At 62.1% G+C, this 56,453-nt stretch carries 56 protein-coding genes and 1 pseudogene (1 of these 57 running past the window's edge); 28 read left to right on the forward strand and 29 right to left on the reverse strand.

The window, feature by feature from the left end; translation table 11 throughout:
- From PXK07_RS08855 to PXK07_RS08870, 4 genes are all read left to right on the forward strand, one after another.
- The coding region (locus PXK07_RS08855) for a hypothetical protein (RefSeq protein ID WP_274847868.1) at positions 1-194 on the forward strand (194 nt) is incomplete at its 5' end.
- A 26-nt stretch (positions 195-220) separates the two neighbouring features.
- Positions 221-1,072 (forward strand): RNA-binding domain-containing protein, encoded by an 852-nt coding sequence (locus tag PXK07_RS08860; RefSeq protein WP_274847869.1) that lies wholly within the window; start codon positions 221-223, stop codon positions 1,070-1,072.
- Between the two features lie 18 nt (positions 1,073-1,090).
- Positions 1,091-1,555 carry a hypothetical protein gene (locus PXK07_RS08865; RefSeq protein ID WP_274847870.1) on the forward strand — a complete coding sequence of 155 codons (465 nt, stop codon included), beginning with the start codon at positions 1,091-1,093 and terminating at the stop codon, positions 1,553-1,555.
- Between the two features lie 628 nt (positions 1,556-2,183).
- Positions 2,184-3,884: a methyl-accepting chemotaxis protein gene (locus PXK07_RS08870; RefSeq protein WP_274847871.1), complete on the forward strand. Its 1,701-nt coding sequence runs from the start codon at positions 2,184-2,186 to the stop codon at positions 3,882-3,884.
- Positions 3,885-4,141: 257 nt separating this feature from the next.
- Here the strand turns inward: PXK07_RS08870 and PXK07_RS08875 are convergent, their stop codons facing one another.
- The gene (locus PXK07_RS08875; protein ID WP_342455866.1) at positions 4,142-4,639 is read right to left on the reverse strand and encodes a MarR family winged helix-turn-helix transcriptional regulator; all 498 of its coding nucleotides are present in this window, start codon (positions 4,637-4,639) and stop codon (positions 4,142-4,144) included.
- Between the two features lie 156 nt (positions 4,640-4,795).
- On the opposite strand from PXK07_RS08875, the gene mnmH reads away from it, so the two are divergent.
- Positions 4,796-5,884 (forward strand): tRNA 2-selenouridine(34) synthase MnmH, encoded by a 1,089-nt coding sequence (gene mnmH, locus PXK07_RS08880; protein WP_274847872.1) that lies wholly within the window; start codon positions 4,796-4,798, stop codon positions 5,882-5,884.
- Here the strand turns inward: mnmH and selD are convergent.
- From selD to PXK07_RS08915, 7 genes are read right to left on the reverse strand one after another with little or no spacing between them, the layout of a single operon-like run.
- Positions 5,871-8,036: a selenide, water dikinase SelD gene (gene selD, locus PXK07_RS08885; protein ID WP_274847873.1), complete on the reverse strand. Its 2,166-nt coding sequence runs from the start codon at positions 8,034-8,036 to the stop codon at positions 5,871-5,873. The genes mnmH and selD overlap by 14 nt on opposite strands.
- A 37-nt stretch (positions 8,037-8,073) precedes the next feature.
- The gene (locus PXK07_RS08890) at positions 8,074-8,451 is read right to left on the reverse strand and encodes a Na+/H+ antiporter subunit G (RefSeq protein ID WP_274847993.1); all 378 of its coding nucleotides are present in this window, start codon (positions 8,449-8,451) and stop codon (positions 8,074-8,076) included.
- Positions 8,452-8,456: 5 nt separating this feature from the next.
- The gene (locus PXK07_RS08895; RefSeq protein ID WP_274847874.1) at positions 8,457-8,726 is read right to left on the reverse strand and encodes a K+/H+ antiporter subunit F; all 270 of its coding nucleotides are present in this window, start codon (positions 8,724-8,726) and stop codon (positions 8,457-8,459) included.
- On the reverse strand, positions 8,723-9,220 hold the full coding sequence (locus PXK07_RS08900) for a Na+/H+ antiporter subunit E (RefSeq protein WP_274847875.1): 498 nt from the start codon (positions 9,218-9,220) through the stop codon (positions 8,723-8,725). Before PXK07_RS08900 ends, PXK07_RS08895 begins: the two co-directional genes overlap by 4 nt.
- Positions 9,217-10,761 (reverse strand): monovalent cation/H+ antiporter subunit D, encoded by a 1,545-nt coding sequence (locus PXK07_RS08905; RefSeq protein WP_274847876.1) that lies wholly within the window; start codon positions 10,759-10,761, stop codon positions 9,217-9,219. Before PXK07_RS08905 ends, PXK07_RS08900 begins: the two co-directional genes overlap by 4 nt.
- A complete protein-coding gene (locus PXK07_RS08910; RefSeq protein ID WP_274847877.1) occupies positions 10,758-11,114 on the reverse strand; it encodes a Na+/H+ antiporter subunit C in 357 nt (118 codons plus the stop codon). Before PXK07_RS08910 ends, PXK07_RS08905 begins: the two co-directional genes overlap by 4 nt.
- A 2-nt stretch (positions 11,115-11,116) precedes the next feature.
- Positions 11,117-13,978 (reverse strand): monovalent cation/H+ antiporter subunit A, encoded by a 2,862-nt coding sequence (locus PXK07_RS08915; RefSeq protein WP_274847878.1) that lies wholly within the window; start codon positions 13,976-13,978, stop codon positions 11,117-11,119.
- Between the two features lie 288 nt (positions 13,979-14,266).
- Here PXK07_RS08915 and PXK07_RS08920 point away from each other — a divergent pair, with 288 nt between their 5' ends.
- Positions 14,267-14,773, forward strand: coding sequence for a rhodanese-like domain-containing protein (locus PXK07_RS08920; protein ID WP_274847879.1), 507 nt, complete (start codon positions 14,267-14,269; stop codon positions 14,771-14,773).
- Between the two features lie 16 nt (positions 14,774-14,789).
- On the opposite strand, the pseudogene mdoH reads toward PXK07_RS08920, so the two are convergent.
- From mdoH to PXK07_RS08975, 11 genes and pseudogenes are all read right to left on the reverse strand, one after another.
- A pseudogene (gene mdoH / locus PXK07_RS08925) lies at positions 14,790-16,618 on the reverse strand (glucans biosynthesis glucosyltransferase MdoH).
- A gap of 68 nt (positions 16,619-16,686) precedes the next feature.
- Entirely contained in the window at positions 16,687-18,201 is a 1,515-nt protein-coding gene (locus PXK07_RS08930) for a glucan biosynthesis protein (RefSeq protein ID WP_274847994.1), read from the reverse strand.
- An 11-nt stretch (positions 18,202-18,212) separates the two neighbouring features.
- Positions 18,213-19,499: an OpgC family protein gene (locus PXK07_RS08935; protein ID WP_274847880.1), complete on the reverse strand. Its 1,287-nt coding sequence runs from the start codon at positions 19,497-19,499 to the stop codon at positions 18,213-18,215.
- 49 nt (positions 19,500-19,548) lie between these two features.
- On the reverse strand, positions 19,549-20,916 hold the full coding sequence (locus PXK07_RS08940) for a tetratricopeptide repeat protein (RefSeq protein ID WP_274847881.1): 1,368 nt from the start codon (positions 20,914-20,916) through the stop codon (positions 19,549-19,551).
- A 249-nt stretch (positions 20,917-21,165) separates the two neighbouring features.
- Complete coding sequence (locus PXK07_RS08945) at positions 21,166-22,365, reverse strand: CaiB/BaiF CoA transferase family protein (protein WP_446728365.1); 1,200 nt, start codon at positions 22,363-22,365, stop codon at positions 21,166-21,168.
- On the reverse strand, positions 22,352-23,965 hold the full coding sequence (locus PXK07_RS08950) for a thiamine pyrophosphate-binding protein (RefSeq protein WP_274847883.1): 1,614 nt from the start codon (positions 23,963-23,965) through the stop codon (positions 22,352-22,354). The genes PXK07_RS08945 and PXK07_RS08950 overlap by 14 nt, the downstream gene beginning before the upstream one ends.
- A 78-nt stretch (positions 23,966-24,043) precedes the next feature.
- The gene (locus tag PXK07_RS08955; protein ID WP_274847884.1) at positions 24,044-24,526 is read right to left on the reverse strand and encodes a DUF302 domain-containing protein; all 483 of its coding nucleotides are present in this window, start codon (positions 24,524-24,526) and stop codon (positions 24,044-24,046) included.
- A gap of 163 nt (positions 24,527-24,689) precedes the next feature.
- Entirely contained in the window at positions 24,690-26,720 is a 2,031-nt protein-coding gene (locus PXK07_RS08960) for a PhoX family protein (protein WP_274847885.1), read from the reverse strand.
- A 192-nt stretch (positions 26,721-26,912) separates the two neighbouring features.
- On the reverse strand, positions 26,913-27,971 hold the full coding sequence (locus tag PXK07_RS08965) for a YeeE/YedE family protein (RefSeq protein ID WP_274847886.1): 1,059 nt from the start codon (positions 27,969-27,971) through the stop codon (positions 26,913-26,915).
- Between the two features lie 323 nt (positions 27,972-28,294).
- Positions 28,295-28,639: an ArsR/SmtB family transcription factor gene (locus PXK07_RS08970; RefSeq protein WP_274847887.1), complete on the reverse strand. Its 345-nt coding sequence runs from the start codon at positions 28,637-28,639 to the stop codon at positions 28,295-28,297.
- A gap of 83 nt (positions 28,640-28,722) precedes the next feature.
- Entirely contained in the window at positions 28,723-29,085 is a 363-nt protein-coding gene (locus PXK07_RS08975; RefSeq protein WP_274847995.1) for a hypothetical protein, read from the reverse strand.
- Positions 29,086-29,308: 223 nt separating this feature from the next.
- Here PXK07_RS08975 and PXK07_RS08980 point away from each other — a divergent pair, with 223 nt between their 5' ends.
- The 12 genes from PXK07_RS08980 (at position 29,309) to katG (ending at position 41,946) form a co-directional block, all read left to right on the forward strand.
- Entirely contained in the window at positions 29,309-30,046 is a 738-nt protein-coding gene (locus PXK07_RS08980) for a cytochrome c biogenesis CcdA family protein (protein WP_274847888.1), read from the forward strand.
- 92 nt (positions 30,047-30,138) lie between these two features.
- Positions 30,139-30,720, forward strand: coding sequence for a thioredoxin family protein (locus PXK07_RS08985; RefSeq protein WP_274847996.1), 582 nt, complete (start codon positions 30,139-30,141; stop codon positions 30,718-30,720).
- 124 nt (positions 30,721-30,844) lie between these two features.
- Positions 30,845-31,321 (forward strand): sulfur oxidation c-type cytochrome SoxX, encoded by a 477-nt coding sequence (soxX, locus tag PXK07_RS08990; protein ID WP_274847997.1) that lies wholly within the window; start codon positions 30,845-30,847, stop codon positions 31,319-31,321.
- Positions 31,322-31,371: 50 nt separating this feature from the next.
- Complete coding sequence (gene soxY, locus PXK07_RS08995; protein WP_274847889.1) at positions 31,372-31,788, forward strand: thiosulfate oxidation carrier protein SoxY; 417 nt, start codon at positions 31,372-31,374, stop codon at positions 31,786-31,788.
- Positions 31,789-31,829: 41 nt separating this feature from the next.
- Entirely contained in the window at positions 31,830-32,159 is a 330-nt protein-coding gene (soxZ, locus tag PXK07_RS09000) for a thiosulfate oxidation carrier complex protein SoxZ (protein ID WP_274847890.1), read from the forward strand.
- Positions 32,160-32,236: 77 nt separating this feature from the next.
- On the forward strand, positions 32,237-33,088 hold the full coding sequence (gene soxA, locus PXK07_RS09005) for a sulfur oxidation c-type cytochrome SoxA (RefSeq protein ID WP_274847891.1): 852 nt from the start codon (positions 32,237-32,239) through the stop codon (positions 33,086-33,088).
- Between the two features lie 102 nt (positions 33,089-33,190).
- Positions 33,191-34,888 (forward strand): thiosulfohydrolase SoxB, encoded by a 1,698-nt coding sequence (soxB, locus tag PXK07_RS09010; protein WP_274847892.1) that lies wholly within the window; start codon positions 33,191-33,193, stop codon positions 34,886-34,888.
- Between the two features lie 81 nt (positions 34,889-34,969).
- Entirely contained in the window at positions 34,970-36,253 is a 1,284-nt protein-coding gene (gene soxC, locus PXK07_RS09015) for a sulfite dehydrogenase (protein WP_274847893.1), read from the forward strand.
- Entirely contained in the window at positions 36,237-37,304 is a 1,068-nt protein-coding gene (locus PXK07_RS09020; protein ID WP_274847894.1) for a c-type cytochrome, read from the forward strand. The genes soxC and PXK07_RS09020 overlap by 17 nt, the downstream gene beginning before the upstream one ends.
- 4 nt (positions 37,305-37,308) lie before the next feature.
- Positions 37,309-38,019, forward strand: coding sequence for a c-type cytochrome (locus PXK07_RS09025; protein ID WP_274847895.1), 711 nt, complete (start codon positions 37,309-37,311; stop codon positions 38,017-38,019).
- 40 nt (positions 38,020-38,059) lie between these two features.
- Positions 38,060-39,322 (forward strand): NAD(P)/FAD-dependent oxidoreductase, encoded by a 1,263-nt coding sequence (locus PXK07_RS09030; RefSeq protein WP_274847896.1) that lies wholly within the window; start codon positions 38,060-38,062, stop codon positions 39,320-39,322.
- Positions 39,323-39,726: 404 nt separating this feature from the next.
- On the forward strand, positions 39,727-41,946 hold the full coding sequence (katG, locus tag PXK07_RS09035; RefSeq protein ID WP_274847897.1) for a catalase/peroxidase HPI: 2,220 nt from the start codon (positions 39,727-39,729) through the stop codon (positions 41,944-41,946).
- Positions 41,947-42,027: 81 nt separating this feature from the next.
- Here katG and PXK07_RS09040 read toward each other — a convergent pair whose 3' ends face one another.
- Positions 42,028-43,035 carry a GlxA family transcriptional regulator gene (locus tag PXK07_RS09040; RefSeq protein WP_274847898.1) on the reverse strand — a complete coding sequence of 336 codons (1,008 nt, stop codon included), beginning with the start codon at positions 43,033-43,035 and terminating at the stop codon, positions 42,028-42,030.
- 236 nt (positions 43,036-43,271) lie between these two features.
- Between PXK07_RS09040 and PXK07_RS09045 the strand changes: the two genes are divergently transcribed.
- The 8 genes from PXK07_RS09045 to PXK07_RS09080 all read left to right on the forward strand — a co-directional run bounded on the left by PXK07_RS09045 (position 43,272) and on the right by PXK07_RS09080 (position 47,951).
- Positions 43,272-43,904 (forward strand): ATP-dependent Clp protease proteolytic subunit, encoded by a 633-nt coding sequence (locus PXK07_RS09045; protein WP_274847899.1) that lies wholly within the window; start codon positions 43,272-43,274, stop codon positions 43,902-43,904.
- Between the two features lie 145 nt (positions 43,905-44,049).
- Positions 44,050-45,315 (forward strand): ATP-dependent Clp protease ATP-binding subunit ClpX, encoded by a 1,266-nt coding sequence (gene clpX, locus PXK07_RS09050; RefSeq protein ID WP_274847900.1) that lies wholly within the window; start codon positions 44,050-44,052, stop codon positions 45,313-45,315.
- A gap of 138 nt (positions 45,316-45,453) precedes the next feature.
- A complete protein-coding gene (locus PXK07_RS09055) occupies positions 45,454-45,819 on the forward strand; it encodes a RidA family protein (RefSeq protein WP_274847901.1) in 366 nt (121 codons plus the stop codon).
- 185 nt (positions 45,820-46,004) lie between these two features.
- On the forward strand, positions 46,005-46,133 hold the full coding sequence (locus tag PXK07_RS09060; RefSeq protein WP_274847902.1) for a glyoxalase superfamily protein: 129 nt from the start codon (positions 46,005-46,007) through the stop codon (positions 46,131-46,133).
- A 54-nt stretch (positions 46,134-46,187) separates the two neighbouring features.
- Complete coding sequence (locus PXK07_RS09065; RefSeq protein ID WP_274847903.1) at positions 46,188-46,547, forward strand: glyoxalase superfamily protein; 360 nt, start codon at positions 46,188-46,190, stop codon at positions 46,545-46,547.
- Between the two features lie 107 nt (positions 46,548-46,654).
- Positions 46,655-47,041 carry an NADH:ubiquinone oxidoreductase subunit NDUFA12 gene (locus PXK07_RS09070; protein WP_274847904.1) on the forward strand — a complete coding sequence of 129 codons (387 nt, stop codon included), beginning with the start codon at positions 46,655-46,657 and terminating at the stop codon, positions 47,039-47,041.
- A 50-nt stretch (positions 47,042-47,091) separates the two neighbouring features.
- Positions 47,092-47,556: an outer membrane lipid asymmetry maintenance protein MlaD gene (gene mlaD, locus PXK07_RS09075; protein WP_274847905.1), complete on the forward strand. Its 465-nt coding sequence runs from the start codon at positions 47,092-47,094 to the stop codon at positions 47,554-47,556.
- A gap of 50 nt (positions 47,557-47,606) precedes the next feature.
- On the forward strand, positions 47,607-47,951 hold the full coding sequence (locus PXK07_RS09080) for a DUF2155 domain-containing protein (protein WP_446728366.1): 345 nt from the start codon (positions 47,607-47,609) through the stop codon (positions 47,949-47,951).
- Here PXK07_RS09080 and aat read toward each other — a convergent pair.
- From aat to PXK07_RS09100, 4 genes are all read right to left on the reverse strand, one after another.
- On the reverse strand, positions 47,915-48,547 hold the full coding sequence (aat, locus tag PXK07_RS09085) for a leucyl/phenylalanyl-tRNA--protein transferase (protein WP_274847906.1): 633 nt from the start codon (positions 48,545-48,547) through the stop codon (positions 47,915-47,917). The two genes, PXK07_RS09080 and aat, sit on opposite strands and share 37 nt — an antisense overlap.
- A gap of 109 nt (positions 48,548-48,656) precedes the next feature.
- Positions 48,657-50,006, reverse strand: coding sequence for an acetyl-CoA carboxylase biotin carboxylase subunit (gene accC, locus PXK07_RS09090; protein ID WP_274847907.1), 1,350 nt, complete (start codon positions 50,004-50,006; stop codon positions 48,657-48,659).
- A 10-nt stretch (positions 50,007-50,016) separates the two neighbouring features.
- Positions 50,017-50,514: an acetyl-CoA carboxylase biotin carboxyl carrier protein gene (gene accB / locus PXK07_RS09095; RefSeq protein ID WP_274847908.1), complete on the reverse strand. Its 498-nt coding sequence runs from the start codon at positions 50,512-50,514 to the stop codon at positions 50,017-50,019.
- Positions 50,515-50,702: 188 nt separating this feature from the next.
- Positions 50,703-51,239 (reverse strand): LuxR C-terminal-related transcriptional regulator, encoded by a 537-nt coding sequence (locus PXK07_RS09100; RefSeq protein ID WP_274847909.1) that lies wholly within the window; start codon positions 51,237-51,239, stop codon positions 50,703-50,705.
- Positions 51,240-51,339: 100 nt separating this feature from the next.
- Between PXK07_RS09100 and PXK07_RS09105 the strand changes: the two genes are divergently transcribed.
- Complete coding sequence (locus tag PXK07_RS09105) at positions 51,340-52,848, forward strand: class I adenylate-forming enzyme family protein (protein ID WP_274847910.1); 1,509 nt, start codon at positions 51,340-51,342, stop codon at positions 52,846-52,848.
- Positions 52,845-53,648 (forward strand): 3-hydroxybutyrate dehydrogenase, encoded by an 804-nt coding sequence (locus PXK07_RS09110; protein WP_274847911.1) that lies wholly within the window; start codon positions 52,845-52,847, stop codon positions 53,646-53,648. Before PXK07_RS09105 ends, PXK07_RS09110 begins: the two co-directional genes overlap by 4 nt.
- A gap of 5 nt (positions 53,649-53,653) precedes the next feature.
- Here the strand turns inward: PXK07_RS09110 and PXK07_RS09115 are convergent, their stop codons facing one another.
- From PXK07_RS09115 to PXK07_RS09135, 5 genes are all read right to left on the reverse strand, one after another.
- Positions 53,654-54,175: a helix-turn-helix transcriptional regulator gene (locus PXK07_RS09115; RefSeq protein WP_342455865.1), complete on the reverse strand. Its 522-nt coding sequence runs from the start codon at positions 54,173-54,175 to the stop codon at positions 53,654-53,656.
- Positions 54,172-54,714, reverse strand: coding sequence for a cytochrome b/b6 domain-containing protein (locus tag PXK07_RS09120; protein WP_274847912.1), 543 nt, complete (start codon positions 54,712-54,714; stop codon positions 54,172-54,174). The genes PXK07_RS09115 and PXK07_RS09120 overlap by 4 nt, the downstream gene beginning before the upstream one ends.
- A gap of 71 nt (positions 54,715-54,785) precedes the next feature.
- Positions 54,786-55,034, reverse strand: a complete 249-nt coding sequence (locus tag PXK07_RS09125) for a PepSY domain-containing protein (protein ID WP_274847913.1) — start codon at positions 55,032-55,034, stop codon at positions 54,786-54,788.
- Positions 55,035-55,277: 243 nt separating this feature from the next.
- The gene (locus PXK07_RS09130; RefSeq protein ID WP_274847914.1) at positions 55,278-56,033 is read right to left on the reverse strand and encodes an ABC transporter ATP-binding protein; all 756 of its coding nucleotides are present in this window, start codon (positions 56,031-56,033) and stop codon (positions 55,278-55,280) included.
- A 12-nt stretch (positions 56,034-56,045) separates the two neighbouring features.
- Positions 56,046-56,453 carry the 3' portion of an ABC transporter ATP-binding protein gene (locus tag PXK07_RS09135; protein ID WP_274847915.1) on the reverse strand. 348 nt of this gene lie beyond the right edge of the window, so only the last 408 of its 756 coding nucleotides appear in the window; the start codon falls outside the window, past its right edge — the gene reads right to left on this strand; its stop codon occupies positions 56,046-56,048.

The following is a 56,453-nucleotide window of genomic DNA, read 5'->3' on the forward strand; positions in this document are numbered from 1 at the left end:
AGGTGCCCAAAGGTCTTCCTGTCAGCCATCGCACTCGCAGCGCTCGTCATTTACTGGCTATGAGTCCTGACCCTAGTAGCCATGCAAATGCAGCGCGATCAATCGAACTGGTCCTTCGTGATGGTGCGGAAAATGATCTGTACGCTCGCGATGAAGCGCGGGGTTCGTTATCCTTATTTATGAAGCGTTTGTAGGCTCAAATCCAACAAAGGGTGATAATATGACGAATGCCGCTGATCTGCAGCCATTGGTAGACTCTCCAAGAGAAGATTTGGGAGCGGAATACAAGGCGTGGCTCGACCTATCACAGAATGATGGTCGGGCAACGCTGGCGAAAGCAGCGATTGCACTTGCTAATCATGGTGGAGGCTTTGTGGTTTTGGGCTTTGAGGAACAAGGCGAAAATCTTATCTCCACGGAAAGACCCGAAGGAACTCCTGAAGTTACCCAGGACGTGGTGAACGGAGTAATTCGCCGCTTTGCGACCCCCGAGTTTCACTGCGAAGTCCATTTTGTTCAAAGCGCAGCCAGTGGTGCCGAACATCCAGTTGTCTGCGTGCCGGGCGATCAAACGGAACCGGTGATGAGCAAACGGGATTGTGACGGAGTAATAATGCGCAATCGTTGCTACATACGAAAGCCAGGTCCCCGTAGCGAAGAGCCACAATCCAGCGAAGAATGGCGTGCTCTAATAAACCGGTGTGTCCGTGCGAGCCGAGAAGATATGCTTGAGGCTATTCGTTCGATAGTGTCCGGGCGGGTTGACGCGGTTGAACCTCCACCGGACGTACAGGAAGCGTTAGACCAATTCTCTGCAGCGGCAAATGGTAGATGGCAAGAGCTTTCTGCCTCACTCCCAGAAAACTCTCCCTCGCGGTTTCCCAATGGATTTTACGAGATGGGGTTTGCGCTAATAGGGAACGATCCCGCACAAAATCTTGCGAAAATTCAGGAACGGCTGCAGCAAGCTAGGCGCATTCGGATGACGGGTTGGGGGCCTTTTTTGGAGCTGAACCGGAATGAGTGGCAACCATACCCCCATGACGGCATGGTTGAAGCGTGGGTAGGGTGACCGGTTGCGGAACGGACATTGGCAGAGAATCCCTCACATTCCGACTTCTGGCGTGTTGACCGTTTCGGAAAGCTCTACACAATTCGTGGGTACACCGAAGACGGTCTCGAAACCACGCCAGCTGGGCAAGTCATTGATGTGACACTGCCGGTCTGGCGAGTAGGAGAAGCAATGTACTTTGCACTGCGGTATGCGGAACAGTTCGAGGATGTCGAGGCGATAGCAATTCGAGTTCGATTCACAGGACTGAATGAAAGAAGGCTCACCAGCATAACAGGACAGCGGATGATGATGGACTATCGGATCAGTCGAACTGATGAGGTTCTGTTGGAAACCACCGCCAGTCTCGTTCAGCTTCGCGACAATATGGTCGAGGTGATTCATTCCTTACTCATCCCTCTGTACGAGGTATTCAATTTCTTTCCCCTGTCACAGGCGCTTGTCGAAGAAGAATTGGAGCGTATGAAGCAAGGGCGCTTTTAAACGTTGACCTTGACGGCTTTGGTATTGTCGGAACGGATGTAGTTAGTTTTTATCTAAGCTGCCGACGCCGATGCGAAGTTTTCTCGCTTTGCTTGAGTTCCTGTGATCGTCCACGGGCGAGCCTCTCGTCCGCCTCGAGCTGGGGCCGGTCATGCGCAGCACTAGGTATGAAGGTCGGCTCTGAGCCGTTCGTCGTGTCGGGCCACGCCCTGCGGCCCGAACTTCGCAAATGTCGCTATCTGGGCAAAGCTGACAGCCGAACCCGCCGTCAGAACCACCAGAAATCCGTTCCCAGTTCGGAATGCTTCATCATGGGCGCTGTTTCTGCCTATCTTGATGTTTTTGCGCCATGTTTCGCATTCTTGGAAGCGTCCGCAGATTTTCCAGCCTATTTCCGAGATCCGGGCATGTTCGCAACACGGAGTTGGCCACCTTGGGGGCCAAAAAGCACGATTTTTTACGTTTCAAAGTGAAACTTGCCCATCAAAGTAACGGATGCTTCACCGGATCTGGCTAACGTGACCGCCTAGTTAGCATCCCAATCCTGCATTAGAATAGATAGGCAGCAATCATGCATCGGTTCTCAATCCGCACCCAAGTCTTCGCACTGGGAGGAACATTTGTTGCCATGCTTTTGGCAATCGCGATGACCTCCTGGTTCGTCAGCAATCGTCTGACAGACAGCATTCAGCAATCCCGTGAGGTGGTTGCCCAGCTGAAAAGCCTCGACGACATGAAGGAAGATATCGAGCAGGGCCTGGCCGATCTTTACTCCTATGCCTTGGGGGATGACCGTGGCCTGGACGGGCTGCGTGGCAACATTGAAGAGGTCGCCGTAGAGCTTGCCGCTGCGAAGGCACGTTTTGTCGATGTCGAGATGGACAATGCCCGGCAAGCAGATGTCTACGAGATCCTGATGGAACTGGTGCCAGCGGTGGAGGGTTTTCAGGGGGCGTTCGCCGGTCTGGCGAAAGCGGCTCCAGAGGCCCGCAAAGACCTGGCCTATAGCGATGTTGTTCCCAGAATTGTCCATCTGCGCGACACCATCAACGGTTTGCAGGATACCATTGGCGAACGCAGCCAGCTTGTCGAGCAGCAGATTTCCGATCAGAGCGCGAGCAGCGAAACACTCCTCTTCGTTGCCAATGTCGTCGCCATGGGCGCGGCCTTGGTTATGGCAATGGTGTTCGGCTATCTTCTGAGCCGTCCCATCGTGCAATCCGCCGATGCCGTGAACCGGCTGGTCGAGGAAGACTACGACAGCCCGATCGCAGGCACCTACCGGGGCGACGAGGTCGGAGAGATCGCGCGCAATCTGGAAAGCCTGCGCGACCGCCTGGCAAGTGCCAAGGAGGCCGAGGAAAAAACCCAACAGGAAAACGGCGCGCGGGTCGAACTGTTCCACGATTTGAGCATCGCCATGAGCAGTCTCAAGGCCGGGAACATGCAGCACCGGATTGAAACCGCCAAATGGGCAAGCCTGGGCGACAGCTACGAGCTGCTGTGCATCGACTTCAATGATCTGGCCACTGGACTGGCCGATCTGGTGGATCAGCTGCGCGGCAGCGCTGGCGCAGTGGAGCAAAGCGCCGAGGATCTCTCGGGCATGTCCGATGAGATGTCCCAACGGGCTGAAACACAGGCTGCAACCCTGGAGCAATCGGCGGCAGCGCTGGAACAGCTGTCCGCCAGCGTGAATTCCGCAGCGGAACAGGCCCAGTCGGCAGATGCCCTGGCTGCGGAAGGACGCGATCGGGCCCAGCAGGGCGGCCAGGTGATGGAGCAGGCCTTGCAGGCGATGACCTCGATCTCGGCGGCGTCGGAGAAGATCAGCCAGATTACCACCGTGATCGACGATATCGCCTTTCAGACCAGCCTTCTGGCCCTGAACGCAGGCGTCGAAGCGGCGCGCGCAGGCGAAGCCGGGCGCGGCTTTGCTGTCGTGGCCTCCGAAGTGCGCAACCTTGCTCTTCTTGCGGCGAAGTCTGCGAATGAAATCAAGGATCTGGTCGGCATCAGCGCGAAAGAGATCTCAGATGGCGAGCTTCTGGTTCAGGCCACCGGCAAGACGCTTGCGGAGATCGTCGAAAGCGTCACCAGCGTCTCGGAACTGGTGTCCGCCATCGCCGCCTCGGCCACGGAGCAGGCGTCGGGGCTGCAGGAAATCAACGTCGGTGTGTCGCAACTGGACCAGGTCACACAGCAGAATGCGGCAATGGTGCAGGAAACCAGTTCCGCCAGCCAGAAGATGAAGAGCGAGGCTTCGCGTCTTGCGGAACTGCTGCAGCGCTTTTCCGATACGAAGAACGATCAGAAACGGGTGGCTTGACTGTGGTAGCGTCACAGCCAGCAAGGGGGCCTCGGCCATCTACTGCCACGCTGTGACGTTTTCCCGCTCCCTGTTTCAAACCTGTTTCAACGCCCCCGGGCCGCCGCACCCGGGGGCGTTTTTGACTGCCGTCGAGAGCGGCTTTTCAGCATTCGCCTTCGGATCTGCCACCCCATTTAATCGGGGGCAGGGCCGCCATTGGGCCTGCAATGGGGCGTGTCCCAAGCAACCGGTTGCGGGTGCGGCTTGCGCAGGCTCTAACGCTCCCGCGCGGGGCTGCGCAGGGGCGCGCGGCTGCGGTCGTTGCCGGCATCTGTCGCCTTTTGCAGAAGCCGCATGAACTGCTCCTTTTCCTCGGCATTCAGCCCGGTCAGAATCTCGCCCTGAACCGCATCGACCAAGGGTTGGACCTGGGCCAGCACCTGCAGGCCCACCTCGGTGACCTCAAGCTGGCGGGCACGGCGGTCCGTGGGGCTGATGCTGCGGTCAATCAAGCCTTTGCTCTCCAACCGGTCGATGACCTTGCCCAATGTTGCCCGGTCATAGGCGATCAGCCCCGCAACCGAGGCCTGGTCAATACCGGGATTGGAGCAAATGGCCCGGAGCGCGGCATATTGCACAGGGGTGAGATCGATCTTATGGGCAGCAACCGTTTCGGCGAACTGTGCCACTGAAATCTGGTGCAGGCGGCGGATCAGGTGGCCGGGGAACCGGTGCAACTCCAACGTGTGGGGGTCATCGTCTGGCATGGTCATAGAGGAATTTCGGCTCTTTTGGATCTTATCCTGCGCTTTGAGAATAAAGCAGAAAAGGCGGCAAATGGCCACAATTACTGTGGCCGATGCCCGGTTCCGCCACTTGATGTTGAAAAGCCACTTTTCCTGGCGCGTGGGCCGGGATAGATCTGTCCAATGGCTTTGAGTTTCTCTTCCCTGCAGGACATGTTCGACCACGGTCATGACAGCGTGATCGATGTGCGCAGCCCTGCGGAATTCGCCGAAGATCATGTGCCGGGTGCCATCAACTTGCCGGTTCTCAGCAATGAGGAACGCGCGGAGGTCGGGACGATCTACGTGCAGCAAAGCCCTTTCCTGGCGCGCAAGATCGGCGCCGCCATGGTGTTTCGCAATGCGGCCCGTCACATCGAAGAGACCCTGAGCCAGCAGGAAGGTGGCTGGCGTCCGCTGGTCTATTGCTGGCGCGGCGGCCAGCGGTCGGGCAGCTTCACCTATCTGTTGCAGCAGATCGGCTGGCGGGCCGAGATGATCAAGGGCGGGTATCAATCCTATCGGCGGCTGGTCCACGCCATGCTCTATGAGACCGATCTGCCTCATCGGCTGGTGCTGCTGGATGGCTACACCGGCACCGCGAAGACCGACCTCTTACAGCACGTGGCGGAGGCGGGCGGTCAGGTCCTGGATCTGGAAGCCATGGCCAATCACCGGGGATCGCTCCTGGGGGATATGCCCGGGGATCAACCCAGCCAGAAGGCCTTTGAATCCGCCCTTGCCGGGGCCCTGGTGCGGCTTGATCCTGCGCGCCCGGTGCTGGTAGAGGCGGAATCGAACAAGATCGGTGCGCGCATCATTCCGCCCGCGCTGTGGTCGCTGATGAAACAGGCCCCCCGCATCGAGCTGAGCGCCCCGGTCGAAGAACGCTGCCGCTACCTGATGCGCAGCTACCGCGACAGCCTGCCGGAGCCAGAGGCCCTGTCGGAAACGCTGGATCGGCTGCGCGCGCATCGCTCCAACGCGGTTGTCGATGGCTGGCAGGAGTTACTGGCAACCGGGGATATGGCCGGTTTGGCAAGCTCCCTGATGGTGCAACATTACGATCCAGCCTATCAAAGTTCCCGCCGTCACATCGGTGCGGGAGTGATGGCGGAGGTTGCGCTGGACAGCCTGGAGCCGACGGCGCTTTGCGCGGCGGCTGGCACGGTGCTGAAGCATCTTGATGCCGTGCAGGGGCTGCGGCCAGACATGGAGCCTAGCGCAGAATGATCTGACCGGCGCCCGCCACGACCTGGCCGATGATCGCGGCCTGATGGCCCGCCTTTTGCAGCTGTGCAACCGCATCTGCGGCCTTGTCCCGGGGCAAGGCCGCCAGCAGGCCACCGGCGGTCTGCGGATCAAACAGCAGATCCTGGGCACCGCTGGTGCTCCAGTCGGGCAACAGAGCTGCATTTTCCGGGAACAGCGACGAGCGGATACCCCTTTCAGCCAGGACAGCCGCGCCCTCCATCAGCGGGATCGCATCGAAGCTGAGTTCCGCGCTGACGCCGGAGGCTTCGCAGATCCCAAGCAGATGCCCGGCGAGGCCAAAACCGGTGACATCGGTCATCGCATTGGCATCGGGTGACAGGACCTGAGAGGGTACAGCCTGTGACAGTTGCATCTGGGCAAGTGCTGCCGCGATCCAGGCGCCCTCGGCCTGGGTGGCCATCTCGGCCGCCATGATCACTCCGGATCCAATCGGTTTCGTCAGCACCAGCGCATCGCCGGGCCGTGCGCCCGCCAGCGTCACCGGATCGCGCGTAGACAGCCCGGTGACGGTGAAACCCACGGTCAGCTCATCCCCAAGCGAGGTATGCCCGCCGATGATTTCGGCTCCGGCGTCGCGCATCACGCTGCGGGCGGCCGCCATGATTTCTACCAGGGTACGCTGTTGCAGGGCGGGCGCCAGGCGCGGCAGGATCAGGTTTGCGGTGGCCGCCTGGGGGGCTGTCCCCATGGCCCAGATATCGCCAAGCGCATGCACTGCCGCAATGCGGGCCATCACGTAGGGGTCGTTGGTAAAGGCGCGCAGATGGTCGGTGCTGATCACCTGGCGGGTGGATCCCATGGTCAGAAGGGCGGCGTCATCGCCGGGCAGCGGCGTGATGTCGTCGCGTGTGCTGCTGCCGGTCGTGTTGCCCAATGCGGCGCGCAAGGCCCCCCGTCCGGCCTTGGCGCCACAGCCGCCGCACATGGGCTTATCACCAAGCACAAAGGGCAGGTCCTCGGTGTGTTCTGCAGGCAGCTCGGGCGCTTCCATCTGCGGCAGGCTGCGGAATTGCTCCATGAAACTCTGGTCGATCCGATCCTTCCAGCGCCAGACATATTTCCCGGCAAAGAGCGTGCCAAATCGTTCCCCCAGGGCCTCTTTCTGCCCCATGGAGATCAGCTTGAGATAATCCTTTTGCGGTCGGTAGCTGCGCATGGGGTCGCCGGTTGCGGCAGCCCGCAGGTTGTGCAGCAGGATCGGTGCCTGGCGCACCGCATAGACGCCGGCCTTGGGGCGCGGGGCATAGGCCAGATGGGCGCAATCCCCGGCGGCAAACACCGCCGGATCCGAGGTCTGCAGGGTGTCAGAGACCGTGAGGAACCCCTGGTGGTGATCCAAGCCACTGTCTGCCAGCCAATCATGGGGGCGTGCTCCTGCGGCTCCGGTGGTGAAATCCGACAGGATTTCACGGCCACTGTCGAGTTCGATACGGTCGGGGTGAATGCGGGCAACCCGGGCGTTTTCGATCAGGGTGACACCCTGTTCGGCAAAGGCGCGGCGCAGACGGCCACGGATGCCGTCGCTGGCGGTGCCCAGGACCTCTCCGCTGTCGATCAGGGTCGCCTGCGCCAGGCGGTCCCGGACCCGCAGGGCATGGGCCATGGCCAGCACCAGCTCCGCCCCGGCAACACCCCCTCCGATCACCGAAATGCGCGCCGGGCCGTCACCCTCCCTAAAGGCGGCCCATTTCTGGGCAAAGACACCCAGCGGTTTTGCCGGAACGGCGTGGTCCTGGAAACCGGCCAGATCCGGCATTTCCGAGGTGATCCCCACATCGACCGAGGCCAGATCGAAGGCGATATCTGGGCGCCCCGACACCTGTACTGTGCGGGCGACGGGATCCAAGCCTACGGCGCTCCCCAGCACCAAACGCGCGCCTGCAAAGCGCGCCAGACGCACCAGATCGATGTCGAGATCAGCCCGGTCGTAATGGCCTGCGACGAAGCCGGGCAGCATGCCCGAATAGGGGGCGGTGGGGCCGGGGTTGATCAGGGTGAGCCGGGCGCCGGGCAGCGGGCGCATGCCCCATTTCAGGAGTACCAGCGCATGGGCGTGGCCGCCGCCGATCAGCACCACATCCTTGGTCTGGGGCAGGCGGGGCGTATCCATGGCGTGGTCTTTCGAAACTATTTGGCCGACAGGTCGCTCAGGTCCCCGTCGGGGTGTCGTCCTGCGGTGTGTTATGCGTGGACCAGATTGCGTCTTTTCCGGCCGGAGGCAAGGTGCCTGTCTGCTCGCGCCGGTGAATGTGAACCTTGGCGATGAAATGCGCGGTGACCGGGGCGGTCAGGAACAAGAACAGGGTGATCATCAGCTCGTGCAGGGACAGGTGTCCCTCAATGGCGATGGCATGGGCAATCGAGGCCAGAAGAACGCCGCCCACACCCAGCGTTGTCAATTTGGTGGGGGCATGCAGGCGCGACATCGGATCGTTCAGCTTCAAAAGCCCGTAGGATCCCAGCAGGCCGAAGAAGCCGGCCATCAGCAGAAAGGCTGTGATCAGTATCTCAATGAACATGTCGATGCACCTCACTCGATGATATTGCCGCGCAGGATGAAGCGCGCATAGGCCACGGTGGAGACAAAGCCGAGCATGGCAATCAGCATCGCCGCCTCGAAAAAGATCTCGGTTCCCAGCGCCAGACCGTAAAGAACCATCAGCGCGATGGCATTGATGAACATGGTATCCAGCGCCAGGATGCGGTCGGCCACGGTGGTGCCGAACATCACCTTCCAGAGGTTCATCAAAAGGGCCATCGCAAAGCAGAGAAAGGCAAACAGGGCCGCAGCTTCAATCATTCGAAAATCTCCATCAGGCGGCGCTCGTAACGCTGTTTGATCGCGTCCCGCTGGGCATCGGTGTCGTCGCAATCCAGGCAATGAACCAACAGGGCATGCCCCTCGGCCGACAGATCCGCCGAGACGGTGCCCGGTGTCATGGTGATGGTGCCCGCCAGAACGGTGATCGCCTCAGGCGTGCGCAGATCCAGCGGGATGGCGATCCAGGCTGGGCGCCGGTCCGCGTTTGATTTGAACAGGACAATCCGCGCCACGGTGATATTGGCAATCACGATGTCCCACAGCACCAGAAGGATATAGGCGGCGATCTTCATCGGGTGTTTGATGCGCACTTGCTTCTGCCAGAAGGGCTGGGTCAGGAAGGGGATCAACAGGCCCAGCAGGAAGCCGAAGACCAGCGAGTTCAGCGTGAAACTGTTGACGGTCAGAACCCAGGTCAGCGTCAGCACCAGGGTCAGGATCGGATGAGGAAGCAGTCGGTGCAGCAGTTTCATTTTCCAGCCCTCTCCAACACGGTTTCAAGGTAGGCATCCGGTGCAAATAGCTGCGCCGCCGTGGCCTCGGCATAGCTCATCATCGGCCCGGCAAGGATCGTCAGCAGGATCAGCGCGGCAAGGAGGCCGAAACAGGCCACGAAGGGCAGGGCCGAGTTGGAGCTTGTCGCTTGGACCGGCGGGGGCGTTGCGCCTTTGTCCACGGTGTGTGTCTGCGGGGACAGCCCATGGCTTTTCCAGAAGATCAGACTGCCTGCACGCGCCAGGCCGATGATGGTGACCAGCGAGGAGACCAGGATCACACCCCAGATCCACCAGACCAGATCATGGCCGCGCGCGGCATCCATCACCAGAAGCTTGCCGATGAAGCCCGACAGCGGCGGCATCCCGGCCAGGGCAATGGCACCGGCAAAGAACAGCGCGGCGATCAGCCCGCTTTGCGCCATCACGGGTTTGGCGGCAATCTCGCCGCCCTGACGTTCCATCACCATGTCGGCGATTAGGAACAGCAGCGCTGCGGCCAGAGTCGAATGCACGGTGTAGTAAAGCGCGGCGGCCACCGCTTCGGGGGTGAACAGCGCGACAGCGGTCAGAAGCGTCCCCATCGAGGAGATGGCGCCAAAGGCCATCAGCCGGCCGATCTCACGCGCGCCCAGGATCCCGATGGCACCCACGGCCAGGGTAATCAGCGCGGCAGGCAGCAGCCAGTCTCCGGCAAGGCCCGCGGTCACTTCCACCTCGGGACCAAAGACCAATGTGTAGACGCGCAGGATCGCGTAGGCGCCGACCTTGGTCATGATCGCAAACAGCGCTGCGACCGGCAGCGGCGCATTGGCATAGGAGGCAGGTAGCCAGAAATGCAGCGGCAGAACCGCAGCCTTGATCGCAAAGACCAACAAGAGCAGCATGGCGCCAACGCGCAGCAATGCGGTATCCTCGGCCGGTAGCTCGGCCACGCGCACTGCAAGGTCCGCCATGTTGAGTGTGCCGGTCACCGCATAAAGCGTTCCCAGGGCAAACAGGAACAGGGTCGAGCCGAGGAGATTATAGACCACATATTGCACTCCGGCCTGGAACCGCCGGGCGCCGCCTGCATGGATCATCAGCCCGTAGGAGGCGATCAGCAGCACTTCGAAGAAGACAAAAAGGTTGAAGGCATCGCCGGTCAGAAAGGCGCCGATGATGCCCATCAGCTGGAACTGGAACAGGGCGTGGAAATTGGCGCCCCGCGCATCCCAGCCGGTGCCGATGGCATAGAGCAGCACGGCCAGCGCCAGAACCGCGGTCAGCACGATCATCATCGCCGACAGGCGGTCCAGGACCAGAACGATGCCAAAGGGCGCAGGCCAGTTGCCCAGCTCATAGACCTGCACGGTGCCGTCAGCGGCCTGGATCGCCAGCGCCAGGCTGATCAGGGCAATGCCGACCGTGCTGGCAGTCGAGAAGATGCGTTTCAGGTCGATATGGTAGCGCAGCACCATGATGATGAAGGGGGCAACAATCGCCGGCAGGAGAATGGGCGCGATCAGCAGATGATTCATGCGTCCTCTCCCGTCTTGGCAGCATCGTCGTCCAGCATGTCGATCCGGTCATCCTGCGCCGAGAGATAGGCCGCAAGCGCGATCATCACCACTACGGCCGTCATCCCGAAGGAGATCACGATCGCGGTCAGAACCAGCGCCTGGGGCAGCGGATCGGTATAGGCGACCTCTGCGTATTTGTTGAGGATGGGCGGGGCATTGACCATCAGACGACCGGTGGCGAACAAGAAGACATTCACCGCATAGGTGACCAGCGACAGCCCCAGGATCACCGGGAAGGTGCGTCTGCGCAGGATCAGATAGACCCCGGCAGCGGTCAGCAGGCCAACAGCGGAAGCAACCAGAAGTTCCATGCTCAGACCTCGTTTTCTTTCTTGGGCTCGTCATCACGGGCCGGGTTGATATCCATGGCGTGTTCCGAAGAAATCCCCGGTTGCCAGGCAAAGCGTGACAGGCTTTCAAGCGCCAGCAGCACGGCACCGACCACGGCGAGGAAGACGCCAAGGTCGAACAGGGCGGCGGTGGCCCATTCGAACTCGTTCAGCGGCGGCCAGTGGAGATAGCCAAAGGCGGATGTCAGGAAGGGCAGGTCGTTGAACCAGGCGCCGATCCCGGTCGCGGCGGCAATCAAAACGCCGGAGCCGATGATGCCATGGTAGTAGAAACGCTGCCGTTCGGAGGTCCAGGAAAAGCCCGATGCCATATATTGCATGATCACCGCAATCGCCGCGATCAGGCCGGCGATGAAGCCGCCTCCGGGCAGGTTGTGGCCGCGGAAGAAGATATAGGCCGCGATCATCAGGGCCAGCGGCATCATCACCCGGGTGGCAACCACCATCATCATCGGGTGGGCATCGCCCGCCTGTGGCAGATCCGGTTTGCGGTTCAGCAGGTAGGCGCGCACCCGGCTGCCGAGAACCGCCTCGGTCAGGGCGTAGATCACCATTGCCGCGATACCCAGCACGATGATCTCGCCAAAGGTGTCAAAGCCACGGAAATCGACCAGGATCACATTCACCACATTGGTGCCACCGCCGCCCTTGTAGGAATTGGCGAGGTGGAATTCCGAGATCGGGGGGGCTGCGAAATCGCGCATCATCAGCGCATAGATCAGCCCGCCGGAGCCAATCCCTGCCACCACCGCGATGGCGCCGTCGCGCAGGCGGGTCAGGGCCGGGGTCTCGACCGGAGTTTCCTTGGGCATGAAGTTCAGCGCCAGGAGCATCAACACGATGGTCACCACCTCGACCGACAGCTGGGTCAGGGCCAGGTCGGGGGCCGAGAGGTAGTTGAACGACATCGACACCACGAGGCCGACAACACCGACCAGGATCAGCGCCAATAGGCGATTGCGGTGGCGGGCGACGATCATCAGGGTCGCCAGAACCAGGCTCAGCCAGCCGAGGGCTGGAATGGGCTCAATGGCTTGCAGCGCACGGGTGGCCGGTCCGGTTGTGCCACTTTCATAGGCGTACCAGCCCAGGGCCAGGGTGAAGGCAACCATGATGGCGCCATAGCGCGTGATCGCACCATTGTGCAGCCCGTCTGTGATCCCCTTGGCCAGCCGTGCCAGCGCCTCCATCACGGCATCGAAAATCACCTTTGCCTCAGGCCGCGGCGCCGCGTTCCAGGCGCGCATTACCGGGCCGTGGGCGGCCAGCAACAGCGCGCCGCCCGCAACGGCGACGATCGACATGTAAAGCGCGGGCGTGAACCCGTGCCAGAGTTTCAGCGAATAGTACGGAAGTTCTCCGCCGCCGATCACCGCACCGGCCGCGACCGCCACCAAGGGCCCCGCGAGTTTGGCCGAGAACAGCCCGATCAGGATGACCAGCGTGATCAGAGCGGCAGGCGCCAGCCACAGGCCCGCTCCGGGATCATGGGGATGGCCCGGGTAGTCGTCGCGTTTGGGGCCAAAGAAGACATGTACGATGAAGCGGAAGGAATAGGCGGCAGAGAACAGGGCCGCAATCAGTGCAAGGCCGGGCACAAAGTAGTGAGAGCCAGCCCAAACGGTGTGAACGGTTTCCTCCAGCATCATCTCTTTCGACAGGAAGCCGTTGAAGGGGGGAATGCCCGCCATCGACAGGGCTGCGACCAGCGCGATGGTAAAGGTCACCGGCATCAGGTGGCGCAGACCGCCCAGGCGCTTGATATCGCGGGTATGCGCCTCGTGATCGACGATCCCGGCCGACATGAACAGCGCCGCCTTGAAGGTGGCATGGTTGATGATGTGGAAGACGGCGATCACCGCCGCGAGTTTGGTGCCGAACCCCAGGAGCATGGTGATTAGCCCCAGGTGGCTGACGGTAGAAAAGGCCAGAAGACCCTTCAGATCATCCTTGAAGAGGGCAATCACCGCACCCAGGGCCATGGTTACAAGGCCGGTGGTCGCCACGATGTAGAACCACTCGGGCGTGCCCGCCAGAACCGGCCACATCCGCGCCATCAGGAACAGGCCTGCCTTCACCATGGTGGCCGAGTGCAGATAGGCCGAGACCGGCGTCGGTGCGGCCATGGCATGGGGCAGCCAGAAATGGAACGGGAACTGCGCCGATTTGGTGAAACAGCCGATCAGGATCAGGATCAGCGCGGGCAGATACAGGGGGGAGGCCTGGATCAGATCCTTGTTCTGCAAAATGACGCTCAGGTCATAGGACCCCGCGATATGGCCCAGGATCAGCATGCCCCCGATCATGGCAAGGCCGCCCGATCCGGTAATGGTCAGTGCCATGCGCGCGCCCTGGCGCCCTTCGGGCAGGTGTTTCCAATAGCCGATCAACAGGAAGGACGACAGCGATGTCAGCTCCCAGAAAATCAGCAACAGCAGGATGTTGTCAGACAGAACGATCCCCACCATCGCGCCCTGGAACAGCAAGAGATAGGTGTAGAACTGCCCCATCGGATCCTCGCGCGACAGGTAGAACCGCGCATAGAGGATGATCAGCAGGCCGATACCAAGGATCAGCGTGGCAAAGAGGAAGCCCAGCCCATCCAGGAAGAAGTTCGCATTCAGTCCCAATCCCGGCAGCCAGTCGAAACGGGCGGTGATGACCTCTCCGCTGAACACCGCCGGAGCGTGCAACAACAGCCCGGCAAAGGCCAGGAATGTGGTCAGACCGGCAGCGGAGGCCGACGCGTTGCGGCCCGCTCTGATCAAGAGAGCAGGGAATACGGCGCCAAGAAAGGGCAGGGCCGCAATCAGAAACAGGGACACGTGCAGTTCTCCCGAGTTGGCGCTAGGCGCATTTTACTTTGCCTAAGCAATTTTTCATTTTTTTGCCAGTCCGCAGGCGCCATTCTGTCGGTAAACGTGCATTTCGGACTGGAGATATTGGGTGTCGCCATCAGATGGGGCCGGAGGGGCGAGTTGACAAGATTTTGAATAGTCAAAATTCCTCTGGTGTGCAGAAGGGTCACGCAAATGCCGGAAATGGGCTAAGATAGGCGCCATGTCGGCAGTGTGGAGCGCACAGTCTGACAGAGCGGATGGGGAGAGATGCCGATGCAGTCACCACGGGTAAAAGCGACCGGTCGGGCGGAGGGGCGCGGCACAGTCCTGTCGCGCCGAAACTTCATCGTTTTGGCGGGTCTTGCTGTCACTGGCGCAACTGCGGGCGCCCTGATCTGGCGCTTCCAGCCTGCACCCGATCACGACCAGCCGCGTCTGTCGGTGGCAGAGGCCTTTGCCGGTGCGGGATCGGGCCAGATCACCCTGGTGGACATCCGCACGCCGCGCGAGTGGCGCAGCACCGGGGTTCCGGTGGGCAGCATCCAGATCGACATGCGGCGTGACGATTTCACCGAGGCCCTGTCCGCGGCGCTGCAGGGGGATCGCTCGGCGCCGGTGGCATTGATATGTGCCCGCGGCGTGCGCTCTGCGCGAATGGTGCGGCAGCTGGCAGAGGCGGGGTTTTCGCAGATTATCGATGTGCCCGAAGGCATGCTGGGCTCGCGAGCCGGTCCCGGCTGGATCGCGGGCAACCTGCCCGTGGCCCGCTGGCAGGGATAGGGCCACAGCCCATATATCACTCCGCGGCGGAGTGTTCAGCGGATTGCCCAGAGAAATAGGCTGCCATTGCCCTGCGATACCCTTGGGCTGTTTCGATGATCTGCGGCCTCACAAAGGTCTCGCGCGAGCCCATCCAGAGGGCAAGGGACGCGGGCGGATGCAGGCCAGAGAGCGCCGACAGGGGGATCGCAAGGGCAAGCGAGATCGCAATGGGCACCAGCCATAGCGACACCAGCCCCGCCACAATCCCGGCGCTCAGCAGCAGACCGCACAGGGTTTCCAGCACATGGGTGAGTGCCACGGTCCTCAGGCGATAGTGACCACCATCCCTTGCCTGGGGCGCCCAGCCTCGTTGCAGCCGCAAGGCGCTGCGGAAGACCGCGATCATCTGCTGCACCATCAGGATCGGCGCATAGAGGATGGCCAGCAGGATTTCCGAGAGGAACGACAGGGTGAATTGCACTGCGCCGCCAAAATCCGAAAGCCGCCTGCCGCTCATGCGTACCGCGACGATGGCCAGGATCTTTGGCGCCAGAAGCATGGCATAGATCACCAGGATCACCGCCACATGGCGAGGTTCCGACATGTCCGGCCAGGAGGGGCGCAGCGGATTGGCCGGGCTGAAATACTCAAGCGCCGAGGTCTCCTTGCCCTTGCCGATCAAGGCCCAGATCACCAGCAGTGCAAACCAGATCGGCGCCATCAGATAGCCGATGGCCCCATGCAGCAGATGAAAGCGCGACACCGCCTTGAACCCCCGGGCCGCCAGCAGGTTCAGGTGCTGCAGGTTGCCCTGGCACCAGCGCCGATCCCGCAGGATATGGTCGATCAGGGTTTGTGGCGTCTCCTCGTAGGAGCCTTCGATCCAGGGCATGAAACGCACGCTCCACCCGGCCCGGCCTCAACGAAATCATGGCTCATGATCTGGGTGGCACCGCCGAACAGGCGCCGCAGCGGCGGCAGGCCGGCACAGGCCGCAAAGGCGCGGGTGCGCAGGATCGCGTTGTGTCCCCAGTAGTTGCCGTCGCTGCCGACCCAGGCTGCCAGCCCTTCGGCCATGGCGAGACCATAGACCCCATTGGCAAATTGCTGCATGCGCCCAAAGACGGATCTGGCTTCGATCAGTTGCGGAAAGCTCTGGATCAGCCCGGCGCCGGGGTCGCGCGCCAGGGCATCGGCCAGCTCGGCAATGGCGCGCCCGGTCATCAGGCTGTCGGCATCCAGCACCAGCATGGCCTCGTATCCCGCGCCCCAGCGCCGCACCCAATCGGCAATGTTGCCCGCCTTCCGACCCGTGTTCTGCGCCCGACGCCGATAATAGAGCCGGATGCCGGGGGGCAGGGTGGTTTGCAGGACTTCCACATGATGTTGCTCCAGCGCGCCGATCCGATCGTCGCGCGTGTCGGAGAGGATGAACATCGCATAGTCGTGCTGGCCGCCCCAGGCGTATAGATCGTCCAGCATGGTGCGGGCATTGGCGCAGACGCTGGCGGGGTCTTCGTTGTGGACGGGCACCAATAGCGCAACCTTCATCGCCTCTGCCGTATCCGGACCGCTGATGTGCTGCCCAAGCTGACGGCGCCACAGGCGGAAAAGACCCAGCAACACGGTCGAGACCGAAAAGGAGATCCAGAAGAAGTTGAAGGCAATCAGGACCAGCAGCAGCACTTCCAGGCCCATGAAACCGTCCTTGGCGAACCAGCCGTGCATGACAAGGCTCAAGCCTGCCGTCGCGATCATCGCAGGCGAAAAGGCGATCAGCCGCCAGAGCGCCACCTGCCGTTGCGGTTTTGCCTGCGGTGCGGTGTGGTCTCGAAAGGCGGTGGCAAAATCCTGGTCCGGCATCTCCAGCGGTTGCTCGGGGGGGATCAGGGTATCGCCCGCGTTCGGGCGCGGAAGCAGGGCGATATCCTTCATGCGGTCCACCTGTATAGCCAGACCTCGGAGGCGGGCGCACCATCGCGGCGCAACTGGGCGCGCAGCTCCACATGATCGCGCGATCCGGGATCAAAACTGAAGGCAAGGCGCAGACCGCCGGTGGCCGGGTTGCGCTGCAGGACGCCCTGGCTCAGCTCCACATGCGCGGACGTGAGCGTGACGTCCAGCGCATCGGGGTCGCCTGCAAGCAGTGGGTGCTCCTCAAAATCCACGGTCATGATGCGCCCCGGCGTGCCAAAGATTCTTGCACCCGATGCGGTATCGATCACACGGGGCAGGGGAAGGTCGGGGCCGGTGCCCCAGGTCAGACGATAGTCGAGCCGCAGCTCGGAGCCCGCCGGGTAGGGCGTCTGGGGGCGCCAATAGGCGACGATATTGTCGTAGATTTCCTTGTCGGCGGGGATTTCGACCAGGGTGACGGCGCCCTTGCCCCAATCGCCCTTCGGTTCCACCCACAGGCTGGGGCGGCTTTCGTAATGCGCTTCCAGATCGGCGAAATCCGCAAGATCTCGGCTGCGCTGCATCAGGCCAAAGCCGCGCGGGTTCTCATCCACGAATGAGGAGACCTGGAGTCGGGTCGGGTTGGCCAGCGGGCGCCACAGGGTCTCGCCCTGGCCGTTCTGGATCAGCAAGCCATCGCTGTCGTGCACGGCGGGGCGGAAATCGTCGAACCGGCTGCGGTTGGTGCGATCAAACAGGAACATCGAGGTGAGCGGCGCAAGGCCCGCATGGGACAGCTCCTTGCGCGCAAAGAGCCGCGCCTCCACCTCCATCACGCAGGGGCTGCCGGGCTGGATGAAAAAGCGATAGGCGCCGGTGACGGAGGGGGAGTCCATCAGCGCATGGACCACCATCTCCCGCTGGCCCGGTGCCGGGGCCTCCAGCCAGAATTCGGTGAACTCAGGGAATTCCTCGCCCTCGGGATCGGCAGTCTTCAGGGCCAGGCCGCGCGCCGACAGGCCGTAGGTCTGCCCAATGCCGATGGCGCGGAAATAGCTGGCCCCCTGGAAGACGCAGAATTCGTTCTTTTTGCCCGGCTCGCTCAGTTCGGTGCGCAGGCGGAACCCGGAATATCCCAGCGCGCCTTCTGTGCTCAGCTCGGGGGCCTTGTCGGTCTTGTCAAACAGCGACAGGTCAAAGGCAATCGGCTGCGACAGCCCCTGCGCCACACTGTGCATCTGCACCGCATGCGGGAAGTAGAGACCGGGGAGGAAGAAATCCACGTTGTAGCTGCGAGCGGTTGTGCTCCACAGGGCGTCCCGACTGCGGAACCAGCGGGTCTGATAGTCCTCATAGGTCAGATCCAGCCAATCCTGCGGCACCTTGGGGCGCTGCTGGTAGCGCATCTGCGCCAGCAGGCGCGCGCGCTCGACCACGTGATCGGGGTGGAACGGGACGGCGCCCCCCATGGCAAGGCCAGGACCGGCCAGGGCGCTGAGCGCCAGGGCGGAGACGCCGCCCAGCACGCTGCGACGGGACAGCAAGGGCAGAGCGGGCAGGGTCATTGCTTTCCTCTCCAGGGGTGGGATTTGAACCAGGCGGCGCCATAGGCGCAGGTGATGATCAGGGCAAAGCCCGCGATATTGGCGGCGGCGGTGATCAGGATGCCGCGATCCGTCTGATCCAGGGCAAAGCCGATGAGCCGGGCCAGCGCCATGGAGAAGACAAAGACCGCGAGGGATTGCTGGCCCACCTTGGTGATGATCCTCAGTACCCGTGCCCAGAGGCGTGCGGCCGCAGAGTGACCCGTGGCAATCAGGCGCCGACCGCCGGTGCCCGCGATGGCCCAGCCCAGATAGGCAAGCGCCAGGAAATGGGCATAGCGCAAGAGGCCGAAATCGGTTTTCTCTCGCCACTCTTCCGTGATCTGCCAGCTGGGGCGGATGAGATCGGCCAGATCCCTGTTCCAGGCCTCCAGCCACAGGAAGACCTTCCACGACCCGAAGGGAGCTGACAGGATCACGAAGGCGGCAGAGAGCAGGATCAGGATGCGCGACAGGGGGGGGACGGGCAGCCAGCCCTTCATGAAGGCAAAACCGGTGAAGAACAGCAATTGCCAGCCAAAGGGGTTGAAGAACCATTCCCGCGTAGACCACGGCTCTGCGGGCAGCGACAGCCCATCGGGGCCAAGCCCGATCATATAGGGGTTGGCGGCCAGCCAGATTGTGGCGCTGGTCGCGGCAATGGCCCACAGCCCGAGGCGCTCCAGCCCCATCATCAGGGGCATCAGTGCCAAAACGACCAGATACATCGGCAGGATGTCAAAGTAGTTCGGCACATAGGTCAGTGTAAACAGCCCCAGCAGCTGCGGCATGGGATCGTCGAAGAAGGGCATGAGGTTCAGGGACGCCGCGTAGCTCGTATCAAAGGCGCCGCTCAGATCCAGCGCCGCCATGGTCATGGCGACGAAGAAGAACAACCCGATATGGGCCCAGAAGACCTGCCAGCAGCGAAACACCACCCGCGCCGTTCCCAGGAGCCAGCCGCGCCGCGCGAAGGATCCGCCAAAGGCGATCGCCGAGGCCATGCCTGAGCAGAACACGAAGATTTCGGTTGCATCGGAAAACCCGAAGCGCGCCGGGATCCAGCCGGTCCAGCGGTTTTCGGGGATATGGGCCACCAGGATGATGAACATGGCGATCCCGCGGTAGAAATCGAGCCGCGGATCGCGCAGTCGCCCCGGCGCTGCAGCAGCGGATGCGGGCGGGTGCAGGCTATTGGCGACCCGGGTTTCGGGCGGGCTCTGAGACGTGTCTGCGGGGTCGGGAAACTTGGAAATACGCGCCATCTGAAAAGGCTCATTCTAAAGGACGATCAAGATAGGGACAGGTGCTGCGTCATTCGGCGGGCAGGCTTTGCGCGCCGGAGCCGTCAAGCGCTGCGGAAATCAGGCTGCGGCGGGCCAGTGCGTAGGTGTCCTCGGCGCCGCCGCGCTGGGCGCGACGGGCATCCAGGATTGCGGTGACCTCGGTCAGGCGACCGGCCCGGATCCCGGCATCGATGGTCATGCGCTCAAAGACATCGCGCTGGGCGTGGCTGCCTCCGGCCAGCTGCATCGTGCCCCGTGCCTGCGCCAGGTGATCGAAGGCGAGGCCATAGTTGCCCTCGCCAAAGGCCTCCAGCCCGCTGGCGGCGGCCCGGCCCGGATCGGCCATGCGCTGCATCGCCTCGTTTCGGCCTGCGGTCGCGGCATCGGCATGAATGCGCTGCACCATGCGGCGGGTGTCACCCGCGCGGCCGCGTCCGGCCAGTGCCAAGAGGTAATGCAGATCGGCAAAGATCAGGCTGCCGTCCTCGGTGCGGGCGGCGCAAAGCTCCGACAGCTCCTCCCAACGGGTACCCACCGCGATCCCTTCCAGCTCCAGCCGCATCAAGAGCGACGTGGCATTGGAGATATCGCGGTAATCGTCAGTCCTGTCCTTGCGGATCTCGCGGTCGTAGAGATCCAGAACCAGTTCGGTCTGGCCCAGGTCCAGATGCATCAGCGCCTTGTGCCACCAGACGTGGTAGCGGAAGTTGTTGCAATGGCTCCAGGCGTCTTCGCGGCCGGTCAGCCAGTCGAGGCCCGCCCTGGCGTTGCCGGTCATGTCATGAACATGGGCCACCGCATGCAGCCCCCAGGCATCGTCCGGTGCCATCCAGAGTGCCTGCCGACCGGCGGTCTCGGCCTTGGTGTAGTCGCCGGTTTCCTCCAGCGCGAAGGCATGACAGCCCAAGAGGTAGCCGCGTCCGGGATGATCCGGGGCATAGGCAGACAAAACCCGCTCCACCGAGCGGCGCATGCCTTGGTTGTCTCCCAGCACAAAGCGGATCGCCTGGCTCATCTTCATCGCCAGACTGTCGGCGGGATGCGCGCGCAGGATCTGTTCGAGCAGTTGAACGGCCTGGCTAGGGCGCCCCGCAAGCCACAGTTTCAAAGCATCGGCATATAGTCTTTCCCGGGGCAGGGCGCTTTCATAGCCGATCTGCGCCGCCTTCAGCGCCTCCATGGCGCCATCGCGCATTTCCGAGCGGCCCAGCAGCATCAGGAACAGCCCCTTGGCGGATTGTGCAAGGGTGAAGCCCGGTTCAGCCTCCAGCAGTTTGCCCAGGTGCACCGGCGCATCGGCGCCATGGGCCAGAACCCCAAGCTGCACCTTGTTCCACAGATCGAGACTGGCCGGATCGCTCAGGCTGGTTTCCTGTCCAAAGATATCGTCCGTCATGATGTTCCATCCTCGCCGCCGGTGTTTTGCTGTTGAAGCAAGGGTAGAACAGGGCAATTTCCCAAGCGACTGGCGCTCGCGCTTTGGTGATGGCGCGTGTGTGGGGTGGGGGGAATGACGCTGAAACAGGCTGCAAAAGCAGGCGTATTCCTGCCATTTGAGGCCACAGGAAACAAAACGCCCGCCAAAATGGCGGGCGTTTGCCGGTTTTTGTAACATTCGGCGGGCCTTTGCCCGGCGGGATGCTTCTCAAGAGGCCGAAAACGGGTCTTCGGCGCCGAGAATCCCGTCGCCGTCAGCACCGCAACCGGGCGGGGCATGGCGGTAGGTCACCGGTGTGCGGGAGAAGTTCAGCGGGTTGCCCAGCAGTTTGACGGGGATATCTCCGGCCTGCATATCAATCGCCATGCCGCGGGCGGCGACCTGATCCGAGGCAAAGACCCGGTCCAGCGTCTGCACCGGCCCTGCGGTGACCTTGCGCGCCTCCATGGCGGCGATCACCTCGTCCATGGTGAAGCGTTTGAGCGCCGGGATCATGATGTCATTCAGCGCCGCGCGATGTTCCAGCCGGGCCGGATTGTTGGCAAAGCGCGGATCCTCGGCCAGGCCTTCAAGGCCCAGAAATTCCATCACCCGGCGGAATTGCGCGTCATTGCCGATTGCAAGGATCACATGGGAATCCGAGGTTTCGTAGACCCCGTAAGGCATGATCGAGGGGTGCTCGTTGCCGCGCCGGGAGGGCAGGTTGCCGGTGTTGAGATAGGCAACGCCCTCGTTGATCAGCCAGGCGATGGTGCTGTCCACCAGGGCCAGATCGATCTGCTGTCCCTCGCCGGTTTGCTCCTGATGGCGCAGGGCGGCAAGGATGCCGATACAGGCATACATGCCGCACATCACATCGGCGATGCCGGTGCCGACCTTCACCGGTTGTCCCTCGGGATCGCCGGTCAGCGACATGATCCCGGCAAACCCCTGTGCCACCAGATCATAGCCGGGACGGTGGCTGTTGGGGCCGGTCTGCCCGTAGCCCGAGATCGAGCAATAGACCAGCCGGGGGAAGTCATCCTTGAGGCTGGCGTAGTCCAGACCGTATTTCGCAAGGCCTCCGGGTTTGAAATTCTCGATCAGGATATCGGCCTTGGCCGCCAGCCTGTGGATCTCGGCCTGACCTTCGGGGGTGGTGATGTCGATGGCCACCGAACGCTTGTTGCGGTTGGCGGCCATGTAATAGGCCGACAGATCCGTGGGATTGCCATCTTCGTCCATCGCATAGGGCGGCCCCCATTGGCGGGTATCATCGCCGCCGGATTTGGGGTTTTCCACCTTGATCACGGTGGCGCCCAGATCGCCCAACATCTGGGTGCAGGTGGGACCCGCCAGAATGCGCGACAGGTCCAGAACCTTGACGCCCTTGAGGGCGCCGTGCGGCAGCAAGTCAGATGCGTCCATCATATCCTCCCGGTTCGATTTCGGCAGAGATGACAGTGAAACGATCCGAAGCCAAGGCCCCTGCCAGGGCTTTGCGCAGTTCCGTTCGGTCACGAACCGTCACGCCGTTGCCCCCAAGGGCGCGGCCCATGGCGGCAAAATCGTGGCGCGCGAAATCGACACCCCGGTTTGGCAATTGGCGCTGGCGCTGTTTGAGCTCGATCAGGGCCAGGCTGGCATCGGCAAAGACGACGAAGATCGGCGCGACGCCCAGCTCCGCTGCGGAGGCAAGTTCTCCGGTCACCATCAGGAAGCCCGCATCGCCGGAAAAGCTGACCACGGGGCGGTCCGGCTGTACCAGCTTGCGCCCGATCGCCATCGGCACGGCGCAGCCCATGGTGCAGAGACCCGAGGACTGGATCAGCCCGCGCGGCTCTGTGCACTGCCACATCTGGCTCAGCAGGATGCGATGGGCGCCGCTGTCTGCGGTGGCAAGGGTGTTTTCCGGCAGGGTTGCCCGACATTCGGCGATGACAGCCGAAGGTCCCCAAGTATCGTCTTGCGGGAAGGCCGTGGCAAGTCCTGCCCGTGTTGCCTCGATCTCGCCGCCGGTCCAGGTGTCGGCTGCGGCGCCCGCTGGTGTCAGCGCGGTCAACATGGGGGTAAGCGGCGCCACGATGCTGAGGCTGGCGTGATGCATGTAATGGGTGTTGGCCTCGGCGGCGACTTCGATCACCCTTTGCCGGTTTGGGTCCCAGGCGTTGCGCCAGCCGGGGCGCATCTCGATGGGATCATAGCCAAGCGGCAGGATCAGATCCGCCTGTTTGACCAAGGGCAAGAGGTGACGGTCCGCGAGCGGAGACAATCCTGCGCCACCCAAGCACAGGGGGTGATCTTCCGGCAGGATGCCCTTGGCCTTGTAGGTGGTGACAAAGGGGATCTGGTATGCCTCCAGGAAAGCGCTGAGGGCAGGGCCTGCCTGCTCGCCCACCGCATCCAGGCCGATGATCGCCAGGGGGCGTTTTGCCTCGCTCAGCCAGGATTGCGCCTGCGCCAGTGTTGCGTCCTCTGGCACCGTGGGGGCTGCAGGCGCGCGGCGGGTGTTGCGATCCCTGGCGGGCGCATCCGCGACCGAGATCGGCACGTCGATATGCACCGGTCCGGAGCGCGGCTCTGTCGCGATGGAAACGGCCTTGTCGGCGATGATATCGGCAGCCTCGGCGTTTAGCCGGAAGGTGGCCTTGGTGATCGGGGCAAAGACCGCGCGGTGATCCAGCACCTGATGGGTATAGGTCTGCTCTTCGGCAGCATCGACGCAGCCGGTCAGCACCAGCATCGGCACCCGGTCCTGATGGGCATTGGCCACCACGTTGACGCCATTGAGGGCACCGGGGCCAAGCGTCGCCACCAGGATCACCGGCGCGCCATCGCCGTGATGCACCCCTTCGCCCATGAAGCCGGCTGCGTTTTCATGCTTGGCGAGATGAAAGGTGATGCCCGCGGCCTCCAGCGCATCCACCAGGGTCAGCACCTCGCCGCCGGGCATGCCAAAGGCGTGGCGGCACCCGGCCTCATACAGCCGACGGGCCAGAACATCGGCTGCGCGAATATCTTGTGTCATGACAATCCGTTCCTCACTGATCCACGCCAGATTGCCCGTCCCACCGTCGGGTGCAAGGACCCTCACGGCTCTGTGACCCTAGTTCACCGCCTCCCGCGCGATCTTTGCGAAACGCCTGTCCAACTCCTCGGCAAGGGCCGATAGCCTGTCTCCGCCTTCATCGCGGTAGGGAGCAAAGACATGACTTGGGCGTTTGTAGGAGAGCTGCGCCGTGCCATCGGGGGATTCGGTGACATAAAGACGGATCGGGGCTTCGATCATGGCGGCGGTGGACGTGGCAAGGATCTTCACCGCAAAGTGGTTGTTGAAGACGCCGATCACCCGGTTGCCCGGAATGGTGATGCCACGGGCGGCTGCGGCGGCGGTGGGGCCTGCCTGGGTGACCACGGCCATCCCATTGGCGCGCACCGCCGCCAGCGTATCTTGCACGAGTTGCTGGTAGGATTTCTGTGTTGCATGCACCTCCCAGCCGGGACGGGGGGAGATATCACCGGCGAGGGCTACAGAGGTCGCGAGGATGACGGAGAGGAGAACCGCCGACAGGCGCGCGTGAAGGGACATTGAAGGCTCCGTGAGTTGCATGTCTCGACAAGACTACATCGCCTCTTGATCACATGGTCTTACAACTGGGTGTCATACACCTTTCGGTTGGGCGGCGGTGCGCAGAACAAAGAACGCGCCCCGGATCGGGGCGCGTTCGCGTGGGTTCGGGCTGAAGCCGCCGTCAGACGGCGATCTTGCCGCCGCCCTTCTTGGTGACCACCACGACCGAGGGGCGCGGGGGCATCTTGGGGTCGAAATCGGGCCAGCGGGTGGCCGGATCTTCAAAGGTCGAGGCGCGCTCGAACCCTTTCAGCGACTTGGTGCCATCGGTGCCGGGGTGCTGGACCGCCAGGAACAGGGTCTCGCCATTGTCGGTGAAATAGGGGCCACAGAGTTCCCCGCCGACGGGGCAGCGGAAGAACAGCTTGGAGGTGCCGCGCAACCCGCCTTCGGTTTCCACACCATAAAGACCATCGGACTTGCCGGTCTTGCCCCATTTGCTGCCCTGGTCGGTGGAGACCCAGAGGCGGCCATCGGCGTCAAAGGCGCAGTTGTCCGGAGAGCCGAACCAGCCGTTTACGCTGGTTTCGGGGTTCCACTGGGCGCCGACTTCGGCCAGCTCGGGATCGCCGCATTTCACCAGGATCGACCAGCTGCCACGGGTGGCCGCGTGATCGCCGCCCTCTTCCTTCACCTCGATGATGTGGCCGAAGTTGGATTTGGCACGCGGGTTCGCCGCGTTGACCTGCTCTTCCTTCCGCTTGGAGTTGTTGGTCAGCATGATGTAGGCGGTGCCGTCTCCACGCGGCTGGGCGTCCTCGGGGCGGTCCATCGGGGTGGCGCCCAGGGCATCGGCAGCCAGGCGGGTGTCGATCAGCACGTCGGCCTGGCTGGCAAAGCCGTTCTCGGCGGTCAGCGGGCCGGTGCCGTGAACCAGCGGCATCCATTCCACGCTGCCGTCCTCGTCAAAGCGGGCCACATAGAGGATACCGTCGCTCAGCAGTTTGCTGTTGGCGGCCGCATCATCCGAGACCACACCGTTCGACACATATTTGTACTGGTAGTCAAAACGGTTGTCGTCGCCCATGTAGACCACCAGCTTGCCCGAGGAGGAGACCACGGTTTCGGCGCCTTCATGACGGAAGCGGCCAAGGGCGGTATGTTTCACCGGCTTTGCATCGGGGTTGCGCGGATCGACTTCGACCACCCAGCCGAAACGGTTCGGCTCATTGGGTTCCTTGTCGATGTTGAACCGGTCATAGAACTTGCCCCAGGCGTACCAGCGACCGGGCACGCCGTAGCGTTTCATATTCTTGGCTTCGGGCTGGCCCGAGATAACGGGCTTGCCGTCGCCGTCGACCACATCGGTCCAGAAATAGCCGTGGAAGTTTTCTTCGGCCATCAGGTAGGTGCCCCAGGGGGTCATGCCGCCGGCGCAGTTGTTGAGCGTGCCGATGACCGACAGACCCGAGGGGTCGGCATTGGTCTTCATCCGGTCATGACCGGCGGCGGGGCCGTCGATGGTCATCTCGGTGTTGAGCGGGGAAATCCGGCGGTTCATCTTGCCATCGCGCACCACGGCCCATTTGCCGTTCGCACCCTTGGCAATCTCGACCACGCTGCCGCCATGGGCGGCCATCTCGATCTCGACCAGCTCCTTGGTCATGCCTTCAAAACCAGCCTTGTCCTGGCGGCCAAGGCCGGGGAACATGACTTCCTCGTTGGTGTATTCGTGGTTCACGCAGAGCAGGCCGCGGGTGCCTTCGGCGTTCAGCGGGGTGAAGCCGACATAATCGTTGTTGTAGCCGAATTGCTGCATCTGGGCTTCGGCAGTCTGGTTCATCACGTCGAATTCCGGCGCGTCTGCGGTGATCGGATCGCCCCAGCGCAGCAGCACGTCGGCGTCATAGCCTTCGGCGATATGGTGGGTTTCGTCGTTGCCCCAGGTCAGTTCTTCGAAGTTGTAGCGACCCGCGCCGTGGCCATCGGCAGCCGCTTCATTCGGAGCAATCAGCGCGGAGGTGCCGAACAGGGCGGTGGTGGCCGAAACACCCAGCATGCCCTTCAAGAGATCGCGGCGACCGTAGCGGGCATTGATCACGTCACCGATGGTGCGCTCAAGTCGCGGATTGGTGGGGATATCGTCAAAGGCCTCAAAGGCTTCGGCCTTATTTCCGATTTCGGGGTCATTGATGATTTGCTTGCGATCCATGGCGTGCTCCAGATTGTCTTGGTGCCAACACAGTGTCAGCCCAGGGCTCTGTGGCGTGGCGCTGTAACACATGCGTGACGCAGGCCGATGTTTATTCAAACTGTTACATGGGCCTGCGGTTTTGAATGTGCGGGCCATTTGGGCTTGCGCGTGGTCTGGCCCGCTGTCCTGCGACAGTCGCTCCCAATGCGGCTACTCGGCGGCGCTGAACCCTTCGATTAGCTGTCGCAAGCCAAGGGCCGCGCCTGCAAAGATCGCAAGGAAGGTCACCGGGGCTGAAACCGCCAGGAGCGAGAAGGCGCTCAAGCCCTGGCCGACTGTGCAGCCAAGCGCGATGACCGCCCCTGCGCCCATGATCCCTGCGCCCAGGATCTGGCGGCGCAATTCGCGCGGATCCTCGCAGGCCTCCCAGCGGAAATGCCCCTTGATCAAGGAGCCGATGAAAGCCCCGGCCCAGACCCCGGCGATGGAGCCCACGGCAAAGGACAGCGGGCGCAGGCTGCCGGTCATGGTCCAGAGGATGGTCTCGCCCAGGGGGGCGGAGAAGGAATGCGACACAACCGGCAAGGCTTCGAACCCGGCGGTGTTGACCTTGCTGGTGAAGCCCCAGCCAGACACGATGGCAAGGCCGACAACCACCGACCAGAATATGGCCTTCTTGTCATCGCGCAATTCACGCCCGCACAGGGCGGCCAGGATGATCAGCACGCCGACGCTCATGCCGATGCTGTGCACCGACAGCCCGGTGAGGGCGGCGCCGTGATGGGCCAGCCCCGGCGGGATCTCGGTGGTGACCAGGACCTGTTCGAAGAAGAAGTTGCGCAGCGGGGCGAGCGGGCCGCTCAGCACCACATAGGTGGAAACGCCCATGACCAGAACGATCACGAAACTGCGCAGGTCGCCGCCGCCCAGTCGGGCGATGGCGCCATAGCCGCAATTGCCGCTAAGCGCCATGCCGTAGCCGAACATCAGCCCGCCCAGGATCGAGGCGATGGGCATCCAGCGAATGCTGAGGTAGTAGCTTTCGGTTTCGCCCAGAAGCCCCAGCGCCACAAGCGAAAAGCTGCCCAGAACAGCGACGCCGATGGCCAGGATCCACATGCGCATCCGCAGGGAGGATCCGCCGTAGAGGATGTCCTCGATGGCGCCCAGGGTGCAAAACCGACCGAGGCGCGCAGCCAGCCCCAAGAGGATGCCTCCGCCCAGCCCTGCGATGGCGGCCCAGTGGTGTTCTGTCAGCACGTCAAACATGTGGCTCCCCTCCCGGCAGCTGCAGTTTATTGACCATGCAGAAATGACCTCTGGGATGCAAGGGCCGCGCGTTCCTCAACCCCGACAGGGGATGGGCGGCACAGGGGGATGAGACGGGGAAGTGAGACGTGGGTGCGGTAAGGTGCTGTGACAAGGGCAGGAGGGCGGCCGGGGGGCAGGCAGGGTCACACGCCAAGAGCTCACGCGCCGACTTTGCGCGGGAACCATTGCGGCCTGAGGCTGGAGTTGTCAGGTTAGCCGTCGTCAAATTGCCGTCGTCAAGTTGGCGATCGCGTAGTTGGAGGCCAAGGGCCAGGCTTTGCCTAGGCTGTGGCATCCTCGTTGCAGAAGAGGTCGTAGACCACCTCCAGGATGCGGCGCGGACGATCATCGGCAAGACGGTAGTAGATCGCCTTGCCATCGCGACGCGGCACCACCAGACCTTCGAGCCGCAGGCGCGACAATTGCTGGGAAACCGCCGCCTGGCGCGCCGAGAGCAGTTCTTCCAGTTCTGTCACGGATTTCTCACCGGTGACCAGGTGACAGAGGATCATCAGCCGCCCTTCGTGGCTGATGGCCTTCAGGAAATTGGAGGCCGTGGTGGCGCTGTCCACCAGTTTCTCCAGCTCGTCTTCCGCCATGTCGACCGAGAATTTCGGCAACCCCATTTCGAAATCTCCTATACGGCAGCGCTCGTTGGCCTGCGCATCGTTCCTGTCACCGCCGGTGGCAAATCGGTCCCCCGACCATATCAGCTGCCGCTCGCCAGTTCTTCATATCGTTCACCCGGCTCAAATCCTGCGTGGTCGCGCAGCAGCGCCTCCAGCAGGGGCCAGAAAAAATCCGCTCCCGGATAACCTTCAAGACGGGCCATCTCATGACCGTCGCTCACAATCAAGAAGGTCGGAGTAAAAACAACGCGACGTGCCGGGACAAGATCGTCCGGAAGATCGCGCAGATTGACCCGCCGCAGCGGCGCAAAGCGGCCTTCTGCGGTCTTGGGATAGATCGGTCCGATTTCTTCGTTCCACCGGGCACACCATTCGCAGCCGGGCTGTTCGACCATCACCAGTTCCACGGCCCGTACAGGCGTAGAGGTCAGGATCGCCGCCATCAGACCCAGGCCAAACAGCGCCACGACCCGATGGCCCAGCCGGGTGGCGCCCCTCAGCAGGGCCACAAAGAAAGCATCGAGAACCATGACAAAGCCCTATGAAGCCGTTGACGATCGAAGGGCAAACTGCTTGTCTGCCAAATACAACATAATTTGAATATGTGAATGAAACAAGCCATGGCCCTGCGTTAAGGGGCCGATAACTGCATCAAAAGGGGCGAATATGCTCGAAATATCCTACTTTGGGGCGCTATTTGCCGGGCTTTTGAGCTTTTTCACCCCCTGTATCCTGCCAATGGTGCCGTTCTACCTCTCTTACATGGGGGGGCTGTCGATGTCGGAGCTGCGCAGCGATGGCGCGATTGCGCCGGGGGCGCAGCGGCGGCTGGTGATTTCCGCCCTGTGTTTTGCCGCCGGGGTGACCACGGTCTTCATGCTCATGGGGATGGGGGCGACCGCCCTGGGGCAGTTGTTCGGGCAATATATGGATATCCTTGCCTATGGGGCGGCAGCGCTGTTGATGCTGTTCGGCCTGCATTTCCTGGGTATTCTGCGCATTCCGCTGCTCTATCGAGAGGCGCGGATGGAGAGTTCGGCCGAGCCGTCAACAATGGTTGGCGCCTATCTGATGGGGCTGGCCTTCGGGTTTGGCTGGACGCCCTGCGTCGGGCCGGCGCTGGCCTCGATTTTGATGATCGCCTCGGGCATGGGGGAGGTCTGGCGCGGCGGCCTGCTGCTGCTGGTCTATGGAATCGGCATGACCGCGCCCTTCGTTGTCGCGGCCCTGTTTGCAAAACCGTTTCTGGCCTGGGTTGCGCGCCATCGCGCTGCTTTTGCTTGGGTGGAAAAGGCGATGGGTGCTATGCTGATCCTGTTCGCGGTGCTGATCGTGACGGGGGGCGTCAGCTATATCGCCGATGCCATGATTCGCTGGATGCCGGGACTGTCCACGATCGGTTGAGCCCGCGCCTGGACCGCATGCGCAAGAGGCTGGGCCACTGATGTTTCACTTGCATAGGGAGAGAGAAGACCATGAATCGGCTGAAGAACCTGATGACGGTGCCGTTTGCGGCACTGGCGCTTTCGCTGCTGTTCACCCTACCGGCTGCAGCGGCTGAGCTGGGCGATGACGGGCTGCACAAGACCGCCTGGATGCGGGATACTTTCAAGGATCTCCGCGAGGACCTGGAAGAAGCTAATGCCGAAGGCAAGCGCCTGGTGCTGTTCTTTGAACAACGCGGCTGCATCTACTGTACGAAAATGCACGCAGAGGTATTTCCGCGCCCGGAGGTCAGCGACTATATCGCCGAGAATTATTTCGTGGTGCAGTTGAACCTGCATGGGTCCACCGAGGTGACCGATTTTGACGGCGAAACCCTGCCGGAGCGGGACATGGCGCGAAAGTGGAACGTGTTGTTCACCCCAACGATTCTTTTCCTGCCCGAAGAGGTCGCCGAGGATCAGACCGCCGTTCAGGCCGCGGTTTCGGTGATGCCGGGGGCTTTTGGTCCGGGGACCACGCTTGATATGTTCACCTGGGTCAAGGAAAAGCGGTACACGCTTGATAACGGGGAAGATTTCCAGCGCTATCATGCGCGTAGGATCCAGGAGCGCAACAATGGATCAACTGATTGATCAAATGCGCAATAAGATAAAAATTCACATTAATGAATTTGTTGTTGCGTGTCGGGGGCTCGGTAGCCTACGGTATGCAATAGCTACGCAGGCCACTTTGCCGTGGCAGCCAACGGGAGGAACCATGAAGAGACTATCTCTGACTCTGGCCATTTGTCTGGCCGGGACCATGTCACAGGCGGGCGAAGTCGCGCCTAAGGATGTGAAGTTCGACGACAGCGGCGCCATCGCCGAATCGCTGACCGGCGTTGCAGGGGATGCTGCGAACGGTGCGATGATCGTCGGGAGCAAGAAAAAGGGTAACTGCGTGGCCTGTCATGCGGTGACCGCGCTGGCAGATATCCCGTTCCACGGCGAAATCGGCCCGATGCTGGACGGCGCGGGGGAGCGCTGGAGCGAAGCCGAGCTGCGTGGCCTGGTGGCCAACGCCAAGATGACCTTCGAAGGCACCTTGATGCCTGCGTTCTACAAGGTCGACGGCTTCATCCGCCCCGGCGATGCCTACACCGGCAAGGCAGGCACAGAGCCGCTGCCGCCGATTCTGACGGCCCAGGAAATTGAAGATGTCGTCGCGTTCCTCGCGACGCTGAAAGAAGAGTGAGACAGCGGCCCCTCTGCCGCCTGTCCAAGCGAAGTCAAAGGAGAAAAATGATGGAGTTCTCACGTCGCGAGACCTTGGCCATGGGCCTGGGCGCCGCCGTGCTGACGGCCCTGCCATTCCGCGTGATCGCGGCGGCGGAAGACAAGATCGCCGAGTTCACTGGCGGTGCTGATCTGGCCGATACCGGTGTTGAACTGACCGCGCCCGAGATTGCCGAGAACGGCAACACCGTGCCGATTTCGGTCAACGCCCCTGGCGCAACCGCAATCCTGGTTCTGGCAACCGGCAACCCGACGCCGGGCGTTGCAACCTTCAACTTCGGCCCCGGCGCCGCCAGCCAGTCCGCTTCGACCCGGATCCGCCTGGCAGGCACCCAGGACGTTGTTGCCGTTGCGAAACTGGCGGATGGCAGCTTTGCCAAGGCCAGTGCCGCCGTGAAAGTGACCATCGGAGGCTGCGGCGGCTGATCGGCCCCCGCGCACTCTTTCCGAACTCAAGGAGATAAGACATGGCATCCGGTGTAAAACCCCGCGTCAAGGTCCCGAAGAAAGCCGCAGCTGGCGAAGCCGTCACCATCAAGACGCTGATCAGCCACAAGATGGAAAGCGGCCAGCGCAAGGACAAGGAAGGCAACGTCATTCCGCGTTCGATCATCAACCGTTTCACCTGCGAGTTTAACGGTGCCATGGTGATCGACGTGACGATGGAACCTGCGATTTCCACCAACCCCTATGTTGAATTCGAGGCGACCGTGCCTGAAGCCGGTGATTTCAAATTCACCTGGTACGATGACGATGGCTCCGTCTACGACGAGTCCAAGTCGATCAAGATCGCCTGATCCCTTCCGGATCTCAAGGCAAGCGCCTCGTCCGCCACTCAAGGTGGGCGAGGTCGACACCCAAGGGAGGAAATGGAATGAAATATAAGGCACTTACTGCCATCGCTGTCGCGCTGAGCCTGCCGATGGCTGCCTTCGCGGATGCAGACGATGACACGCTGGTGGTCAACGATGAGATCACCATGGTGACCAAGGCTGCCGCGCCTGCTCATGTCGCTGACGTGTTGGACGAGGTGATGTCCGGTTGGCACTTCCGCTCGGATGAGACCCAGGCGTTGCAGAAGGACGACTTCGAGAACCCGGCAATGGTCTTTGTCGATCAGGCAATCGAAGCCTGGGAAACGGTCGACGGATCCGAGGGCAAGTCCTGCGCATCCTGTCATGACGACGTGGAAACCAGCATGAAGGGCGTGCGCGCCGTCTATCCCAAGTGGAACGAACAGGCGGGCGAGCTGCGCACCATGGCGATGCAGATCAACGACTGCCGTGAAAACCAGATGGGCGCCAAGAAGTGGAAGTACACCGGTGGCGACATGGCTGCGATGGAGGCTCTGATCTCGGTCCAGTCCCGTGGCATGCCGGTCAATGTGGCCATCGACGGTCCGGTCCAGGCGATCTGGGAAAAAGGCAAGGAAATGTACTATACGCGCACCGGTCAGCTGGAGCTGTCCTGTGCCAACTGTCACGAAGACAGCTATGGTATGATGATCCGCGCCGACCACCTGAGCCAGGGCCAGATCAACGGCTTCCCCACCTATCGTCTGAAGAACGCCAAGCTGAACACCGTGCATGCGCGTTTCAAGGGCTGTGTGCGTGATACCCGCGCCGAAACCTACAAGCCGGGTTCGGACGATTTCATCGCGCTGGAACTCTATGTCGCCTCGCGCGGCAACGGTCTGTCGGTCGAAGGACCGTCCGTCCGCAACTAAACCCGAAAGTACCCCGTGTCATCTGATGGCACGGGGTATTTCACTCCCTTAACATTCATACATGCGAATATGTTGCATGTTTAAACAGGATATCAGAGTAACATGATCTCGCGCCGTGATTTTCTGCAGGTTTCGATGGCCGCCTCTGCCCTGGTCGGGGCATCCGGTTTTGGCAATTGGGGGCGTCTTGCGGCGCAGCAAAGCCTGACCCAGGATCAATTGCTGGAGTTCGACACCTTCGGCAATATCAGCATCATCCATGTCACCGACATTCATGCGCAGCTGAAGCCGATCTATTTCCGCGAACCTTCGATCAACCTCGGGGTGGGAGCGAACAAGGGTCACGTGCCGCATATCACCGGTGCCGACTTCCGCAAGGCCTATGGCATTGCCGATGGCAGCCCCTCCGCTTACGCGCTCACCTATGACGATTTTTCCTCCCTCGCCAAAGGCTACGGGCGCGTAGGCGGTCTGGACCGCATGTCGACAGTGATCAACGCCATCCGCGCGGACCGGCCGGATGCGCTGCTGCTGGATGGCGGCGATACCTGGCACGGCTCCATGACCTGCTACAAGACCGAAGGTCAGGACATGGTCAATGTCATGAACGCTCTGAAGCCCGATGCGATGACCTTCCACTGGGAGTTCACCCTGGGCTCCGACCGGGTCAACGAGATCGTCGAGGGCCTGCCCTTTGCCGCGCTGGGTCAGAACATCTTTGACGCGGAATGGGATGAACCGGCCGAACTGTTCAAGCCCTACAAGTTCTTTGAACGCGGCGGTGCCAAGGTGGCCGTCATCGGTCAGGCCTTCCCCTATATGCCGATCGCCAACCCCGGCTGGATGTTCCCCGAATACTCCTTCGGGATCCGGGACGAGAACATGCAGGCCATGGTGGACGAGGTCCGTGCTGCGGGCGCCGATGTGGTGGTCTGCCTGTCGCACAACGGTTTCGATGTGGACAAGAAGATGGCCAGCGTCGTCACCGGCATCGACGTGATCCTGTCGGGTCACACCCATGATGCGCTGCCGGAACCGGTGCTGGTGGGCAAGACCCATATCATCGCCTCCGGCTCGAACGGCAAGTTCGTCTCCCGCGTGGACCTCGATGTGCGTGACGGTCAGATGATGGGGATCAAGCACAAGCTGATTCCGATCTTCTCGGATGTGATCGCCCCCGATCCGGTCGTGTCCAAGCTGATCGACGAGCAGCGCGCGCCCTACAAGGCCGAGCTGGAAGAGGTGATCGGCCAGACCGACTCGCTGCTCTATCGTCGTGGCAACTTCAACGGCACCTGGGATGATCTGATCTGCGATGCGCTGCTCAGCGAGCGCGAAGCCGATATCGCCATGTCGCCCGGGGTGCGCTGGGGGCCGTCGCTGGTGCCGGGTGATGACATCACCCGCGAGGACATCTGGAACGTCACTTCGATGAGCTATGGCGCTGCCTACCGGACCGAAATGACCGGTGAGTTCATCAAGGTGATCCTGGAAGACGTGGCCGACAACATCTTCAACCCGGATCCCTACTACCAGCAGGGCGGTGACATGGTGCGGATCGGTGGCATGGGCTACCGCATCGATATCACCAAGCCGCAGGGCGAGCGCATCACCGAGATGACGCTGCTGAAGAACGGCGAAGCGATCGACCCGGCCAAATCCTACGTGGTCGCAGGCTGGGCCAGCGTCAACGAAGGCACCGAAGGTCCGCAGATCTGGGATGTCGTGGAAAACCACATCAAGAAGATGGGCACCGTCTCGGTGACCCCGAATAACTCGGTGAAGGTGGTCGGGGCCTAAGGGTCTCACCGTCTTCCGAGCAAACTTTGCGCCGATGAGATCCCCGATCGGATTTCGTCTTTATACGGAGGCATGAACAAGATGAGCGATAATTCAAAGGGTTTCACCCCCTCGCGCCGTCAGTTTCTGGCAGGTGCGGCAGCAGCCGGGGTCGGCAGCGCGGTTGCGGGCGCGGCCCAGGCAGCGGGCCCTGACCCGCTGATCACCGAGGTCCAGGAATGGGCCAGCGGCCTTGGCGATGGCGTTGACGCCACCCCATACGGTCTGCCGATCAGCTATGAATCGGATGTGATCCGCCGCAACGTGGAATGGCTGACCGCCGATACGATCTCTTCGATCAACTTCACCCCGATCCACGCGCTGGACGGCACCATCACGCCGCAGGGCTGCGCCTTCGAGCGTCACCACTCGGGCGCGATTGATCTGAAGAAGGAAGACTACCGCCTGATGATCAACGGGTTGGTCGACACGCCGCTGGTCTTCTCCTACGCGGATCTGGAGCGGTTCCCGCGTGAAAACCGCGTCTACTTCTGCGAATGCGCGGCGAACTCGGGCATGGAATGGGCCGGTGCCCAGCTGAACGGTGCTCAGTTCACCCACGGCATGATCCACAACATGGAGTATTCGGGCGTTTCTCTGCGCACCCTGCTGGAAGAGGCGGGCCTGGATGCGGCGGGCGATCTCAAGGACAAGTGGGTCTATGTGGAAGGCGCGGATGCGTCGTCCAACGGCCGCTCGATCCCGATGGACAAGGCGCTGGACGATGTTCTGGTCGCCTTCAAGGCCAACGGCGAAGCCCTGCGCAAGGAGCACGGCTACCCGGTGCGCCTGGTTGTTCCCGGCTGGGAAGGCAACATGTGGGTCAAATGGCTGCGCCGCATCGAGGTGATGGATGGCCCGGTCGAATCCCGCGAGGAGACCTCGAAATACACCGACACGCTGGAAGACGGCACCAGCCGCAAGTGGACCTGGGAAATGGATGCAAAATCCGTTGTCACCAGCCCCAGCCCGCAGTCGCCGATCACCCATGGCACGGGTCCGCTGGTCATCACCGGCCTGGCCTGGTCCGGTCGCGGCACCATCACCGGTGTCGATGTCTCCATCGATGGCGGCAAGACCTGGAGCGAGGCACGCCTCGGCGCCCCCGGCACCGACAAGGCGCTGACGCGCTTCTATCTCGATATCAACTGGGACGGTCAGGAAATGTTCCTGCAAAGCCGCGCCCGCGACAGTTCCGGCTATGTGCAGCCGACCAAGGCGCAGCTGCGCGAGGTGCGCGGCCTGAACTCGATCTATCACAACAACTCCATCCAGACCTGGTGGGTGAAGGCAAACGGAGAGGCGGAAAATGTCGAAGTTTCCTAATCTGATCGCAGCAACCGCAATGGCAGCCGCGCTGGCGGCACCTGCCTATGCTGAGAAATTCGGTCTGGGCCGCCCGGCGCTGCCGGAAGAAATCGCCGCCTGGGATCTGGATGTCAGCCCCGATGGCACCGGCCTGCCCGAAGGCTCGGGCGATGTGTTCACCGGCGAAGAGGTCTTTGCCGATAAATGCGCCATCTGCCACGGCGACTTTGCCGAAGGTGTCGACAACTGGCCGAAACTGGCCGGTGGCGCGGGCACGCTGGACCACGAGGATCCGCTGAAAACGGTCGGCTCCTACTGGCCGCATCTGTCCACCACCTGGGACTATGTGAACCGCTCCATGCCCTTTGGCGCGGCGCAGACGCTGAGCGCGGATGAGGTCTACGCCATTGTGGCCTATATCCTCTACTCCAACGACCTGGTGGATGACGAGTTCACCCTGTCGCACGAGAATTTCGCAGAGGTGGCGCTGCCCAACGCTGATGGCTTCATCATCGATGATCGCCTGACCTCCGAGGCGCATTTCTGGACCGATACCCCTTGCATGGAAAACTGCAAGGACACGGTCGAGATCACCATGCGCGCCGCGGTTCTGGACGTGACCCCGGATGAAACCGGCCTGGTCCCGCGTGCGGAAACCGGCGAAGCCAGCGAAGAGGCCGCCGTCCAGGAGGCATCCGCTGAAGCCGCCCCTGCCGCCGAGCCGGTGGAAGAGGTTGCAGCCCTGGATCCCGAACTGGTCGCGGCCGGTGAAAAGGTCTTCAAGAAGTGCAAATCCTGCCACCAGGTGGGCGATGGCGCCAAGAACAAGACCGGTCCGATGCTGAATGGCATCGTCGGGTCTGCAGCAGGCGCGGTCGAGGGTTTCCGCTACTCCAAGGCGATGTCCGGCGCGGGTGCTGATGGTCTGGTCTGGAGCGAGGAAGAGCTTGCCGCCTTCCTTGCCAAGCCTAAGGCCTATATGAAGAAGACCAAGATGTCCTTTGCGGGTTTGAAAAAAGACGCGGATGTCGAAGCAGTCATTGCCTATCTGAAATCCTTCGACGGATGATGACATGAGGATCTGGATAACAACACTTGTTGCTGTTGTCGCGCTTTCGGGCGCGGCAGGGGCCGATGAGACAGCTGTTCAGATTGGTGATGCAGAGAGAGGCGCGGATATATTCCGCGCCTGTTCTATTTGTCACGATGTCGGGCAGGGGGCCAAACACCGGGTTGGCCCGCATCTGAACGGGATTTTCGATCGCCCGGCAGCGGGGTTTGACGATTTCAAGTATTCCAAGGGGATCATCCGGGCCCGGCGCGATGGGTTGATCTGGGATCTTGCACGGCTTGATGCCTATATCGAAAACCCCAAGGCCCTGGTCAGCGGCACGCGGATGAACTTCCGCGGCATCAAGGATCCGCAGGACCGCCACGATGTGCTGGCCTATCTGCGGCAGTTCTCGGCCAGTCCGCAGGATATCCCCGAAGCCGCACCGACGGCGCTGAAGCGGGAGATCGAACTGGATGACACTGTTCTTTCGATAGAGGGGGATGCCGATTATGGAGAGTATCTCTCCACCGAATGCACCACCTGTCATCAGATTGGCGGCGACTATGATGGTATACCGGTGATCACCGGATGGCCTCAGGAGGATTTCGTCATCGCCATGCATGCCTACAAGCAGAAGATCCGTCCACATCCGGTCATGCAGATGATGGCCGGACGGCTCGCGGACGAGGAAATCGCTGCATTGGCTGCCTATTTTGCCGCGCTGGAGTGATGCTCCGGCGCTTTGTTTTTTCAATGGGAGGAGAACTCAAATGACAATTGACAGACGTAGCCTTCTGGGCGCTGGCGTTGCGGCGGCAGCCGCGCTGCAGACCCCCATGGTGCTTGGTCAGACGCGTCCGCGTGTTGTGGTCGTGGGCGGCGGGGCAGGCGGTGCAACCGCGGCCCGCTACATCGCCAAGGGCGCCAAGGGGGCGATCGACGTCACATTGGTCGAGCCGAGCCGCAGCTACTACACCTGCTTCTTCTCGAACCTCTACATCGGGGGCTTTCGGGAACTCTCCAGCATCGCCCACAGCTATGGCACATTGGCCAGCGAATACGGCATCAACGTGGTGCATGACTGGGCAACCGGCATCGACCGGGATGCCCGCACCGTCAGCCTTGCCGGGGGCGCCTCGCTGCCCTACGACCGTTTGATCCTGTCGCCGGGCATCGATTTCATCGATGGCGCGGTCGAAGGCTGGGATGTCAGCGCCCAGAACAAGATGCCACATGCCTATAAGGCCGGGTCGCAGTCCGAACTGCTGAAGGCGCAGATCGAAGCCATGCCCGAGGGCGGTACCTTTGTCATGGTCGCGCCACCCAATCCCTATCGCTGCCCGCCGGGACCCTATGAGCGGGTGTCCATGGTGGCGCATGTGCTGAAAGAGCGGAACCCCACGGCCAAGATCATCGTGGCGGATCCCAAGCCGAAGTTCTCGAAAATGGCGCTGTTCCAGGAAGGCTGGGCCAACCACTATGACGGGATGGTCGAATGGATCGGTCCTGATTTCGGCGGTGGCAATGTCTCGGTGAACCCGGATGCCATGACGGTCAACATCGATGGCGAAGACGTGAAGGCGGATGCCTGCAACGTCATTCCGGCGATGAAGGCGGGCCGCATCTGCGAGATGGCCGGGATCACCGAGGGCAACTGGGCGCCGGTCGATGGCCGCACCATGCAAAGCCGCATCGACGAGAACATCCATGTGCTGGGCGATGCCTGCGCCCAAGGCGATATGCCGAAATCCGGCTTCTCCGCCAACAGCCAGGCCAAGGTGGCTGCGATGGCGGTGCGGGCGGCATTGACCGACTCCAAAATGTTCCCGGCCAAATTCTCCAACACCTGCTGGTCGCTGATCGGCACCAATGACGGGGTGAAGGTCGGCGCCACCTATGAGGCGACCGAGGAGAAGATCGCCAAGGTCGATGGTTTCATTTCTCAGACAGGTGAGGATGCCGAACTGCGCCAGGCCACCTATGAGGAAAGCATCGGCTGGTACGCGGGGATCACCAAGGACATGTTTGGCTGACCTTTAGCAGGCATTCCACACCACTGATTTGAACAAAGGGCGCTCGTTGCAGCGCCCTTTGTCTTGTGCGGCGCAGGGAGATCCTGATTGGCAGGAATGAGAGGTAATCTGATAGCCTTTGATTATATCTGCGATCAATAAAAATAACTTATATTTATTGGATGGGCTAGTTAGAATGTTTCTAGGTTTAAGGAGGGAGTGTTCTTCGGTTTCGATTCCATCCGGTCTGGCTTTTCTGGACAGCGCTGGGGGGAAATGTGCCGAACCAAGGGGGGATCTGGCATCGGCTATGCCTGCGCCAACCACCCGGCAGCACTTTGCTCTGAATGAAGACCAAGACCGGCGTCCCCCGCATGGGGCCCGGGCCACGACAGATACGAACGTAGCTTTGATCGGAGAGAGACATGGACGGAAATGATATCCCCAGCGGCGGCAAATGCCCTGTCATGCATGGTGGCACCACCACCTTTGGCGCGCGCGTCAACAGTGACTGGTGGCCGAACCAGCTGAACCTGCGCATCCTGCATCAGAACTCGGCCAAGTCCGACCCGATGGGCCAGGATTTTGACTATGCCGAGGAATTCAAGAAGCTCGACCTGAAGGCGCTGAAAGAAGACCTTTATGCGCTGATGACCGACAGCCAGGACTGGTGGCCGGCGGATTATGGCCACTATGGCGGCCTGTTCATCCGTATGGCATGGCATAGCGCAGGCACCTACCGGACCGGCGATGGCCGTGGGGGCGGCGGAACCGGTCAGCAGCGTTTCGCACCGCTTAACAGCTGGCCGGACAACGGCAACCTCGACAAGGCGCGCCGCCTGTTGTGGCCGATCAAGCAGAAGTATGGCAACCAGATCTCTTGGGCCGACCTGATGATCCTGGCAGGCAACTGCGCGCTGGAATCCATGGGCTTCAAGACCTTCGGATTTGCCGGTGGCCGTGCTGACGTCTGGGAGCCGGAAGAGGACATCTACTGGGGCGCCGAGGAAGAATGGCTGGCCACATCCGATAAGGACAACAGCCGCTATTCTGGTGATCGCGAGCTGGAAAACCCGCTGGCTGCCGTGCAGATGGGCCTGATCTACGTGAACCCCGAAGGCCCCGATGGCAACCCGGATCCGGTCGCCTCTGGCCGCGACGTGCGCGAGACCTTCGCTCGCATGGCGATGAACGACGAGGAAACCGTCGCGCTGACCGCCGGTGGTCACACATTCGGCAAGATGCACGGTGCCGGTGATGCGGCTCATGTCGGCGCCGAGCCGGAAGCCGCGCCGATGGAGGCGATGGGTTTTGGCTGGCTGAGCGACTACAAGTCCGGCAAGGGCCGCGACACCATCACCTCGGGCCTGGAAGGCGCCTGGACCTCGAACCCGATCAAGTGGGACAACGGCTATTTCGACGTCTTGTTCAAATACGAGTGGGAAAAGGTCAAAAGCCCCGCCGGTGCCTGGGTCTGGACTCCGAAGGACATCCAGGAAGAGGACATGGCGCCCGATGCGGAAGACCCCTCGAAGAAGGTGCCGATCTTCATGTCCACCGCCGACATGGCGATGCGCATGGATCCCGCCTATGAGAAGATCTCGCGTCGGTTCCACGAGAACCCGGAAGAGTTCGCCGATGCCTTTGCCCGCGCCTGGTTCAAGCTGACCCACCGCGACATGGGCCCCAAGGCCCGCTACCTTGGCGCCGAGGTTCCGGCCGAAGATCTGATCTGGCAGGATCCGATCCCGGCAGTCGATCACGCAGTGATCGAGGCGGCGGATATCGCCGAGCTGAAGGCGAAGATTGCCGAAAGCGATCTGAGCATCTCGGAACTGGTCTCCACCGCCTGGGCCTCGGCCTCCACCTTCCGTGGCTCGGACATGCGCGGCGGTGCAAATGGCGCCCGTATCCGTCTGGCACCGCAGAAGGACTGGGAAGCCAACCAGCCGGAACAACTGGCCCGCGTGCTGGGTGTTCTGGAAGGGATCCAGGGCTATTTCAACGCCGATCGCACCGACGGCAAGAAGGTGTCGCTGGCCGATCTGATCGTGCTGGGTGGTTCTGTCGGTATCGAACAGGCGGCCAAGGCGGCTGGTCAGGAGATCGAGGTGCCCTTCACCCCGGGCCGCATGGACGCAAGCGCCGAGCAGACCGATGTGGAGTCCTTTGAAGTGCTGGAGCCGGTTGCCGATGGCTTCCGCAACTACCAGAAGACCCGCTTCACCGTTGCGCCAGAGGAAATGATGCTGGACAAGGCGCAGCTTCTGACCCTGACCGCGCCGGAAATGACCGCCCTGGTCGGTGGTCTGCGGGTTCTGAACACCAACGTGGGTAAGACGGCCCATGGTGTGTTCACCGACAAGCCTGAAACCCTGACCAACGACTTCTTCGTCAATGTTCTGGACATGGCAACCGAATGGAAGCCGGTATCCGAGGATGCGCAGGAGTTCGAAGGCCGCGACCGCGCCAGCGGCGAGGTGAAATGGACCGCGACCCGTTGCGATCTGGTCTTTGGTTCCAACTCGCAGCTGCGCGCCCTGGCCGAGGTCTACGCCCAGTCCGACAACGGCGGTAAGTTCGTCAGCGACTTCGTCGCGGCCTGGACCAAGGTGATGAACGCGGATCGCTTCGATCTGAAGTGATCAACGCCATCTAAAACAAGAGCGCCCCGGTCCTGTGCCGGGGCGTTTTTCTTTGCAGGCATCGGATTTGCCAAGCCAGGTTCAGGACCAGCCCTTGCGGAAGAAATGTGGGCTGGCGCCGAACTTGCGTTTGAACTGACGCGAGAAATGCGTGGTGCTGTTGAAGCCCGAGGCCAGGGCGATCTCGGTCACCGACATTGAGGTTTCATTCATCAGCGCAAAGGCATGGCTGAGGCGCATGTCGCAATAGACCTGCATCGGGCTTTGATTGAGGTAGCGGGAAAACAACCGCTCCAGCTGGCGGCGCGAGATATCCAGCTGGGTGCAAAGATCGCCGATCTGCAAGGGTTCCTCGATCGATTCCTGCATCAGTTGCAGCGCGTTGAGCAGGCGCTGGTTACGGCTGCCGATGGCGACGGCAAAGTTGGATTTCTGCGGTGCGGCCTGGCCGCCCGACCGCACATGCAGGCACATGTCGGCCACGATGATGGCTAGCTGCTTGCCATGGCGCGCCTCGATGAGGTTCAGCATCAGGTCGGTCGCCGCATTGCCGCCGCCGCAGGTCATCAATGACCCTGAGATTTCAAAGGTATTGCCGGTGGGGGCAAGCCGGGGGAAACGCTCGATGAAGCCAGGCTGGTTTTCCCAGTGCAGGGTAAAGGCCTGGTCCTTGATCAGCCCCGCCTGGGCCAGGGCAAAGGCGCCGGTGCAGATGCCGCCGATGGCCCGGCCAAAGCGGTTTTCGCGACGCAGCCAGTTGAGCGTGGCCTCTCCGGCGCTGCTTTGCGGCTCCACCCCCGCACAGACAAAGCCAAGGCTGTCGGCGGGTAGGGGGCAAAGCGCCATATCGGGGGTGATGGTCATCCCGTTGGAGCATTTGATCGGTGCGCCGTCCTCGGTCATCACGAACCAGCGGTAGAGCCGGGTGTTGGTCACCTGGTTGGCAATCCGCAAGGGTTCGATGGCGGCGGCCACGGGCAGCATGGTGGCCTTGTTCAGCAACAGGAAATAGAAATCCTGTGGCGCCCCGTCAAAGGGCAGGTCCAGCTTGGCAGCCGCACCTTTCTGAACAAAGCTGTCATCTGTCATGGCGCGGATCCGTGGCCGGTCAGGTTTTTTGTTTGTTAGTTCAGACTGTGGCAGACAGGCCCGGAAATTACGACAGGCAAGCCCCGAATTGCGACGTGTCCCGGGCGCCGCAGGGAGGGCACGGCCTTCCGTAAATTCTATGTGCGCCCCTTGCAGCCCTTTTGGGGGAACACTAAGACTCAGGTAACACATGCTCCGCTATGATGCCGGGCATAATCCAACGCAGGCAGGTTCGAATGATTGATCCAACAGAAACATACATGAACACTCTGGTGCCCATGGTGGTCGAACAGACCAGCCGGGGTGAGCGCGCTTATGATATCTTCTCGCGCCTGCTGAAAGAGCGTATCATTTTCCTCAATGGTCCCGTGCATGACGGTATGAGCTCGCTGATCGTTGCGCAGCTTTTGCACCTTGAGGCCGAGAATCCCTCCAAGGAAATCTCGATGTACATCAACTCGCCGGGTGGCGTGGTGACCTCGGGCCTGTCGATCTATGACACCATGCAATACATCAAACCCAAGGTTTCGACCCTGGTGATCGGCCAGGCGGCCTCGATGGGGTCGCTTCTGCTGACCGCGGGTGAGCCGGGCATGCGGTTTTCGCTGCCGAACTCCCGCGTGATGGTGCACCAGCCCTCGGGCGGCTACCAGGGCCAGGCGACCGATATCATGATCCACGCCGAGGAGACGCTGAAGCTGAAGCGCCGCCTCAACGAGATCTACGTGAAGCACACCGGCCAGAAATACGAGAAGATCGAAAGCGCCCTGGAGCGCGACAACTTCATGTCGCCGGAAGAGGCGAAGGCCTTTGGCCTGATTGATGAAATTGTTGAAAATCGCGCCAAGGGTGACGAAGATATCAGCTGATCCCGGGTTTGACCGGGCGTTGTGTGCCCCAAATGGATAGGGGCACACTTTGACATTGTGACCGCTTGAGCAGTGTCTTAAGCTGTCAAAAAGGCGGGGTCAGGCGCGCAGCCAAGGCCCGCCGGAGCGGACTGAAAGGTAGATCATGGCAACGAACTCAAGCGGCGACAGCAAGAACACGCTTTACTGCAGCTTCTGCGGCAAGAGCCAGCATGAGGTGCGCAAGCTGATTGCAGGGCCGACCGTGTTCATTTGCGACGAATGCGTCGAGCTGTGCATGGACATCATCCGCGAAGAGACCAAGGCATCGGGCCTGAAGGCCACCGATGGCGTGCCCACCCCCAAGGATATCTGCGAAGTTCTGGACGATTACGTGATCGGTCAGGCCACCGCGAAACGCGTCCTGTCGGTGGCGGTGCACAACCACTACAAGCGGTTGAACCACGCGCAAAAGGCCTCCAACGATATCGAGCTGGCGAAATCCAACATCCTGCTGATCGGCCCCACCGGCTGCGGCAAGACCCTGCTGGCTCAGACCCTGGCGCGTATTCTGGATGTGCCCTTCACCATGGCTGACGCCACCACGCTGACCGAAGCCGGTTACGTCGGCGAAGACGTGGAGAACATCATCCTGAAGCTGCTGCAGGCGTCGGAATACAACGTCGAACGCGCGCAGCGCGGCATCGTCTATATCGACGAGGTCGACAAGATCACCCGCAAGTCGGAAAACCCCTCGATCACCCGCGATGTCTCGGGCGAGGGCGTGCAGCAGGCCCTGCTGAAGCTGATGGAAGGCACCGTGGCTTCCGTTCCACCGCAGGGCGGGCGCAAGCATCCGCAGCAGGAATTCCTGCAGGTGGACACCACGAATATCCTGTTCATCTGCGGCGGCGCCTTTGCCGGTCTGGACCGGATCATCGCGCAGCGCGGCAAGGGCTCGGCCATGGGTTTTGGCGCCGATGTGCGTGACAATGATGATCGCGGCGTGGGCGAAATCTTCCAGGACCTGGAACCCGAAGATCTGCTGAAATTCGGCCTGATCCCGGAATTCGTCGGCCGTCTGCCGGTTCTGGCAACGCTGGAAGATCTGGACGAGGATGCCCTGGTCACCATCCTGACCAAGCCCAAGAATGCGCTGATCAAGCAGTATCAGCGTCTGTTCGAGCTGGAAGACACCGAGCTGGACTTCACCGAAGAGGCCCTGAGCGCGATTGCCAAGAGGGCGATCGAACGCAAGACCGGCGCCCGTGGCCTGCGCTCGATCCTGGAAGACATCCTGCTGGATACGATGTTCGATCTGCCGGGCAAGGGCAATGTCACCAAGGTTGTGGTCAACGAAGAGGCCGTGGGCTCCGACGCCCAGCCCTTGATGATCTACGCCGATGAAAAGGAATCCGCCTCGGCTGGCTGATCCGCCGATCATCGTTCAAAGCTTTGGAAGGGCGAGCACCAGACCGGTGTTCGCCCTTTTTATTTCTCTACCGAGAACTCTTGAGAGTCCCTGTAAGCCGTGCTTTTCAATACGAGACTTCATCAAGGAGACGAGGCAATGATCAAACGCATTTCATCGGGCGGCGAATTCGAGAAGAAGGTCGGCTATTGCCGGGCCGTTGTGGCGGGCGGTTTCGTGCATGTGGCGGGCACCGTCGGCCAGGGAGAGGATGTTGTCTCCCAGTGCCGCTCTGCCCTGGCGATCATCGAAAAGGCCCTGGCGGAGGCAGGCGCCTCTTTTGCCGATGTGGTGCGGGTGAACTACTACCTGCCGCTGGCTGCCGAGTTCGAACCCTGCTGGCCGGTGCTGGCGGAAACCTTCGGCGCCAATCCGCCTGCGGCCACCATGATCGAATGCGGGTTGATCGACCCCAGGTACCGCATCGAGATTGAGGTGACCGCCGTGGCGCCCGCTGCCGGGTAGCCCCTGGTTGACAGGTCGGTTGCGCGGGCATAGCGTTCCGGCAGGCCGCCACGGCCTGCCGCTCGCGCCGGATCTCGGCTTGGTGAACGTGGCACGTTGACGACAGCCTTCCTGGTATGTTTTGGCGGAAGAATGGCAATGCGGGCACCGTTTCACGATCCGTCGATGCAAAAAGGACAGGCGCAATGCGCGATTTCACCGATTCCAAATCCATGGCCAAAACCCTGCGGTCGGGTCTTGCCGCACAGGGGATTGATATTCCCCATGCGCTGGCGCTTGAGCTGGTGGCCCAGCAGTTCGGCGCTGCCGACTGAAACACCCTTTCCGCCCGCATAGGCGCCTATCGAGCGCAGCCCCTGGTCAAGCCGGTGATCCCGGTGATCCGCAGTTTCGACGCGGACAAGGCCCGTGAGTTCTACCTTGGGTATCTCGGCTTTGCGGTCGACTGGGAACATCGGTTTGCGCCGGACCTTCCCCTATATATGCAGGTCTCACGCTCCGATTGCCTGTTGCACGTCAGCGGCCATCATGGCGATGCGACCCCAGGCGGGCGCAGCTTCATCCGCATCGAGGGGATCAAGGCCTTCCACGGCGAACTCAAGGCCAAGCACTACCCGAACCTCAATCCGGGGCTGGATCGCAAGCCCTGGGGGCTTGAGGTGAACCTCACCGATCCTTTTGGAAACCGCCTGACATTCTGCGAACAGCGCGGTCAGGACGGAAATTGAGGCCCCTGGGCGGCGGCTTGATACCGATGGTCAACCAATGACTGCGTTGTCACTGGACCTTGGCTGGAATTTGCGCCATATCAGGGTCAACATCTTCGGAGGCACCCATGGGAATCCTGAACACTCTTCTGCGCGCCGTGACCTGGTGGAACGGCCAGACGCTGAATACCGCGATCTATACCCGCCGCAAGGGGGTCAAGGTTGGCGAGGATGATCAGGGCAACGTGTTCTACCGCACGGCCGATGACAGCCGCCGCTGGGTGATCTTCAACGGCGAAGTCGAAGCTTCGCGGGTCAGCCCCGACTGGCACGGCTGGCTGCACCGCACCTTTGACGAGGTACCAAGCGAAAAGCCCCTGGCGCATAAATCCTGGGAAAAGCCGCATCAGGAAAACCTGACTGGTACTGCCATGGCCTATGCCCCGTCGGGCTCCATCCGCCGTGGTGGCGAGCCCAAGCAACGCAGCGATTACGAGGCCTGGGTGCCGGAATAAGCCGACGCACCCGACGGCGGCCCCACATCACTTCGAATTAGGCAGGCGATATGTCTCATAACACCACAGAGGTTCTTGCAGGTGGCGTTGTCGTCGCGGCGGCGCTGGCCTTTGCCATCTATGCCGGGCAGGCGGCAGGCCTCTCCGGCGGCGGCGCGGGATATCCGCTGACCGCGTCCTTCCGCTCGCTTGAAGGGGTGACGGTTGGCACCGATGTGCGCCTGGCCGGCGTGAAGATCGGCACAGTGACCGGGGTGGAACTGAACCCGGAGACCTTTCGCGCCGATACGCGCTTCAGCGTCAGCGAAGGGATCGTGATCCCCGATGACAGCTCTGCCGTGATCTCTTCCGAAGGGCTGCTGGGCGGTAACTTCGTCGAGATCATGCCCGGTGGCTCGCCCTATAACCTGGAGCCGGGTGAAGAGATTCTGGACACCCAAGGGGCCGTCAGCCTGATCTCCCTGTTGGTGAAATTCGTCGCCGGAGGGGACGACAGCACCGGAGAAGACCAGTGATCCTGAAGGGGCTGGCATCGCGGCTCTGCCTTGCGGCGGGCATCTGCGCTCTGGCCCCGTTTGCTGTGGCGCAGGAACAGGGGGCAGCCCCCGGGGCGGCGGCCTCTGGGTCTGCTGCACTGATGCGCGGGCTGGACAAGGTCAACGGTCGTACCGTCGATGTCGAGGTGCCGGTCGGCGGAACGGCTGAGATCCTGGGTCTTATGGTCACATTGGGCGAATGCCGCTATCCGGCCGACAACCCGACTGGCGATGCCTATGCCTATGTCACGGTGCGTAGCCCGCAGGATGCCCAGGTCCATTTCGAGGGGTGGATGATCGCCTCCAGCCCGGCGCTGAACGCGCTGGACCACAACCGTTATGATGTCTGGGTCATTCGCTGCAAAAGCAACTGAGGGCTGGGGATCTCAGGGGCTCTGAAATCGCCCTGTAGCTCCAGCGCATCGCGCAACCGGCGCTGATAGGCAGCCCGGCTGATCTCAATCGCCCCGAGCGAGGCCAGATGAGCGGTCAAAAACTGCGTGTCGCACAAGGCAAATTCCCCCTGACGCAGCCGATCCAGCAGATAGGCAAGCGCCACCTTTGACGCGTCTCGTGCGCGGGAGAACATGCTTTCGCCAAAAAAGGCACCACCCAGGGCGACGCCATAGACGCCGCCGACCAATTCACCCTCCTGCCGGATCTCCAGCGAATGGGCATGCCCCATGTGGTGCAGATCCAGATAGCGGTCAAAGATCTCGGCGTTGATCCAGGTGTCCGGGCGATCGGCACATCCGGTGACCACGCCGCCGAAATCCCGGTTGATGGTGACCTCGAAACCGCCATTGCGGATCCGTTTGGCCAGCGAGCGCGAGATATGGAACCCATCGAGGGGAAGAATGCCACGCCGTTTTGGATCGACCCAGAAGACTTCGGGATCGTCGCGGTGTTCGGACATCGGGAAGACGCCGACGGAATAGGCATGCAGCAGAAGTTCGGGGGAAAGGCTCATACGGTCGGCCCCGGTTGCCTCTGTTTGGTTCGCCGCGTCCGTGGCTGTTGCAGGAGGCGAGACGATAGGAAGGAAGCAGGGCGCGTCTGGAACGCGCCCTGCCGGGGCCTTAACCGGCCAAGTTTTCGTCCAGCCAGCGTTCCAGCCAGTGGATGTTGTAATCGCCTGTCAGCACATCGCGTTCCTGCAAGAGCGCGTGGAACAGGGGCACGGTGGTGTCCACACCGTCCACGATCAGCTCACCCAGGGCGCGGCTGAGACGCGCCAGCGCCTCGGGACGGTCACGTCCGTGCACGATCAGCTTGCCGATCAGGCTGTCGTAGTAGGGCGGGATCGAATAGCCGTCATAAAGCGCCGAATCCATCCGAACGCCCAGACCGCCCGGCGCGTGAAACGCGGTGATTTTACCCGGGCAGGGGGTAAAGTTCGGCAGTTTCTCGGCGTTGATGCGTACCTCGATGGCATGACCGTTGATCACCAGGTCGTTCTGCGTGAAGGACAGCGGTTGACCGGCGGCGACGCGGATCTGTTCGCGCACCAGGTCGACGCCGAAGATGCCTTCGGTGACCGGGTGTTCCACCTGCAGGCGGGTGTTCATCTCGATGAAATAGAACTCGCCGTCCTCATAAAGGAATTCGACGGTACCCGCCCCGGAATACCCCATCTTGCCGATGGCATCGGCGCAGATCTTTCCGATTTTTTCGCGTTCTTCAGGGGTGATGGAGGGGCCAGGCGCCTCCTCGAAGACCTTCTGGTGACGGCGCTGCAGCGAGCAGTCGCGCTCGGCCAGATGCAGGCCGGTGCCCTTGCCGTCGCCAAAGACCTGAACCTCGATGTGACGGGGCTTCTGGAGATATTTCTCCATATAGACTTCGTCATTGCCAAAGGCCGCCTTGGCCTCGGAGCGGGCGGTGGAGAAGGCAACTTCCAGCTCGGCCTCGGTGCGGGCGACCTTCATGCCGCGTCCGCCGCCGCCGGCGGTGGCCTTGATGATCACGGGGTAGCCCATGTCGCTGGCCGCCGCCTTGGCAGTTGCGAGATCCGGTACGCCACCGTCCGAACCGGGCACCACTGGAATGCCAAGCTCCTTGGCGGTTTCCTTGGCGGTGATCTTGTCACCCATGATACGGATATGGGCGGCGGAGGGGCCGATGAAGGTCAGCCCGTGATCCTCGACGATCTGCACGAAATTGGCGTTTTCCGACAGGAAGCCATAGCCGGGATGGATCGCCTGGGCGCCGGTGATTTCACAGGCCGAGATGATCGCGGGGATCGAAAGGTAGCTTTGGGCACCGGCGGGCGGGCCGATGCAGACCGATTCGTCTGCCATGCGTACATGCATCGCATCCGCATCGGCGGTGGAATGCACGGCGACCGACTGGATGCCCATCTCGCGGCAGGCCCGGATCACGCGCAGGGCGATCTCGCCACGGTTGGCAATCAGGATCTTGTCAAACATGGGCAGATCCTTACTCGACGATGACCAGGGGGGATCCGAACTCCACGGCGGCGCCGTCTTCGACCAGGATACGCTTGACGGTGCCGGATTTCGGCGCCGGGATGTGGTTCATGGTCTTCATGGCTTCGACGATCAGCAGGGTGTCGCCTTCACTGACGCTGTCGCCGACCTTGATGAAGGAGGGCGCGCCGGGTTCCGGCTGCAGGTAGACCGTGCCGACCATGGGCGAGGTCACGGCCCCGGGGTGGCTGGCGGGATCTTCGGCGGCCTCAGCAGCGGCGGGGGCGGCGGCAGGTGCCGCTGCGGGCGCGGCAGCCGCAGGGACAGCGGCGACGGTCTGAACCGGGGCCGCTGCGGCAACAACGGTCTGGCGCGAGACGCGCACATTCAGGCTGTCATCCTCGCCATAGTCCCGTTTGACCTGGAGTTCGGTCAGATCGTTTTCGCGCAGCAGCTCGGCCAGCGCCTTGATGAATGCCACGTCAGCTTCGTGCGTTTTTTCTGTCATTTTGTCCTCAGCCGGTTCCGCCAAGCCTGCGAAGATGTCGCAGGCGGCAAATCAGATGCGCTTATAGGCCAAGCTTTACCACAAGGAAAGCGCCGCCGTTCATGCGGTGTTGTCGTGCCTTCAACATGGGGGCGGCGGCAAGGATTCGCAATCATGGAACCGGAGATTGCGCGAGCTTTGTGCGCCGCCTATAGCGGCATGCCGGTCAGCTTTGCCACCAGTTCGGGCAGTTTGCGGGCGCCGAATTTCTCGAGCAGATGCGCCCGGTGGGTTTCGATCGTGCGGTAAGAGAGATCCAGCTTGGCGCCGATCTCCTTCGCGGACAAGCCCTTGCAGGTGAGGATCGCGACCTCCCGCTCGCGCGGGGTGAGGCTGACGACGGGGCGATCATCGGAGATATCGGCAAAGGACCAGACCCCGGTTTGAAAGGGCGCCTCGGGGGACACCGAACGCCCCCGCACCCGGCACCAGAACAATTCGCCCGAGCGCCGCCGCATGATGCGTTCGTCACTGTAGCTGCCGGTGCGGTGCTCTTCTTCCTGCAACAGGGCGCCGATGCGCTGAAACTCTTCCCGCGTGGGGTAGAGATCCGCGATGAGGAGATCCTCATATTCGCCGGGGGTGCCGCCAAAGGTGGCGGCAAATTGCAGGTTGCAGCGCTTGATCACACGGCTTTCCAGCACGGCGAGGCCCACGGGGGCATGGTCAAAGGCGATATCTGTCATGGCTCCTTTTAACCGGGTATTTTTGCGGAATTGAAGGGGGCAGGGCCGCGTGACAGGGTGAATGTGTCGTCAGAAGCACCGGCGGCATGGGAGGAATGAAATGAATATCGGTCTTTGGCTTTCGCGCCGGGCGGCAGCGGATGGCGCGCGCCCGGCCTTGTTTCTGGGGCAGGATCAGGTGGCGGATTATGCCGCCTTTCACGACCGCGCCGCGCGGGTTGCGGCCTGGCTGATCGGCAAGGGGATCCAGCCCGGTGACCGGGTTGCGATCTTCATGAAGAACTGCCCGGAGTACCTGATCACGCTTTATGGCATCTGGTATGCCGGCGCCGCCGCCGTGCCGATCAATGCCAAGCTGCACGGGCGCGAGGCGGCCTATATCCTGGCCGATTCCGGTGCAAGGCTGGTCTTTACCTCGCCGGGCCTCGATGCGGCTCTGGCCGAGGCAGAGGTGGCGGTTGAGGGTGTCGATCTCTCCGGCGATGCCTATGCGGCGGCTATGGCTACGGCTCCGCTCATCGAACCGCTGCGCCGGGCGCCAGAGGATCTGGCCTGGCTGTTCTACACCTCCGGCACCACTGGCAAACCCAAGGGGGTGATGATCACCCATCGGATGCTGGTTGCGGTGTCACTTGCCTATTTCACGGATGTGGATCAGGCCACGGGTGAGGATCAGATCCTCTACGCCGCCCCGATGAGCCATGGCGCCGGTCTTTACAACATGCTGCATGTGCTGGTGGGCGCGGCCCATGTCTGCCCGGTGTCAGGCGGCTTTGACGAGGCAGAGATCTTCGACCTGGCGGAGCATTTTGGCCGGGTTCAGATGTTTGCCGCTCCCACCATGGTGACGCGGATGACCTCGGTTGCGAAACAGACCGGGCGCACCGGCCGGGGCCTGCGCACCGTGGTCTACGCGGGCGGGCCGATGTATCTGGCCGATATCATCGAGGCGGTAGATCACTTCGGCCCCATCTTCGTGCAGATCTACGGGCAGGGGGAATGCCCGATGGGGATCACCGCGCTGCCGCGTCATGCCGTGATCGACCGCAGCCATCCGGACTGGCGCGCGCGCCTTGCCGGCGTAGGCCGCGCCCAAAGCCCGGTGGAGGTGCAGATCGGCACGGCTGAGGGCGAGATCCTGCCGCCGGGCAGCATCGGAGAGATCATGGTGCGTGGCGATGCGGTGATGCCGGGCTACTGGAACAACCCAAAGGCCAGCGCCGAGACCCTGAAGGACGGCTGGCTGATGACCGGCGACATGGGGGTGATGGATGCGGCGGGTTATCTGACGCTGCAGGACCGCTCCAAGGACATGATCATCACCGGCGGCTCCAACGTCTACCCGCGCGAGGTCGAGGAGGTGCTCCTGATGCATCCGGACGTGCAGGAGGTTTCCGTCGTGGGACGCAAGCATCCCGACTGGGGTGAAGAGGTGGTGGCCTTTATCGTCGGAGATGCGTCAAGTGCTGAGCTGGACGCGCTCTGCAACGATCAGATCGCGCGGTTCAAACGGCCCAAGGCCTATATCTCCGTGCCCGATCTGCCCAAGAACAACTACGGCAAGGTCTTGAAGACAGAGCTGCGCAAGAGACTGGAGGAAAAGGCATGACGGATCTGAATGGAAAGACGGCGCTGGTCACGGGATCGGTGCAGGGCATCGGCCTTGCCATCGCAAAGGAGCTGGCCGCGGCGGGTGCGCGTATCGCCGTCCACGGCATCGCGGATGCGGAAACGGCAGAGGCGGCAGTTCAAACCTTGCAGGAGGCCGGTTCGCCCGAGGCGCGGTTCTTTGCCGGAGATCTGAGCAACCCGGAAGAGATCGACAGTCTGATGCAGGCGGTCGACGCCTGGGGCGGCGCCGATATCGTTGTGAACAATGCCGGTATCCAGAAGACGGCGCCTCTGGCGGAAATGCCGCGCGAGACCTGGGATGCGATCCTTGCGGTGAACCTCTCGGCGGCGTTTCACATCATGCAGGCGGCGCTGCCGGGGATGGCATCACGCGGCTATGGCCGGGTGATCAATATCGCCTCGGTCCACGGGCTGGTCGCGAGCAAGGACAAGGCGCCCTATGTGGCGGCGAAATTCGGCCTTGTGGGCCTCAGTCGGGTGGCGGCGCTCGAATATGCCAGTCAGGGCGACCGCAGCAGCGGTGGCGTCACCGTGAACTGCATCTGTCCGGGCTGGACCGAAACCGCGATCATCGAGCCGCAGGTGGCGGCGCGGGCGGCGCAGATGGGCGGGGACCGGGCGGCGGGTATTGCCGATCTTCTGAGCGAGAAACAGCCCAGCCAGCGCCTGTCCGATCCTTCGGAAATCGGCGCATTGGCGCTGTGGCTGTGCGCGCCGGTGGCCCATAACGTAACAGGCACGGCAATCCCCGTGGATGGCGGCTGGACAGCGCAGTAGCCGGGTTAGCCCAGGGGAGGTTCATCTGGGCGCTGGCCCATCAGCGTGTCGATCAAGAGGCTCATCAGTTCGGCGCGGTTCGCACTGCCCGATTTGCGGTAGATCGCGTTGAGCTGTGCCTTCACCGTGCCCTCGGCGCTGCCGCGCATCTGGGCGATCTCGCCCGTGGAAAGCCCCTTGACCAGGAAGGTCGCCACATCCCGTTCGGCGGGTGTCAGGCTCCAGGCGGTGAATTCTGCGTCGATCACCTCCTGGATGGCGCCCTGGGCGCTGCGCAGGCTGTGTTCCAGGTGGGCCTTGCGCCGCAACAGCCACATCAGGATCCGCCCTTCCACCACGATGGCGGCGATCAGCCCGAAGGTGGCGATGGCTTCGAGAAAGGCATGGCGGCCCTCAGTTTCCATCGCGTCGGGCATCCAAAGGTCCGCCACGATATCGCCCAGGAAGATCGCCGCACAGATGGACTGCACGACGATCAGGGCGATCAGGACGGTGGGTTTGGCTGGATCGGTATTGAGGGGGATCACGGGCTGCGCTCCGTCTCGGGTGTCGGCATCTCCTTGTAGCCGGTGATCATCGCCCGCGCCAGATTGACCCTAGTGCGGCGGCTTTCGAAAATGACCGCGCCCACGTGCAGCAGCACAGAGATCTCGGCCCAGGTGACCAGAGCCTCATGCAGGTCTTCCGGCCATTCGGTGCCCCAGAACATGTCGGTGGTCATCAGGTAACCGCTCAACCCGATGCCGATGAGGCTGAGCAGCAGGTTGTAGATCATTAAGGCCCCAAGCGGGGAGTGCCCCTTGTGGGCATTGCCGCGCCCGGTTGCGATCTCAGTGAGCTGCGCCACGGCGCCGGCGGGGCTGGGCGGAAAGCTGGTGAACCGGGCATACCGGCTGCCGAAGAGCCCCCAGACCAGGCGCAACAGCACCAGCGCCACCACGAGGTAGCCAAGGTTTTCATGCAGCTTGGCCTCCGGATCGGTGATCACGGCGTTCAGCAGGAAGAGGACCACAAGCGACCAGTGAAACAGCCGCACCAGCGGATCCCAGACATAGAAACGTTGCATGGCAAGGCTCTCCGATTGAGGAAGGGGCAGGGCGACCGGTGCCGCGCCTGCCTGATTGCGTGTCGAAGGGATCAGTCTTCCTTGATGCGGATGATCTCCATCTTGTCGTTCATGTAGATCTCAAGTTTCTTGCCGTCCTTGATGGCATAGGCCTCGTAGAGCCCGTCTTCTGTCTCGATCTTGCGCACCTCATAGCCCTGTTCGGTGAGGGTGGCGCGGATCTGGGCCTCAACCTCGGCGCTGGGCTTGCCATCCGAGGCGAGGGCGGCCACCGGGATCATGAGGGTCAGGGCGAGGATCTGTGCGGAACGTGCGAACATCGGGTGTCTCCTTGATGTGGTTTCGGCGCGCAGCTGTGATGCTGGCCGTGACACCGATATCGGCAGCGAGGCAGGAATTCTGAAATAGGCGTGACGGTGGAAAACGGGAGAAATGGCCTTCGTATAACCCCGGTTTACGAGGCCGGGACGTCCTATGGGACAAAAAAAGGGCCGGTTCACATGGAACCGACCCTCAAGGGATCCGCACCAGCAGAACAGCCAGTGCGACGGGGAGTAATTCGATCAGATCGCCAGGTATTCGGCGCGCAGTTCGGCGTTTTCCAGAACCTCCGATGCGGTGCCGTCAAAGACGATTCCGCCGGTGTCCAGGATCACGGCACGATCCGCCAGTTCCAGCGCGCGCACGGCGTTCTGTTCCACCAGGATCGTGGTCATGCCCTGTTCCTTGATGTGGATGAGGGTCTTTTCGATCTCATCCACGATGACCGGCGCCAGGCCCTCGTAGGGTTCATCGAGCAAGAGCACCTTGATGTCACGCGCCAGGGCCCTGGCAATCGCAAGCATCTGCTGCTCACCACCCGACAGGGTGACGCCTTCCTGCTTGCGCCGCTCGCCCAGGCGCGGGAACAGGTCATAGAGGCGCTCGATCGACCAGCCGATGGGCGGCGCGATCTGGGCAAGCTGCAGGTTCTCCTCGACCGTGAGGCCGGGGATGATGCGGCGATCCTCGGGCACCAGGCCCAGACCGGCGGCGGCGGCTTCATGGCTCGACATGTTGTGCAGCGGCTGGTGGTCCAGCCAGATCTCGCCATGGGTCACCTGCGGATCACCGATGCGCGCGATCGAGCGCAGGGTCGAGGTCTTGCCCGCGCCGTTGCGGCCCAGGAGCGCGAGGATCTCGCCCTCGTGGACGTTGAAGTTGATGCCCTGCACGATGTAGCTCTCGCCATAATAGGCGTGCATGTCCCAGACCGACAGGAAGGCCGGAGCCGTGGTCGCCTGGTTGGCGTTCTTGGAGAAATCCGGTTTGACGTTCATCTGTCTCTCTCCTTATGCGCTTTCGCCCAGATACGCTTCGCGTACCTTGGGATTGCCGCGGATGTTCTGCGGGTCGTCCTCGACCAGGGGGGTGCCCTGGGCCAGAACTGTGATCCGGTTGGCAAGGCTGAACACCACGTGCATGTCGTGTTCGATGATGGCGATGGTGATGTCGCGCTCTTCCGAGATCTGTTTCAGCAGATCGATGGTGTTGTTGGTATCGGCCCGCGCCATGCCGGCGGTGGGTTCATCCAGCAACAGAAGACGCGGTTCCTGGGACAGGCACATGCCGATCTCAAGGCGCCGCTTGTCACCGCGCGACATGGCGGCGGCATGCATGTGCCGCTTGTCCGCCATGTTCATCTCAACCAGCATCTGTTCGGCCTTTTCCAGCACATCCTTCTGCTCCGAGATCGAGCG

Source organism: Phaeobacter sp. QD34_24, from assembly GCF_028890115.1.
Taxonomy (GTDB): Bacteria; Pseudomonadota; Alphaproteobacteria; order Rhodobacterales; family Rhodobacteraceae; genus Phycobacter.

Excerpts from the sequence above, each read along its gene's own strand:
- PXK07_RS08860 (WP_274847869.1), top strand. The coding sequence starts at position 221 with ATGACGAATGCCGCTGATCTGCAGCCATTGGTAGACTCTCCAAGAGAA.
- PXK07_RS08870 (WP_274847871.1), top strand. The coding sequence starts at position 2,184 with ATGCTTTTGGCAATCGCGATGACCTCCTGGTTCGTCAGCAATCGTCTG.
- PXK07_RS08875 (WP_342455866.1), bottom strand. The coding sequence starts at position 4,639 with ATGACCATGCCAGACGATGACCCCCACACGTTGGAGTTGCACCGGTTC.
- mnmH (WP_274847872.1), top strand. The coding sequence starts at position 4,796 with ATGGCTTTGAGTTTCTCTTCCCTGCAGGACATGTTCGACCACGGTCAT.
- selD (WP_274847873.1), bottom strand. The coding sequence starts at position 8,036 with ATGGATACGCCCCGCCTGCCCCAGACCAAGGATGTGGTGCTGATCGGC.
- PXK07_RS08895 (WP_274847874.1), bottom strand. The coding sequence starts at position 8,726 with ATGATTGAAGCTGCGGCCCTGTTTGCCTTTCTCTGCTTTGCGATGGCC.
- PXK07_RS08900 (WP_274847875.1), bottom strand. The coding sequence starts at position 9,220 with ATGAAACTGCTGCACCGACTGCTTCCTCATCCGATCCTGACCCTGGTG.
- PXK07_RS08905 (WP_274847876.1), bottom strand. The coding sequence starts at position 10,761 with ATGAATCATCTGCTGATCGCGCCCATTCTCCTGCCGGCGATTGTTGCC.
- PXK07_RS08910 (WP_274847877.1), bottom strand. The coding sequence starts at position 11,114 with ATGGAACTTCTGGTTGCTTCCGCTGTTGGCCTGCTGACCGCTGCCGGG.
- PXK07_RS08920 (WP_274847879.1), top strand. The coding sequence starts at position 14,267 with ATGCAGTCACCACGGGTAAAAGCGACCGGTCGGGCGGAGGGGCGCGGC.
- PXK07_RS08935 (WP_274847880.1), bottom strand. The coding sequence starts at position 19,499 with ATGGCGCGTATTTCCAAGTTTCCCGACCCCGCAGACACGTCTCAGAGC.
- PXK07_RS08940 (WP_274847881.1), bottom strand. The coding sequence starts at position 20,916 with ATGACGGACGATATCTTTGGACAGGAAACCAGCCTGAGCGATCCGGCC.
- PXK07_RS08945 (WP_446728365.1), bottom strand. The coding sequence starts at position 22,365 with ATGGACGCATCTGACTTGCTGCCGCACGGCGCCCTCAAGGGCGTCAAG.
- PXK07_RS08950 (WP_274847883.1), bottom strand. The coding sequence starts at position 23,965 with ATGACACAAGATATTCGCGCAGCCGATGTTCTGGCCCGTCGGCTGTAT.
- PXK07_RS08955 (WP_274847884.1), bottom strand. The coding sequence starts at position 24,526 with ATGTCCCTTCACGCGCGCCTGTCGGCGGTTCTCCTCTCCGTCATCCTC.
- PXK07_RS08960 (WP_274847885.1), bottom strand. The coding sequence starts at position 26,720 with ATGGATCGCAAGCAAATCATCAATGACCCCGAAATCGGAAATAAGGCC.
- PXK07_RS08965 (WP_274847886.1), bottom strand. The coding sequence starts at position 27,971 with ATGTTTGACGTGCTGACAGAACACCACTGGGCCGCCATCGCAGGGCTG.
- PXK07_RS08970 (WP_274847887.1), bottom strand. The coding sequence starts at position 28,639 with ATGGGGTTGCCGAAATTCTCGGTCGACATGGCGGAAGACGAGCTGGAG.
- PXK07_RS08975 (WP_274847995.1), bottom strand. The coding sequence starts at position 29,085 with ATGGCGGCGATCCTGACCTCTACGCCTGTACGGGCCGTGGAACTGGTG.
- PXK07_RS08980 (WP_274847888.1), top strand. The coding sequence starts at position 29,309 with ATGCTCGAAATATCCTACTTTGGGGCGCTATTTGCCGGGCTTTTGAGC.
- PXK07_RS08985 (WP_274847996.1), top strand. The coding sequence starts at position 30,139 with ATGACGGTGCCGTTTGCGGCACTGGCGCTTTCGCTGCTGTTCACCCTA.
- soxX (WP_274847997.1), top strand. The coding sequence starts at position 30,845 with ATGAAGAGACTATCTCTGACTCTGGCCATTTGTCTGGCCGGGACCATG.
- soxY (WP_274847889.1), top strand. The coding sequence starts at position 31,372 with ATGGAGTTCTCACGTCGCGAGACCTTGGCCATGGGCCTGGGCGCCGCC.
- soxZ (WP_274847890.1), top strand. The coding sequence starts at position 31,830 with ATGGCATCCGGTGTAAAACCCCGCGTCAAGGTCCCGAAGAAAGCCGCA.
- soxA (WP_274847891.1), top strand. The coding sequence starts at position 32,237 with ATGAAATATAAGGCACTTACTGCCATCGCTGTCGCGCTGAGCCTGCCG.
- soxB (WP_274847892.1), top strand. The coding sequence starts at position 33,191 with ATGATCTCGCGCCGTGATTTTCTGCAGGTTTCGATGGCCGCCTCTGCC.
- soxC (WP_274847893.1), top strand. The coding sequence starts at position 34,970 with ATGAGCGATAATTCAAAGGGTTTCACCCCCTCGCGCCGTCAGTTTCTG.
- PXK07_RS09020 (WP_274847894.1), top strand. The coding sequence starts at position 36,237 with ATGTCGAAGTTTCCTAATCTGATCGCAGCAACCGCAATGGCAGCCGCG.
- PXK07_RS09025 (WP_274847895.1), top strand. The coding sequence starts at position 37,309 with ATGAGGATCTGGATAACAACACTTGTTGCTGTTGTCGCGCTTTCGGGC.
- PXK07_RS09030 (WP_274847896.1), top strand. The coding sequence starts at position 38,060 with ATGACAATTGACAGACGTAGCCTTCTGGGCGCTGGCGTTGCGGCGGCA.
- katG (WP_274847897.1), top strand. The coding sequence starts at position 39,727 with ATGGACGGAAATGATATCCCCAGCGGCGGCAAATGCCCTGTCATGCAT.
- PXK07_RS09040 (WP_274847898.1), bottom strand. The coding sequence starts at position 43,035 with ATGACAGATGACAGCTTTGTTCAGAAAGGTGCGGCTGCCAAGCTGGAC.
- PXK07_RS09045 (WP_274847899.1), top strand. The coding sequence starts at position 43,272 with ATGATTGATCCAACAGAAACATACATGAACACTCTGGTGCCCATGGTG.
- clpX (WP_274847900.1), top strand. The coding sequence starts at position 44,050 with ATGGCAACGAACTCAAGCGGCGACAGCAAGAACACGCTTTACTGCAGC.
- PXK07_RS09055 (WP_274847901.1), top strand. The coding sequence starts at position 45,454 with ATGATCAAACGCATTTCATCGGGCGGCGAATTCGAGAAGAAGGTCGGC.
- PXK07_RS09060 (WP_274847902.1), top strand. The coding sequence starts at position 46,005 with ATGCGCGATTTCACCGATTCCAAATCCATGGCCAAAACCCTGCGGTCG.
- PXK07_RS09070 (WP_274847904.1), top strand. The coding sequence starts at position 46,655 with ATGGGAATCCTGAACACTCTTCTGCGCGCCGTGACCTGGTGGAACGGC.
- mlaD (WP_274847905.1), top strand. The coding sequence starts at position 47,092 with ATGTCTCATAACACCACAGAGGTTCTTGCAGGTGGCGTTGTCGTCGCG.
- aat (WP_274847906.1), bottom strand. The coding sequence starts at position 48,547 with ATGAGCCTTTCCCCCGAACTTCTGCTGCATGCCTATTCCGTCGGCGTC.
- accC (WP_274847907.1), bottom strand. The coding sequence starts at position 50,006 with ATGTTTGACAAGATCCTGATTGCCAACCGTGGCGAGATCGCCCTGCGC.
- accB (WP_274847908.1), bottom strand. The coding sequence starts at position 50,514 with ATGACAGAAAAAACGCACGAAGCTGACGTGGCATTCATCAAGGCGCTG.
- PXK07_RS09100 (WP_274847909.1), bottom strand. The coding sequence starts at position 51,239 with ATGACAGATATCGCCTTTGACCATGCCCCCGTGGGCCTCGCCGTGCTG.
- PXK07_RS09105 (WP_274847910.1), top strand. The coding sequence starts at position 51,340 with ATGAATATCGGTCTTTGGCTTTCGCGCCGGGCGGCAGCGGATGGCGCG.
- PXK07_RS09110 (WP_274847911.1), top strand. The coding sequence starts at position 52,845 with ATGACGGATCTGAATGGAAAGACGGCGCTGGTCACGGGATCGGTGCAG.
- PXK07_RS09120 (WP_274847912.1), bottom strand. The coding sequence starts at position 54,714 with ATGCAACGTTTCTATGTCTGGGATCCGCTGGTGCGGCTGTTTCACTGG.
- PXK07_RS09125 (WP_274847913.1), bottom strand. The coding sequence starts at position 55,034 with ATGTTCGCACGTTCCGCACAGATCCTCGCCCTGACCCTCATGATCCCG.
- PXK07_RS09130 (WP_274847914.1), bottom strand. The coding sequence starts at position 56,033 with ATGAACGTCAAACCGGATTTCTCCAAGAACGCCAACCAGGCGACCACG.